47 protein-coding genes and 1 tRNA gene (1 of these 48 only partly in view) are annotated in these 57,671 nt (G+C 67.6%); 30 read left to right on the forward strand and 18 right to left on the reverse strand.

From position 1 onward, the window contains the following. Positions 1-319: 319 nt before the first annotated feature. On the reverse strand, positions 320-1,729 hold the full coding sequence (locus tag HDC31_RS06290; protein ID WP_046749545.1) for a zinc-dependent metalloprotease: 1,410 nt from the start codon (positions 1,727-1,729) through the stop codon (positions 320-322). A gap of 118 nt (positions 1,730-1,847) precedes the next feature. On the opposite strand from HDC31_RS06290, the gene HDC31_RS06295 reads away from it, so the two are divergent. The 3 genes from HDC31_RS06295 to HDC31_RS06305 all read left to right on the forward strand — a co-directional run bounded on the left by HDC31_RS06295 (position 1,848) and on the right by HDC31_RS06305 (position 6,278). Then, positions 1,848-2,939: a PDZ domain-containing protein gene (locus tag HDC31_RS06295; protein WP_082108744.1), complete on the forward strand. Its 1,092-nt coding sequence runs from the start codon at positions 1,848-1,850 to the stop codon at positions 2,937-2,939. A gap of 86 nt (positions 2,940-3,025) precedes the next feature. Then, a complete protein-coding gene (locus HDC31_RS06300; RefSeq protein WP_046749543.1) occupies positions 3,026-5,932 on the forward strand; it encodes a UPF0182 family protein in 2,907 nt (968 codons plus the stop codon). Position 5,933: 1 nt separating this feature from the next. Then, positions 5,934-6,278: a heat-shock protein HtpX gene (locus tag HDC31_RS06305; RefSeq protein ID WP_113681868.1), complete on the forward strand. Its 345-nt coding sequence runs from the start codon at positions 5,934-5,936 to the stop codon at positions 6,276-6,278. Between the two features lie 633 nt (positions 6,279-6,911). Here HDC31_RS06305 and HDC31_RS06310 read toward each other — a convergent pair. The 3 genes from HDC31_RS06310 to HDC31_RS06320 all read right to left on the reverse strand — a co-directional run bounded on the left by HDC31_RS06310 (position 6,912) and on the right by HDC31_RS06320 (position 9,263). After that, the gene (locus HDC31_RS06310) at positions 6,912-8,006 is read right to left on the reverse strand and encodes an acyl-CoA desaturase (protein WP_113681869.1); all 1,095 of its coding nucleotides are present in this window, start codon (positions 8,004-8,006) and stop codon (positions 6,912-6,914) included. Positions 8,007-8,031: 25 nt separating this feature from the next. Further along, a complete protein-coding gene (locus tag HDC31_RS06315) occupies positions 8,032-8,463 on the reverse strand; it encodes a hypothetical protein (protein WP_257021960.1) in 432 nt (143 codons plus the stop codon). A gap of 726 nt (positions 8,464-9,189) precedes the next feature. Further along, positions 9,190-9,263: transfer RNA gene (locus tag HDC31_RS06320), tRNA-Met, on the reverse strand. Between the two features lie 95 nt (positions 9,264-9,358). On the opposite strand from HDC31_RS06320, the gene HDC31_RS06325 reads away from it, so the two are divergent. Next, positions 9,359-10,174 carry a carbon-nitrogen hydrolase family protein gene (locus HDC31_RS06325; RefSeq protein ID WP_113681870.1) on the forward strand — a complete coding sequence of 272 codons (816 nt, stop codon included), beginning with the start codon at positions 9,359-9,361 and terminating at the stop codon, positions 10,172-10,174. Here the strand turns inward: HDC31_RS06325 and HDC31_RS06330 are convergent. Beyond that, positions 10,171-11,376: an aminotransferase class I/II-fold pyridoxal phosphate-dependent enzyme gene (locus HDC31_RS06330; protein ID WP_061015801.1), complete on the reverse strand. Its 1,206-nt coding sequence runs from the start codon at positions 11,374-11,376 to the stop codon at positions 10,171-10,173. The genes HDC31_RS06325 and HDC31_RS06330 overlap by 4 nt on opposite strands. Positions 11,377-11,474: 98 nt before the next feature. Between HDC31_RS06330 and HDC31_RS06335 the strand changes: the two genes are divergently transcribed. The 3 genes from HDC31_RS06335 to HDC31_RS06345 are packed head-to-tail and all read left to right on the forward strand — an operon-like array spanning position 11,475 to position 15,827. Continuing rightward, positions 11,475-13,091: a S1C family serine protease gene (locus HDC31_RS06335; RefSeq protein ID WP_257021962.1), complete on the forward strand. Its 1,617-nt coding sequence runs from the start codon at positions 11,475-11,477 to the stop codon at positions 13,089-13,091. Between the two features lie 49 nt (positions 13,092-13,140). Beyond that, a complete protein-coding gene (locus tag HDC31_RS06340) occupies positions 13,141-14,394 on the forward strand; it encodes a CDP-glycerol glycerophosphotransferase family protein (RefSeq protein WP_179515920.1) in 1,254 nt (417 codons plus the stop codon). Next, positions 14,391-15,827: a CDP-glycerol glycerophosphotransferase family protein gene (locus HDC31_RS06345; protein WP_058631843.1), complete on the forward strand. Its 1,437-nt coding sequence runs from the start codon at positions 14,391-14,393 to the stop codon at positions 15,825-15,827. The genes HDC31_RS06340 and HDC31_RS06345 overlap by 4 nt, the downstream gene beginning before the upstream one ends. Before the next feature lie 36 nt (positions 15,828-15,863). Here the strand turns inward: HDC31_RS06345 and HDC31_RS06350 are convergent, their stop codons facing one another. After that, entirely contained in the window at positions 15,864-16,937 is a 1,074-nt protein-coding gene (locus HDC31_RS06350; protein ID WP_258546206.1) for a glycosyltransferase family 2 protein, read from the reverse strand. A gap of 122 nt (positions 16,938-17,059) precedes the next feature. On the opposite strand from HDC31_RS06350, the gene HDC31_RS06355 reads away from it, so the two are divergent. From HDC31_RS06355 to HDC31_RS06380, 6 genes are all read left to right on the forward strand, one after another. Then, complete coding sequence (locus HDC31_RS06355; protein ID WP_058631844.1) at positions 17,060-18,343, forward strand: CDP-glycerol glycerophosphotransferase family protein; 1,284 nt, start codon at positions 17,060-17,062, stop codon at positions 18,341-18,343. Between the two features lie 2 nt (positions 18,344-18,345). Next, entirely contained in the window at positions 18,346-19,116 is a 771-nt protein-coding gene (locus HDC31_RS06360) for a biotin--[acetyl-CoA-carboxylase] ligase (RefSeq protein ID WP_113680204.1), read from the forward strand. An 86-nt stretch (positions 19,117-19,202) separates the two neighbouring features. Further along, the gene (locus HDC31_RS06365; RefSeq protein ID WP_046749535.1) at positions 19,203-19,706 is read left to right on the forward strand and encodes a PH domain-containing protein; all 504 of its coding nucleotides are present in this window, start codon (positions 19,203-19,205) and stop codon (positions 19,704-19,706) included. A 133-nt stretch (positions 19,707-19,839) separates the two neighbouring features. Then, positions 19,840-20,964, forward strand: a complete 1,125-nt coding sequence (locus tag HDC31_RS06370; protein WP_113680203.1) for a 5-(carboxyamino)imidazole ribonucleotide synthase — start codon at positions 19,840-19,842, stop codon at positions 20,962-20,964. A 140-nt stretch (positions 20,965-21,104) separates the two neighbouring features. Next, entirely contained in the window at positions 21,105-21,572 is a 468-nt protein-coding gene (purE, locus tag HDC31_RS06375; protein ID WP_046749831.1) for a 5-(carboxyamino)imidazole ribonucleotide mutase, read from the forward strand. Beyond that, positions 21,569-23,023 (forward strand): LCP family protein, encoded by a 1,455-nt coding sequence (locus tag HDC31_RS06380; protein ID WP_113680202.1) that lies wholly within the window; start codon positions 21,569-21,571, stop codon positions 23,021-23,023. The genes purE and HDC31_RS06380 overlap by 4 nt, the downstream gene beginning before the upstream one ends. A gap of 239 nt (positions 23,024-23,262) precedes the next feature. On the opposite strand, the gene HDC31_RS06385 is transcribed toward HDC31_RS06380, so the two are convergent. Both HDC31_RS06385 and HDC31_RS06390 read right to left on the reverse strand, forming a co-directional pair. After that, the gene (locus HDC31_RS06385; protein WP_046749531.1) at positions 23,263-23,847 is read right to left on the reverse strand and encodes a hypothetical protein; all 585 of its coding nucleotides are present in this window, start codon (positions 23,845-23,847) and stop codon (positions 23,263-23,265) included. Positions 23,848-23,990: 143 nt separating this feature from the next. Continuing rightward, positions 23,991-25,754: a DUF4012 domain-containing protein gene (locus tag HDC31_RS06390; RefSeq protein WP_179515921.1), complete on the reverse strand. Its 1,764-nt coding sequence runs from the start codon at positions 25,752-25,754 to the stop codon at positions 23,991-23,993. A 122-nt stretch (positions 25,755-25,876) separates the two neighbouring features. Here HDC31_RS06390 and HDC31_RS06395 point away from each other — a divergent pair, with 122 nt between their 5' ends. After that, the gene (locus HDC31_RS06395; protein ID WP_179515922.1) at positions 25,877-26,950 is read left to right on the forward strand and encodes a glycosyltransferase; all 1,074 of its coding nucleotides are present in this window, start codon (positions 25,877-25,879) and stop codon (positions 26,948-26,950) included. Between the two features lies 1 nt (position 26,951). Here the strand turns inward: HDC31_RS06395 and HDC31_RS06400 are convergent, their stop codons facing one another. Then, a complete protein-coding gene (locus HDC31_RS06400) occupies positions 26,952-27,692 on the reverse strand; it encodes an ABC transporter ATP-binding protein (protein WP_371861874.1) in 741 nt (246 codons plus the stop codon). Next, entirely contained in the window at positions 27,685-28,521 is an 837-nt protein-coding gene (locus tag HDC31_RS06405) for an ABC transporter permease (protein ID WP_218867324.1), read from the reverse strand. The genes HDC31_RS06400 and HDC31_RS06405 overlap by 8 nt, the downstream gene beginning before the upstream one ends. A 308-nt stretch (positions 28,522-28,829) precedes the next feature. On the opposite strand from HDC31_RS06405, the gene HDC31_RS06410 reads away from it, so the two are divergent. The 3 genes from HDC31_RS06410 to HDC31_RS06420 are packed head-to-tail and all read left to right on the forward strand — an operon-like array spanning position 28,830 to position 33,258. Beyond that, entirely contained in the window at positions 28,830-30,440 is a 1,611-nt protein-coding gene (locus HDC31_RS06410; protein WP_147251161.1) for a glycosyltransferase, read from the forward strand. Further along, positions 30,437-31,336, forward strand: coding sequence for a glycosyltransferase family 2 protein (locus tag HDC31_RS06415; protein ID WP_230977845.1), 900 nt, complete (start codon positions 30,437-30,439; stop codon positions 31,334-31,336). Before HDC31_RS06410 ends, HDC31_RS06415 begins: the two co-directional genes overlap by 4 nt. Beyond that, positions 31,333-33,258 carry a DUF6541 family protein gene (locus HDC31_RS06420; RefSeq protein ID WP_179515923.1) on the forward strand — a complete coding sequence of 642 codons (1,926 nt, stop codon included), beginning with the start codon at positions 31,333-31,335 and terminating at the stop codon, positions 33,256-33,258. Before HDC31_RS06415 ends, HDC31_RS06420 begins: the two co-directional genes overlap by 4 nt. On the opposite strand, the gene HDC31_RS06425 is transcribed toward HDC31_RS06420, so the two are convergent. Next, positions 33,242-34,492, reverse strand: a complete 1,251-nt coding sequence (locus HDC31_RS06425; RefSeq protein WP_113680197.1) for a glycosyltransferase — start codon at positions 34,490-34,492, stop codon at positions 33,242-33,244. The genes HDC31_RS06420 and HDC31_RS06425 overlap by 17 nt on opposite strands. A gap of 54 nt (positions 34,493-34,546) precedes the next feature. Between HDC31_RS06425 and HDC31_RS06430 the strand changes: the two genes are divergently transcribed. Both HDC31_RS06430 and HDC31_RS06435 read left to right on the forward strand, forming a co-directional pair. Then, positions 34,547-35,395 carry a glycosyltransferase gene (locus HDC31_RS06430; RefSeq protein ID WP_061015324.1) on the forward strand — a complete coding sequence of 283 codons (849 nt, stop codon included), beginning with the start codon at positions 34,547-34,549 and terminating at the stop codon, positions 35,393-35,395. Then, a complete protein-coding gene (locus tag HDC31_RS06435; RefSeq protein ID WP_218867326.1) occupies positions 35,388-36,311 on the forward strand; it encodes a glycosyltransferase family 2 protein in 924 nt (307 codons plus the stop codon). The genes HDC31_RS06430 and HDC31_RS06435 overlap by 8 nt, the downstream gene beginning before the upstream one ends. Positions 36,312-36,314: 3 nt before the next feature. Here HDC31_RS06435 and HDC31_RS06440 read toward each other — a convergent pair whose 3' ends face one another. From HDC31_RS06440 to HDC31_RS06450, 3 genes are read right to left on the reverse strand one after another with little or no spacing between them, the layout of a single operon-like run. Continuing rightward, the gene (locus HDC31_RS06440) at positions 36,315-36,707 is read right to left on the reverse strand and encodes a DUF2304 domain-containing protein (protein ID WP_061015322.1); all 393 of its coding nucleotides are present in this window, start codon (positions 36,705-36,707) and stop codon (positions 36,315-36,317) included. 11 nt (positions 36,708-36,718) lie between these two features. Beyond that, the gene (locus HDC31_RS06445) at positions 36,719-37,456 is read right to left on the reverse strand and encodes a glycosyltransferase family 2 protein (protein WP_058632609.1); all 738 of its coding nucleotides are present in this window, start codon (positions 37,454-37,456) and stop codon (positions 36,719-36,721) included. A gap of 37 nt (positions 37,457-37,493) precedes the next feature. Continuing rightward, positions 37,494-39,563, reverse strand: coding sequence for a hypothetical protein (locus HDC31_RS06450; protein ID WP_179515924.1), 2,070 nt, complete (start codon positions 39,561-39,563; stop codon positions 37,494-37,496). A 103-nt stretch (positions 39,564-39,666) separates the two neighbouring features. Between HDC31_RS06450 and rfbA the strand changes: the two genes are divergently transcribed. From rfbA to HDC31_RS06500, 10 genes are all read left to right on the forward strand, one after another. Then, complete coding sequence (rfbA, locus tag HDC31_RS06455; RefSeq protein ID WP_058632643.1) at positions 39,667-40,536, forward strand: glucose-1-phosphate thymidylyltransferase RfbA; 870 nt, start codon at positions 39,667-39,669, stop codon at positions 40,534-40,536. Further along, positions 40,536-41,534, forward strand: coding sequence for a dTDP-glucose 4,6-dehydratase (gene rfbB / locus HDC31_RS06460; protein WP_113680196.1), 999 nt, complete (start codon positions 40,536-40,538; stop codon positions 41,532-41,534). Before rfbA ends, rfbB begins: the two co-directional genes overlap by 1 nt. A gap of 5 nt (positions 41,535-41,539) precedes the next feature. After that, entirely contained in the window at positions 41,540-42,955 is a 1,416-nt protein-coding gene (locus HDC31_RS06465; RefSeq protein ID WP_230977849.1) for a bifunctional dTDP-4-dehydrorhamnose 3,5-epimerase family protein/NAD(P)-dependent oxidoreductase, read from the forward strand. Continuing rightward, positions 42,952-45,096, forward strand: a complete 2,145-nt coding sequence (locus tag HDC31_RS06470; protein WP_179515925.1) for an acyltransferase family protein — start codon at positions 42,952-42,954, stop codon at positions 45,094-45,096. Before HDC31_RS06465 ends, HDC31_RS06470 begins: the two co-directional genes overlap by 4 nt. A 134-nt stretch (positions 45,097-45,230) precedes the next feature. Then, the gene (locus HDC31_RS06475) at positions 45,231-46,124 is read left to right on the forward strand and encodes a glycosyltransferase (protein ID WP_170224315.1); all 894 of its coding nucleotides are present in this window, start codon (positions 45,231-45,233) and stop codon (positions 46,122-46,124) included. Beyond that, a complete protein-coding gene (locus tag HDC31_RS06480) occupies positions 46,121-47,386 on the forward strand; it encodes a lipopolysaccharide biosynthesis protein (RefSeq protein ID WP_179515926.1) in 1,266 nt (421 codons plus the stop codon). Before HDC31_RS06475 ends, HDC31_RS06480 begins: the two co-directional genes overlap by 4 nt. Before the next feature lie 102 nt (positions 47,387-47,488). Then, positions 47,489-49,573 carry an acyltransferase family protein gene (locus HDC31_RS06485; protein ID WP_113680194.1) on the forward strand — a complete coding sequence of 695 codons (2,085 nt, stop codon included), beginning with the start codon at positions 47,489-47,491 and terminating at the stop codon, positions 49,571-49,573. A gap of 93 nt (positions 49,574-49,666) precedes the next feature. Beyond that, positions 49,667-50,803, forward strand: coding sequence for a UDP-galactopyranose mutase (glf, locus tag HDC31_RS06490; RefSeq protein ID WP_113680193.1), 1,137 nt, complete (start codon positions 49,667-49,669; stop codon positions 50,801-50,803). Between the two features lie 10 nt (positions 50,804-50,813). After that, a complete protein-coding gene (locus HDC31_RS06495) occupies positions 50,814-51,632 on the forward strand; it encodes an ABC transporter permease (RefSeq protein ID WP_046749515.1) in 819 nt (272 codons plus the stop codon). Beyond that, a complete protein-coding gene (locus tag HDC31_RS06500) occupies positions 51,632-52,369 on the forward strand; it encodes an ABC transporter ATP-binding protein (RefSeq protein WP_046749514.1) in 738 nt (245 codons plus the stop codon). Before HDC31_RS06495 ends, HDC31_RS06500 begins: the two co-directional genes overlap by 1 nt. A 19-nt stretch (positions 52,370-52,388) precedes the next feature. Here the strand turns inward: HDC31_RS06500 and HDC31_RS06505 are convergent, their stop codons facing one another. The 3 genes from HDC31_RS06505 to pseB are packed head-to-tail and all read right to left on the reverse strand — an operon-like array spanning position 52,389 to position 55,233. Next, on the reverse strand, positions 52,389-53,120 hold the full coding sequence (locus HDC31_RS06505) for a cytidylyltransferase domain-containing protein (protein ID WP_113680192.1): 732 nt from the start codon (positions 53,118-53,120) through the stop codon (positions 52,389-52,391). Further along, positions 53,117-54,241, reverse strand: a complete 1,125-nt coding sequence (gene pseC / locus HDC31_RS06510; RefSeq protein ID WP_113680191.1) for a UDP-4-amino-4,6-dideoxy-N-acetyl-beta-L-altrosamine transaminase — start codon at positions 54,239-54,241, stop codon at positions 53,117-53,119. Before pseC ends, HDC31_RS06505 begins: the two co-directional genes overlap by 4 nt. A gap of 2 nt (positions 54,242-54,243) precedes the next feature. Then, positions 54,244-55,233, reverse strand: coding sequence for a UDP-N-acetylglucosamine 4,6-dehydratase (inverting) (gene pseB, locus HDC31_RS06515; protein WP_058632621.1), 990 nt, complete (start codon positions 55,231-55,233; stop codon positions 54,244-54,246). Between the two features lie 111 nt (positions 55,234-55,344). Between pseB and HDC31_RS06520 the strand changes: the two genes are divergently transcribed. After that, positions 55,345-56,838: a bifunctional UDP-2,4-diacetamido-2,4,6-trideoxy-beta-L-altropyranose hydrolase/GNAT family N-acetyltransferase gene (locus tag HDC31_RS06520; protein ID WP_082738352.1), complete on the forward strand. Its 1,494-nt coding sequence runs from the start codon at positions 55,345-55,347 to the stop codon at positions 56,836-56,838. Here the strand turns inward: HDC31_RS06520 and pseI are convergent, their stop codons facing one another. Further along, a protein-coding gene (gene pseI / locus HDC31_RS06525) for a pseudaminic acid synthase (protein WP_061015098.1) crosses the window boundary here: on the reverse strand, positions 56,839-57,671 show its 3' portion. Its footprint extends 229 nt past the window's final position; the window shows 833 of its 1,062 coding nt (coding positions 230-1,062); the start codon falls outside the window, past its right edge; its stop codon occupies positions 56,839-56,841.

Raw genomic sequence — 57,671 nt, forward strand, 5'->3', positions numbered from 1 at the left:
TGGGCGATCACGTCGAAGGAGCCGCGGCGGAACCCGGAGCGCAGCCGGCTGAGCAACCGCTCCACCCAGGGCTCCGCGGCGTCGAAGCGGGGACCGTCATCGTCGCCGAGCTGGAGCGTGCGCTCATCTCGCCAGAGCAGCGGAGAGCCCGGGTCCAGGCGGGTGAGGAGCGGAGGAGTCAACGGCATCTCTCCGATTGTGGAGAGGAACCGGGCGGTGCGGGGCCGTCTGCGGGCATCGGTGGAGAACTCCTCCGTATCCGCCAGACGGGGGAGGACGGGTGCGGTCGAGGGAGCTCCCTCGGCCGCACCCGTCGTGCTCAGACCGGTCGGTCGCCCTCCGGCGCTGCGTCGTCGTCTCCGTCCGAATCCGCGGAGTTCTGGTCCGCGGGCCTGTCCTGCGAGAAGTCGTCGCCGTCGAGCAGGCGGGCCAGTGCTTCATCGAACTCGTCGGCGACGGGCTGCTCGCCGCGCTCTGCGGCCTGGAGGCGAGCCACGAGCCCGCTCGGGTCGTCGATGTCTTCGGCGGTCGGCATGAGGTCCGGGTAGTCCCACAGCGAGTCGCGGCCGCTGATGCCGACAGCATCCGTCACCGCCTGCCACATCGCGGATGCCTCGCGCATCCGACGGGGGCGGAGCTTGAGCCCGACCAGCGCGCCGAGCGCGTCCTCGGCCGGTCCGCCCACGGCACGACGGCGTCGAGCGGCCTCCGCGATACGGGCGCCGTCCGGCAGACGGGAGGTCGCCTCGGCGGTCACCACGTCCACCCAGCCGTCGATCGTCGCGATGAGGTTCTCGAGACGGGTCAGGGCTTCGCGCTGCGCCTCGCTCTGCACGGGGAGGAGCGCGCCGCCCTCGATGGCCGCGCGAAGCTCTTCGGGATCGGAGGGGTCGAGGCGACTGGCCACGTCTTCCAGAGCGTCGACGTCCACGGTGACTCCCCGTGCGAAGTCGGTGATCTGCGCCATCACGTGCAGGTGCAGCCATTTCGCGTGCCGGTAGAGCCGCGCGTAGGCGAGTTCGCGGGTGGCGAGGTACAGCGCGATCTGGTCTTCCGGGATCTCGAGCCCCTCCCCGAACGCCGTGAGGTTCTGCGGGATGATGGCCGCGGTCCCCGCAGGGAGCACGGGGATTCCCACGTCGCCACCGGAGACGACCTCGAGCGAGAGGTTTCCCAGAACCTGCCCGAACTGCGCGGCGAACACCGAGCCGCCCAGGCCCCGCATGAGCTTCCCCGCTCCCTGCACGACGCCGCGCATGTCCTCGGGCACCTGCGTGTCCAACGCCGAGGTCAGGGCGTCGGCGATGCTCGTCGACACCGGGTCGGCGATCTCCTTCCACACCGGGAGCGTCTTCTCGACCCACTCGCCCCTGGTCATCGCCGTCGGAGCCTCGGAGAGCTCGGAGATCGTCGTCGCCTCGCCGAGCCACAGGTTCGCGAGCGCGAAGGAATCGGCGAGCGAGGTGCGGGAACCGTCGGTCACTCCCTGCCCGTCGCGATTGGCGATGAACAGGGCCTGGCGCAGGGCGTTCTCCCACGGATCACCGCCGAAGGCGCCCTGGAGCTGCGACATGATGGTCTGCATCATCGCCGGGTCGAGGGTGAATCCGTCCATCCCCTCGAACGCGCCCCTGAGCGCTTCGGGGTCGATGTCCCCGCCGCCCTGGTTCGAGAGCATCTTCCGCAGGAACTCCTGGAAGTCCTCGGGTGTCGGGTCGTTGTCTGCCATGTCACTCGCCCTCTCAGCAGTTCTGTTGCCGTGGCATCTACGCTAGTCACAGGTTTCTGCGCGCGAACCCGATGCGGGCAGATCGGTGTACGCCGCTCGCGAACGACGGAGGAATGCAGTGGATCGAACGCGGTCTGGGAAGCTCGGACTCGGAGTCTGGGCGCTGATCGTCGCGCTCCTCGCGCTGGTCCTGCTCACCTTCCTTCCGTCGCCCTATGTGATCCAGCGGCCGGGGCCGGTGTACGACACGCTCGGCACCGCGAAGGGCGCGGACGGCGAGCAGGTGCCGCTCATCAGCGTCGAAGGCGCGGAGACGTTCGAGACCGCCGGCACCCTCGATCTGACCACGGTGCAGGTCGTCGGCAACCGTGAGCGGACTCCGAGCTGGTTCGAGCTCGCTCTGGCCTGGATGGACTCGTCGAAGGCGGTCGTCCCGCTCGATTCCGTGTTCCCCCAGGGCGTGACCACCGAACAGCGCGATGAGCGCAACGCCACACTGATGGTCGACTCCCAGCACGAGGCGACGGCGGCAGCGCTGAACGAGCTCGGCTATGACACCGGCGCGCAGGTCGTGGTGGTCGATGCCGTCGCGGACTCGCCGGCCGACGGCGTCCTGGAAGCCGACGACGTGATCACCGCGATCGACGGCACGGCCCTCACCTCGGCCACCCAGCTGAGAGAGGCGATCCAGGCGGCGGGAGGAGCCCCGGTGCAGCTCACCGTGGTGCGCGACGGCGCCGAGCAGACCGTCGAGGTCACCCCGGAGGAGCACACCGAGGGGGACAAGACCGCCTGGCTCATCGGCATCACCCTCCGCACCGACTACGACTTCGAGATCGACGTGACGATCCAGCTCGACAACGTCGGCGGGCCGAGCGCCGGGATGATGTTCGCACTCGGCATCATCGACACGCTCACCGAGGGCGAACTCAACGGCGGCAAGGACATCGCCGGTACCGGAACGATCGATGCGGCCGGCACCGTCGGCCCGATCGGCGGCATCCGGCAGAAGCTCTACGGCGCCAGAGATGCCGGAGCGGAGTACTTCCTCGCGCCGGCCGACAACTGCGACGAGGTCGTGGGTCATGTGCCCGACGGGCTTCAGGTGATCCGCACCGCGACCCTCGACGAGTCGCTGGCCGCCCTGCAGGTGATCGCCGACGACGGAGACGTCGCTGCGCTCCCGACGTGCGACGTCGCCGACCGGTGAGCGCGGAAGCTGCTGCGACCACGCCGTGACCGCCCCGTGACCGGGATGACAGCCTGCCCACAGTGAGCGATGCCTAGGATGGAGGGGTGACCTCCTCGCCCTCAGCTCCGAATCCGGCCACGCCTCGAACGTCCCGACGTATCCTCGGCATCTCACTGGTGATCATCGCCGCACTGATCGCGGTCTTCTTCGTGTTCGCCTCCCTCTACACGGAATTCCTCTGGTTCGACCAGGTGGGCTTCACCGGCGTCCTCACGACGCAGTGGATCGCCACGGCGGTGATGTTCGTGGTCGGCTTCCTCGGGATGGCCGTGCCGCTGTTCGTCGTCATCCAGCTCGCCTACCGGCTCCGTCCCGTGTACGTCCGGCTCAGTTCGCAGCTGGATCGCTACCAGGAGGTCATCGAACCGCTCCGTCGCCTGGCGATGTGGGGCATGCCGATCTTCTTCGGTCTCTTCGCCGGTTTCGCTGCCGCCGGGCAGTGGAAGACGGTCTGGCTCTGGGCCAACGGTGTGGCGACGTCCGACGTCGACCCCCAGTTCGGCATCGACACCGGCTTCTACATGTTCGCGATGCCGTTCTACTCGATCCTGCTCGCGTTCGTCTCCGCGGTGCTCCTGCTCTCGCTGCTGGTGACCGCGCTGGTGTCGTACCTGTACGGCTCTGTGCGCATCGGCCAGGGCGAGCTGCGCATCTCGAAGCCCGCCCGCATCCAGCTCGCGGTGATCGCCGGCCTCTACCTGCTCGTGCAGGCCGCCAGCCTCTGGCTCGACCAGTACAAGACCCTCGTCGAGCCCGACGACCGCATCACCGGTGCGGCCTACACGGGCGTCAACGCGACGATCCCCGGTCTCGCGATCCTCGCCATCATCGCCGCCGTCGTGGCGATACTCTTCTTCGTCACCGCCGTCATCGGGCGCTGGCGCTTCCCGCTGGCGGCGACCGCCCTGCTGATCGTGGCATCGCTCGTCGTGGGCATCGGTTACCCCTGGGTCGTCACCACGTTCCAGGTGAAGCCGAACCAGAACGCCTACCAGGCCGAGTACTACCAGCGGAACATCGACGGCACCAAGGAGGCGTACGGGGTGGCAGACCTCGAGACCACGCCGTTCGCCGCCAAGACGGACGCCGAGGCCGGCCAGCTGCGCGCAGACGCCGAGACCACCGCTTCGACGCGCATCATGGACCCGAAGGTGATCCCGCCGACGGTGCGTCAGCTCGAGCAGTACCGCGGCTATTACCAGTTCCAGACCACGATGGACGTGGACCGCTACGAGATCGACGGCAAGATGCAGGACACCGTGGTGTCTGTGCGCGACCTCGACATGTCGGGCCTCGGCGACGGCGACAACTGGAACAACCGTGTCGCGGTGTACACGCACGGCTACGGTCTCGTGGCCGCCGCGGGCAACCAGCGCACCACCGACGGCGAGCCCGTGTTCCTCGAGCGCGGCATCCCGACCTCGGGCTTCCTGTCCGACCGCGAGAACTTCGAACCGCGTGTGTACTTCGGCGAGAACTCGCCCGAGTACTCGATCGTCGGCGCCCCCAAGGGCTCCGAGCCCGCGGAGATCGACTACCCGCGCGGCAAGGACGGCTCGAGCGAGACGAAGACCACGTTCGAGGGCGACGGCGGTCCGAAGATCGGCGACACCTTCACGAAGCTGCTCTACGCGCTGAAGTTCCAGTCCGAGCAGATCCTGTTCTCGAACCTCGTCAACGAGGACTCGCAGATCCTCTACGACCGCGACCCCAAGACGCGCGTCCAGAAGGTCGCGCCGTACCTCGAGCTCGACAGCGACCCGTACCCGAGCGTGGTGGACGGCCGTATCGTCTGGATCGTCGACGGCTACACGACCAGCCAGACCTACCCGTACTCGACGAGCGTGAGCCTGTCGGACGCGATCGCCGACTCCAACATCCCGTCGCCGACGCTCGCCATCGACGACATCAACTACATCCGCAACTCGGTCAAGGCGACCGTGGACGCGTATGACGGTTCGGTGACGCTGTACGCGTGGGACGACGAGGACCCGGTGCTGAAGACCTGGCAGAAGGTCTACCCGTCGACGCTGAAGCCGATCAGCGAGATGTCCGGTGAGCTCATGAGTCACGTGCGCTACCCGACCGACCTGTTCAAGGTGCAGCGCGACATCCTCGGCGTCTACCACGTCGACAAGGCCGGATCGTTCGCTCAGCAGGACAACCGCTGGCAGACGCCGAACGATCCGCGCAGCGAGTCGATGTTGCAGCCGCCGTACTACCTGACCATGCAGATGCCGGGTCAGGACGCCCCGAGATTCTCGATGTTCTCCACGTTCATCCCGAACTCGCAGGGCGCGGGAGGAAGCCGTGACGTGCTCATGGGCTACCTCGCGGTGGATTCCGATGCGGGGTCGGAGAAGGGCGTGAAGGCGGACGGCTACGGCCAGCTGCGCATGCTCGAGATCGACACCGACACCACGGTCCCCGGTCCCGGCCAGGTGCAGAACACGTACAACTCCGACACGTCGGTGGTCCCCCAGCTCAACCTGCTCCAGCAGGGGGAGTCCGAGGTCATCTACGGAAACCTGTTGACGCTGCCCGTCGGTGGCGGTCTGCTCTACGTGCAGCCCGTCTACGTACAGTCGTCCGAGGGAACCCAGCTGCCGCGACTGCAGAAGGTGCTCGTGGCGTTCGGTGATCGCGTCGCGTTCGAGAACACGCTCACGGAAGCGCTCGACACGCTGTTCGGCGGTGATTCCGGTGCGACCGGCGGTGACGACACGGTGGAGCCGGATCCGAACGCCGAGGTCCCGGACACCGGAGAGGTCCCCACGGAGCCCTCGCAGCCCACGGACGCCCAAGCGGACGCACTGGCGGCCGCTCAGGCGGCCCTGGTCGACCGCGAGACCGCGCTCAAGGCGGGTGACCTCGCGAAGTTCGCCGAGGCCGACGAGCGCCTCACTGCCGCGGTCCAGAAGCTGATCGAGCTGGACTCCGCGGGCAACTGACCTGCGGCAACGATTCGAATGGGCGTCCCTCGGGGCGCCCATTCGTGTCTCGACCCCCGCCGGGTCCATACCGGCCGATCAGATCAATCCGATCGCGGTGGACGCCATGGCCGAGCTCGGTATCGACATCGCGGCGGAGGCGCCGAAGGTGCTCACCACCGAAGCCGTCCAGGCGTCGGACGTCGTGATCACGATGGGATGCGGAGATGCCTGCCCCCTCTTCCCAGGGAAGCGCTACGAGGACTGGAAGCTCGATGACCCCGCAGGGCAGGGCATCGAAGCGGTCCGTCCCATCCGCGACGACATCCGCACCCGGATCGAGCGCCTGGTGGCCGAACTCCTCTGACTCGCTGCCCGCTGCGGCTGATGCGGTTCAGGATGAACAGAGAAAGCGAAAGGCTCTCTGAACTGGATTTCTCCGAGTCAGAGGGGCTGTCGTTTGTTGCGGGGCCAGGATTTGGACCTGCGACCTCCGGGAGCCAGGCGCCCCTACTACAAAGCTTGTGCTGGTTTGCGCAATCTTTGGCTGACCGGGTCTCTCCGTGGGGTCATCCAATCAGCGCAAATCACCGCGAATCAGGCATAGCGTCCGATTTCTGTCGAGCGAATGTGTCGAGCTTTCGCCCTCGCGCGTCAGCGGCGTCCCCTGGGCCCTCTGTCGGCACTCGCGCCTCGATCACGGAGAACTGCGGGCTATCGAGCAGCCGCCACCCATCAGACACCTCGCCCCAGACATGGCGCTCAGCGTTGGTAATGTGGACAGGTTCCGCATCCGTCGATCTTCTCAGACGCGCGGAACGCGCTTGGCTAGGACCTAACTCATACTGGCGCACGATTCGACTGGACCTGAACATATCTTCAGTTGTCCGGTGTTCCGGGGATGGCTGGAGCGCACGCACGGCCTGATATCGATACTTCGCCATTCAAAACCTCCCCGGGAGCGCGAGGCCGCTGTTGTCGATGGCGTCGATGATGTGGTCTACGCGCCGATGGCAGTCCGCGTCTGGATGAGCGGGCAGGTGAAGACGTCGCGTTCTCCTAGTCCGACACGGTTGATGTAGCGGACCACGATTCTGTAGGACGTGAGCAGTCCGACCTGAGCGTACGGCACCCCGTTGTCGTGACAGTACGCGGCGACGATGGGGGCCGCGCGACGCAGATGCGGGCGCGGCATCGAGGGAAAGAGGTGGTGTTCGATCTGATAGTTCAGGCCCCCCATGAGCACGTCTAGGGCACGGCTTCCGTGAACGTTGCGGCTCATCATCACTTGGCGGCGGAGGAAGTCCAGTTTCATGTCGCGCGGCACGATGGGCATGCCCTTGTGGTTCGGCGCGAACGAGATGCCCATGTAGAACCCGAACAACCCCAGCTGGACAGCAAGGAACACGAACGCTATCCCTGGGGAGAGCACCACGAACACCAGCAGCAAGTACCCTCCGATCCGGACTGTCAGGAAGAGGATCTCCGCCCACCGCCGCGGAAGCTTGCCAGCCGAGAGAACGCGCCGAACGCCCGACGCATGCAACGACAGCCCCTCAAGCAGCAGGATCGGAAAGAAGAGCAGGCCTTGATGCCCGCGCAACCATCGCAACACGGGACTGCGGTGCCTCGCCGTAGTCTCCGGCGTGACGGCGATCACGGGCAGTTCGATATCCGGATCAGCATCGAGCTTGTTCGGGTTGGCGTGGTGGCGAGTGTGTTTGTGCTGCCACCACCCGTAGCTCATGCCCACGAGCAGGTCCCCGAGGACGATGCTCACCCAATCGTTCCACTTCCCTGAAGAGAAGATCTGCCGGTGCGCGGCATCATGCCCCAAGAACGCGATCTGAGTGAACACGACCGCCAGTGCCGCCGCGGTGACCAGCTGCCACCACGACTCACCGATCCACACAAACGCTGCGAGGCACGCCGCGACGACCACCGGAGCTGCGATCAGCTTCGTCCAGTAGTACCCATAGCGGCGTCGTAGGAGACCTCGGTCCCGGACTTGCTGTGCGAGATCTGTAAACGGGCTCGCGACCCGTTGTCCCGCGTCCGAACGGTCGCGGAGATATGTGCTGCGGACGGTAGTCATGATGACCTCCAGGCGGATGTGTCCGCTAGCTGCGGGCGGCGCCGCCCTCGCTGATCCAATCATCTGCACGCGCTGAGGTATCGCCATCCGTGTTCGGGGTGCTGGAGGAGAAAGTGACCGACTCCGCCAACGCCGCAACGGCGGCAGCGCGTGCCTGCTCCCGCTCGGATGCATCGTTGAGCCTCGCGGACGCGACCTCGCGCTCGGCGCGAATCGTTGCAGTCATGTCCGACAGGTGTTCGGCGATGACCTGTGCGAGGCCGTCACGGAGCTCTTCCAGGTTCGTGTTGTAAATCTCGAGGCGTCGATCCGAGACGTGCAACTCGACGGTGGGATACCCCTTCGTCGACAAGTAATCGCGGGTGGTGCCGTCATGGATCGCGGTGACTTCGTCGCGATCTGCCTGGCGGGTGAACACCGCTTCCACGGTGTAACGGTCGGGCGCTTCGTCGGTCATCAGCTTCGCCGGCAGAGATCCGACGAGCACCGTCCCCAGCCCGAGTGGGGATCGTTCTTCAGTTGTGTACTCATTTGCCGACGGTACGCTCTCAAGCTGTACGCGCTCACAGGTACGTTTCTCCGGCCACCCCGAGGTGCCACCTCGAAGGGTCTCGCACTGCAGGCACACGCTACGGTGCCACCCAAGTCCCCTGCAGTAGTTGGAAGGCGTTGATCACGGGGGTGTAGCGGGGGTATCGCGGGTGTACGGTTCGGACTAGAGCGCGGCCCGAACTTCTGGGGAGTTTGGAGGCGTCGTTCTGGTCGGCGGGGCTCTTACTAGCAGTGCGATGGAGCTCTCCTCGTGAGGGCCCTTCCGCTGTTTGCAAACCCTGTTCTCGCAAGGTGCGTCCGCCGCTCAGGGGACCCCAGACCCGCGACGGGCGCACCGCCTGAGGTCGGCCAGCAGCTATACAACGTTCCGTCGAGTCGCCGTGTCGCGCGTTCACGGAAGCATGTGACTATCTCAGCCAGAATCGTTTGAAGATGACTCTCGCCCGGCACGATGCGTTGGATCGGGAACATCACGGAGTGGAGGAGCCTGCTGATCTCGCTGTGCTGCACTTCGCTGCTGTCCACCCGGACCGTGAGCCGATGGCTGCATATTCTCGACCGAATCTGTCGAGTCGTGCGCGATTCAAAAGGTGAAGGCCCCGAGATCGTAGTGATCTCGGGGCCTATCTTGTTGCGGGGACAGGATTTGAACCTGCGACCTCCGGGTTATGAGCCCGGCGAGCTACCGAACTGCTCCACCCCGCGGCACAAGAAGAAACTTATCACGGATTCCGGGGTCGGTCTAATCGAGGGGCCCTCCGGACGGGGCCCCGGGCGTGTCGATGCGCGAGGATGGAGACATGTCCGAGACCGCAGCCGTCCCCGTCGCCGTGTGCCAGTTCGCGCCGACCGCATCCCGAGCCGACAATCGTGAACGGATAGCCGAGCTGACATCAGCTGCGGCTGCGCGCGGCGCGAAGCTGATCGTGTTCCCGGAGTACTCCAGCTACTTCGTGGACCCGATGGACGAGAGCCTGGTGGCGAACGCGGAAGAACTCGACGGGGAGTTCGTCTCGACGCTGACGGCGCTGGCGGGGGAGTACGCGGTCGTGATCGTCGCCGGCCTCGCCGAACGGGCATCCGACGAGCGGCGGGTCCGGAACACGGTCGTGGCGGTGCGAGGCGACGGCGTGCTCGCGGTCTACCGCAAGCAGCACCTCTACGACGCGTTCGGGCAGACGGAGTCCGATTGGGTCGAGCCCGGCGAGGTGGGAGTCGCGGCCACCTTCGACCTGGTCGGTCTGCGGTTCGGGCTCATGACCTGCTACGACCTCCGATTCCCGGAGGTCGCCCGCTCTCTCGTCGACGCGGAGGCCGACGTCCTGGTCGTGCCGGCGGAGTGGGTGAGAGGTCCGCTCAAGGAGCACCACTGGACGACACTGCTCGCCGCGCGCGCGATCGAGAACACCGTGTACGTGCTCGCGGCCGACCATCCGACGCCTATCGGTGTCGGGCACTCGCAGATCGTCGACCCCCAGGGCGTCGTGCTCGCCGGAGTGGGCACCGGCCCGGGGATCGCGGTCGCCGCCGTGGAGCGGGACATGATCGAGCGCGTCCGCGTGACCAACCCCTCGCTGCGGGCACGACGGTATGTCGTCGAGCCCGTGCGGGCCTAGCGGCCGGACAGAGCGGCGAGGCGGGTCGCCGCCTCCTCGAGCACCTCGACGCGCTTGCAGGCGGCGAATCGCACCAGACCCGAGTACTCGCTCCTGTGTGCAGCGGAGACGAACGCCGTGAGCGGGATCGCCACGACACCGGCGCGCTCCGGCAGGGCCCGGCAGAATGCAGCGGCGTCTCCTCCACCCAGGCCGGTCGCGTCGGCGACGGTGAAGTAGCCGCCCTGCGGGGCGTGCACGGTGAAGCCCGCCGCGCGCAGACCATCGCCGAGGATCCCGTGTTTGCGTGCAAGCAACGCTGCGGAGTCGGCGAAGTACGCGTCGTCCATCCGCAACCCCACCGCGACGGCGGGCTGGAAGGGCGAGCCGTTCACATACGTCAGATACTGCTTCACGGTCAGTACTGCGGTGATCAGGGCGGAAGGCCCGTGCACCCACCCGATCTTCCATCCCGTCGCGGAGAAGGTCTTCCCGGCGGACGAGATCGTGAGCGTGCGGTCGGCGGCTCCGGGAAGGGTGGCGATCGGCGTGTGCGGGGCATGGAACGCCAGATGCTCGTACACCTCGTCTGTGACGATGATCGCATCGTGCTTCTCCGCCAGGCGCACCACCTCCTCGAGCACATCGCGCCCGAAGACCGCGCCCGTCGGGTTGTGCGGGTCGTTGACGAGGATGATCCTGGTGCGGTCGTTCACGGTCGCGGCGAGGCGCTCGAGGTCGGGCTGGAAGTCCGGAGCCCGCAACGGCACCGTGCGAAGGGCTGCCCCTGCGAGGGCCACGGCGGCCGCGTACGAGTCGTAGTAGGGCTCGAACACGACCACCTCGTCCTCGGGGCCGTCGATGAGCGCCAGGAGGGTCGCGGTGAGAGCCTCGGTCGCCCCTGCGGTCACGATCACCTCGGTGGCCGGATCGACCGAGAGCCCGTAGAAGCGCTGCTGATGCGCGCTGATGGCTTCGAGGAGATCGGGGATGCCGCGACCGGGCGGATACTGATTCGCTCCGCTCGCGATGGCCGCTCGTGCGGCCTCCAGAACCTCGGCGGGACCGTCCTCGTCGGGGAAGCCCTGCCCGAGATTGATGGCACCGGTTCTGGCCGCTGCCGCCGACATCTCTGCGAAGATGGTGGGCGCGACGGTTCCGTCCGCAGCGAGCAGACCTGCACCCGCTGCCGTGCGTCGCCATGCGCCGGGAATGACACTCATGAAGAACAGGCTAAGGCCATAGCTGAAACTCATCCTCGACATAAGGAACGCACAGATACAGGCGTCATTCTGAAATGGTCGTCGAAGGAGCACACACCATGAACGAAGACAACCCCCAGGACCAGTCGGTACCCGCGTCGAACGACGCCGTGCCGTCCACCGAGGCCGCAGAGGTCGCCGCACAGCCGGCGACGAACGCCGCCGCTGACTCGACCGCGCCCTCCGTCGCGACGCCATCCGTGCCGTCGGCGCCTGTCGCTCCGGCCGCTGCCGCGCCGACACAGGGCCACGAGATGCCGTCGTCCTTCACTTCGCAGGCCCCGGCCGCGCCCGTGATCGCCCCGGTTCCGCACGGCTACGCGGCACCGGCCGCCGGCGCACCGGGAACGGCCACTGCGCAGGGAGCCGCGTTCGGCATCCCCACCGCGACCGCGCACACGCAGCCCACCCAGCCTCTCGGCGACGGCGCTCCGTACGGCGCCCACGGCGACGGGACGAAGACCAAGGAGCAGAAGCCTCGTGGCGGCGCGAAGTTCGCCGCCTTCATCGTGGCCGCAGCCCTGGTCGGCGGAGTCGCCGGGTTCGGCGGAGGGGCGCTGCTCAACGGCATCCAGGACCGCCCGTCGTCGGGCACGGCCACAGGGCCGCAGACCGTGACGGTGAACAACCCCGGATCCGTCAACGAGACGACCGCCGTCGCCACGGCAGCCCTTCCCTCCGTCGTGACCATCGAGGTCGCCGGCTCCGACCAGGCGGGCAGCGGGTCCGGCGTCATCATCAGCGACGACGGATACGTGCTCACCAACACGCACGTCGTGACGCTGGGCGGCGCGGTCGCCGATCCGACGATCCGCGTGACGACGTCGGACGGGCGCATCTTCGAGGCGACCGTGGTCGGGACCGACCCGATCTACGACCTTGCCGTGATCAAGCTGAAGGATGCCAAGGGGCTCACCCCGATGGAGTTCGCCGACTCCTCGAAGCTCAACGTCGGAGACACGGCCGTCGCGCTGGGCGCGCCGCTGGGACTGGCGAACTCCGTCACGACCGGCATCGTGAGCGCCCTGAACCGGAGCATCCAGATCGCCTCCTCCGCGCTGCCCGACTCCTCGTCGCAGGATGCGCCGGATCAGCAGCAGACGCCCGATCAGGGGCAGGGACAGGGACCGTTCCAGTTCGACATCCCGGGCAGCGGCACGCCGCAGACCTCCGACTCCATCTCGATCGCGGTGATCCAGACGGACGCGGCGATCAACCACGGCAACTCCGGTGGTGCTCTGGTGAACAGCAAGGGCGAGCTGATCGGCATCAACGTGGCGATCGCGAGTTCGGGAAGCTCCGAGGAGTCGGGCTCGATCGGCATCGGCTTCGCCATCCCGTCGAACATCGCCAAGCGCGTCTCGGACGAGATCATCGCCGACGGGGTCGCGACGCACGGTCTGCTGGGCGCCTCCGTGCAGGACGCCTCGAGCGTGCAGGGAGCGACCGTCTCCGGGGCCTACATCGCCAAGGCGAACGAGGGCGGCGCAGCGGCGGCCGCCGGCATCAAGGAGGGTGACGTGGTCACCGAGTTCAACGGTGTCCCCATCACCAGTGCGAGCGATCTCACCGCCCAGGTCCGTGCGGCTGCGGCCGGCAGCGATGCCAAGGTCACGTACGTGCGCGGAGGCAAGGACTACGACGTCGACGTGACGCTCGGCGAACTCGCCGGCTGAGTACGCCTCACACACAGAGAAGGACGCCACCCCGCGATAGGCTCGCGGAGTGGCGTCCTTCTCTTTCGGCACCGGCAATGCGGCCAAGCTGCTCCGGATCCCGCTGTATGCCGTCGGACGCATCGGCACGCTCGTGCTGCCGCGTGGACGGCGCTGGGTCTTCGGCTGTGGAGCCGGGGTCGGTGACGGCGCTCTCGCGCTGCAGCGCCACGCAGCGCGGCTCGGCCACGACACGGTATGGCTCACGTCGTCGGAGCGCGAGGACCACGACGCTGCCGCACTCGGCATCCGCTTCGTCCGCAAGAGCGGGTTGCGAGGCTGGTGGGCGACAGCGCGGGCGGGCGTGCTCGTCGTGACCCACGGACTGGGCGACGTGAACCGCTACGCGAACGGGGGCGGGTTCGTCGTCCAGCTCTGGCACGGGATCCCGTTGAAGCGGATCGGGCTGGACTCCCGGGCGACGACGGAGGTCCCCGCCGTCCCCGGAGCGGCGCTGCTGAGTCGTGCGGTCGGTGTCCTGTACCGTGCGGCCGCCCAGCGCATCCGCGTGCTCCCTGCGGCCTCGCATCGCGCGAGAGGGCGCCTGGAGTCGGCGTTCGGCCTCGGCGACGAGCGCGTCGTCGTCACGGGGGAGCCTCGCGTCGACGTGCTCTCCTCCGGACCGGCGGATGAGGCGAGATCGCGCGCGTCCGCCCTGCTCCGCCGAGTCGCGGGCGACGTCTCCGAGACCTCGCGCACCATCCTGTACGCGCCGACCTGGCGCGACGGCGCCGCCGACCCCGCGGTCCCCACCGGCGAGGAGTGGATCCGCATCCTGCGTGTGCTCGAGCAACACGACGCCGTGTTGTTCGTGCGCTCCCATCCGCTGGGCGAGGGCGGGTATGCGCCGCCGCTTCCGAGCAGGCGGGTGCGCGCGCTCGGCTCCTCTCTGCTGGCGGACGCGACCCCCGTGCTTCCCGCGGTCGACGTGCTCATCACCGACTACTCCTCGCTCGCGTACGACGTCGGTCTGCTGCGGATGCCCGTGCTCTTCCTGGCTCCTGATGCGGAGGAGTACGGCCGCACCCGCGGGTTCTACGGCCGGTTCGAGGACGTCGCGGGGCCCGATGCGGCCTCCGACTGGACGCAGTTGCTGATGCAGCTCGACGCGCTCCTCGGCGATGATGCCGTGCGTGACGCGGCGTCCGAGCGTTCCGCTACGCTCAGCGCGGAGATGCATGCATATCGGGACGGACGGAACACCGAGCGTGTGTACCAGGTCATCCGCGCGCGGGGGATACCCGCGCCGAAGGGAGCAGTATGACAACGGCCCGCATCGATGACGCGGCGGAGGCCCTGATCATCGAAGGGACCGGTCAGCGACCGGAAGCGGCAGAGCTGGTGGGTCCGCGAGCGCAGGTCGATGCCCGCCTCACCGGCGGAGGGAGAACCTGGAAGGCGACCTTCCCTCTGCAGGCGTCGCGGTGGGGCGGCCCGTCCCTCCCGCTGCCGACCGGAGCATACGAGCTGCGCATCCCCGGCGTCGATCTGGATGAGCTGCAGCTGCCGTCCACGGTGCTCACCGGGGTCCGCGTCGCCGTGAACGCAGGCACAGTCCGCATCGCCGCTCCGATCGACCCGGTCTACGAGACCGCGGAAGGCCGCTCGACCCTGGAGGAGCGTTACGTCGCGCAGGCGGGCGGAACCGAGAACGCGGTGTTCTTCGAGAGCTTCTACGGCCGCAGCGTCGGCTGCAACCCGCGAGCCATCGATCGCGAACTCGCGGCGCGTGCTCCAGAGGTGCGCCGGTACTGGAGCGTCGTCGACCTCTCCGTCGAGGTCCCGGAAGGAGCGATCGCCGTCGTCGAGGGCAGTCCGCAGTGGTGGCACGCTCGCGGGGCGGCGCGGCTGCTCGTGGTGAACGACTGGCTGCGCCGACGTTTCGCACGCAAGCCGGGACAGAAGGTGCTCCAGACATGGCACGGCACGCCGCTCAAGCGACTGGCCCTGCACCGCCCCGGCTTCGACCCGCGGCGCATGGCCGCCGTCGTGAAGGAGTCACGGCGTTGGGACGTCCTGCTGGCGCAGAACACCTATTCCGAACGCATCCTCCGCAAGGCCTACGCCTTCTTCGGACGCCCGATCTGGGTGGAGGGCTACCCGCGGAACGACGCGCTCACCACGGGGGATCCCGTCGCGGTCCGCGCATCGTTGGGTATCGGGGCGGATGAGCGTGTGCTCCTCTACGCGCCGACGTGGCGGGACGACCGCGCGGAGATGGTGGACTTCATCGACGCTGAGCTGCTGGCACGCGAGGCCGACGCCGTTGTCCTCGTCCGCGGGCACTCGCGCACCCTGGAGCAGGGGCGGGACCGCGCAGGTGCGCGTGTCATCGACGTGACCGGGTACCCGGAGACCGCGCGGCTGCTCCTCGCCGCCGACGCACTGATCACCGACTACTCCTCTGTCATGTTCGACTTCAGCGTGACCGGCAAGCCCATGTACTTCCTGGTTCCCGATATCGATCACTACCGCGGACAGCTGCGGGGCTTCTACTTCGATCTCGCCGAGAGGGCACCAGGGCCGCTCGTGCGCACGCAGGAGGAGCTCACCGCCGCTCTCGCCGATTCAGGGCACGAGGCCGTCTACGCGGCGCGGTACGCCGCCTGGCGGAGGCAGTTCAACTCGCGCGACGACGGTCACGCCGCCGAGCGCGTGGTCGACCGGATCCTCGATCTGGGGTTCGTCACGCGCTGATAGCGCCGGTGGTGTGGGCTGGTGTCTGCCGCCGGCTCAGGGAAGAGGCGTGTTGCGGGTGCCGAGACGCGAGGCATCCACGGTGTCGCGGGCGCCGCGCAGGACCCCGCCGAGGAAGCCCAGTCCCCACGAGACGTGCATGGTCGGGAGCACCAGGATCGTCCAGAGTCGTTGGCGGAAGCCGCCGCCGCCTGGTGCGAGAGCGACCCCGAGGACGAGAAGAAGGTACAGCGCGAGCGGTCCGTAGACGAGGATCGACGCGACGAGGGAGGCTGCTCCGGCGAGCACCCCCGTCACCTGCAGCACAGCGAGGACGACCGCGAGAGCGATGACCACGACCAGCGCCGGGGGAGCGAAGTAGCGGATTCCGTTGCTCCTGCCGAATCGGCGTACGAGCTCACCCCTCCAGGCGCCTGTCGCCCGGAACTGTCGAGCCAGGCGCAGCCAGCTCTCCCGTGGCCAGTAGGTCACAGAGAGGGCGGGGTCGAACCACACGCGGTGTCCGGCCTGACGGATCCTCAGGTTGAGTTCCCAGTCCTCGCCTCGTCGGATCGACTCGTCGAACAGGCCGACCTCGTCGAGCACCTCGCGTCGCATCACACCGAGGTAGGCCGACTGCGCCTCACCTTCGTGCGCGCTCCCGTGGTAGGCGCCGCCGCCGAGTCCGACCGGGGAGTTGTAGAGCCGCGCGACCGCCTTCTGGAACGGGGTGCGCCCTTCGGCGTGCATCACCCCGCCGACATTCGCCGACCCGGTCCGCTCCAGGGTCTCCATCGCGCGGGCGGCGTAGCCGGGGGAGAGCTCGGAGTGCGCGTCGACGCGCACGATCGTGTCATAGCGACTCGCGAGGATGGCGGCGTTCAGGCCCACCGGGATGTGCGCGGCGGGGTTTTCGACCAACCGGATCCGGTCATCTGCTTCGGCGAGTCGGCGTGCGAGCTCTGTGGTGCCGTCCGTCGACGGTCCCAGCGCGAGCACCAGCTCCGTCGGCGCATCGACGTCCTGCGCGAGCACCGAGGCGATCGCATGCTCGAGGTAGGCGCGCTCGTTGAGCACCGGCATCACGAAGGACACCCCGGAAGGGGGAGCGGGGAATTCGGATGCGGACACATGACGATCATGGCACGGCGCCGACGGACGTTCCCTGAGGGGCGCGGGAACGGCGCTCCTCGGTCAGCTGGACGCGGCGACCTACGCCGGTGGGCACGATCAGGACGAACTATCCTGGAGGGATGGGTGCACTGTCTGACGCGAAGAAGGCATACCGTCTGCTGAAGCGGGCGCTCGCGTCACGCTCGGCGGTGCAGCGCGTGCGGCGGCACCTCGCGGAGCAGGAACCGCTTCCCGCCGGTCACTTCAAGGTCGCGGTCTACTTCGCCGACGGCGCCGTGAACATGTACCAGATGCGCCAGTGGTACCGCCCGCTCATCGAGCTCTCGAAGCGCTGGCCCGTCGTGGTGCTCTCCCGGCAGGCGACCGGGGCCGAGAAGCTGCTCGAGGAGGACTCGCCACCGGTGGCGTTCGTGCCGACAGTGCGTGATCTGGAGCGCTTCATCGCGACGCAGGACATCCGTGTCGTGCTCTACGTGAACCAGAACACCCGCAACTTCCAGATGTTCCGCTACGGACGGCGCTGGCACGTCTTCATCAATCACGGCGAGTCCGACAAGATGTACATGACGACGAACCAGTACAAGGCGTACGACTATGCCTTCGTCGCCGGTCAGGCTGCGCGGGATCGGCTCTCACGCACACTGTGGGATTACGACGTCGACCGGCGCACGATCGAGATCGGCCGTCCGCAGGCGGATCACTACTCCGGGACCCTTCCGTACACGCCGGACGAGCGCACCGTCGTGCTATACGCCCCCACGTGGGAGGGCGATCGTCCCAGTGCCCACTACGGCTCCATCGCCTCGCACGGCGAGAGCCTCGTGAACCGATTGCTGGCGACCGGCGCGCACCGCGTGATCTACCGTCCCCACCCGCGCAGCGGGGTGGTCGACGAGGAGTACGGTGCGGCGCATCGGCGCATCGTGGCGGCCATCGAGGCTGCGAACGCCGCCGACGCTACCGCTCATCACGTCTACGACGCGGCCCCCGAACTCGGCTGGCAGCTCACGGCCGCCGATGTCGCGATCGTCGACATCTCCGCCATGGTCTACGACAGGCTCGCGGCGGGGAAGCCCCTCATGATCACCCGGCCGGCCGACGAGCAGGCGTCGATTGACACGCAGGGCTACCTGTCGGACTGCGAGTGGCTCACCGTCGAGGGCGCCGACGATATCGTGGCGGAGGTCGAGAGGGTCCGGGCCGACGAGGCGGCGATCGCCCGACTCCGGATGTGGGTGCAGCACTACTTCGGCGACACCACGCAGGGGGTGGCGACGGCGAAGTTCCATGCCGCTGTCGAACGCCTGATGCAGGAGTGGGAGCACTGGCATTCCCGCGAGGTCGGGAGCGTCCGTGACGACGAGGACGATGACGACGAAGAAGCCGAAGACGAGGACGCCTGAGCATGCGGTTCCCGCTGTCGAGCGCGATCGTGCCCCGCTTCGTGCAGGTGGATCACACCGGTTCCACGAACGCCGACCTGCGGGCGCACGCTGCTGAGGTCGAGGGGTGGCCGCACCTGGCGACTCTGGTGACCCGCGATCAGCGTGCCGGACGTGGCCGTCTCGACCGCACCTGGGTCGCTCCAGCCGGCTCGGCGCTCGCCGTCTCGGTGCTGTTGCGGACACTGCCGGCGGAGCCCACGGCACGCGGGTGGATTCCACTCGCCGCCGGCGCCGCGATGGTGAAGGCGATCGACGCGCAGCTTCCCGGTCACGACGTCTCCATGAAGTGGCCGAACGATGTGCTCGTCGACGCGCACAAGATCTGCGGCATCCTCGCGGAGGCGACCGCGGACGCGGTGGTGGTGGGTGCCGGGGTCAACACGGAGATGACACGCGAGCAGCTTCCTCTGCCCACCGCGACGTCGTTCGCCGCGCTGGGCGCTGCCGTGGACGAGGACCTGCTGCTGTCGGTGTACCTGGAGACGCTCGACCGCCATCTGGTCGCGCTCACCGCTTCGGAGGACGCGGTCGCGAGCGGTCTGCACGGTGTCGTCTCGGCGCTGTGCGCGACCATCGGACAGGCGGTGCGGGTGTCGATGCCTGCCGGAGCGGTACTGGAGGGCGTGGCGTCGTCGATCGACGCGGAAGGCCGTCTTCTCGTCGTGTCGGACGGCCGGGAACATGCTGTCTCGGCCGGTGACGTCGTGCACGTGCGGCCTGCCGGAAGCTGACACGCCGTCGCACAGACGGCTTTGTCGCAGATCACAGGCACAATGGTGGGGTGACCCAGCCTGTGACGCTCGGTGGACGGCCTCTGATGCCGCCGCCCGGAACGCCTTCGGAGGAGTTGCTGATCGCGCGCTTCCGGAGCCACGCGCGGCGTCTGTTCTGGTCTGCCGTCGTGCTCATCGCGGCGTTCGGGGCCACGGGCTACTTCTTCGGCAACCTGCCGGAGGGCTTCGAGGACTGGATGCTCCTCGCCGCCGCCGGGGCGTTGGTGCTCTTCGCCGTCGTGCTGCCGTTCATCATCTGGTACTCCCGGACCACCACGGTCACCACCAGACGGGTCATCGCTCGTCAGGGGCTCGGAGCCCGGAGTCGTCATGAGATGTCTCATGCGCGCGGCTACACCATCGCCGTGCGTCGCGGTCCGCTGCAGCGCCTGTGGGGCTCGGGAACCATCATCCTCTCGAACGGTGTCGATGCTCCCCTCCGACTGCCCAACGTCCCCAACGTGACCCTCGTGCACGAGACGCTCGCAGATCAGATCGAGGTCGGGCAGATCCTCGCCCATCGCGACGCACAGGCCGTCGGCGACTGAACCGCGAGTCGACCGCGGCGGGTGCACCGTACAGGTGCACAGTAGAGCTGCACCATCGCGCCGCCATATCCGCAACCTGTCGTGCGCGCCATGATCGGTGAGCGAGAATGGGAAGGACGAATGGAGGCGGCACATGGCGCTGCGTGTGGGCGTGATCGGCGGAGGACAGCTGGCACGGATGATGATCGCTCCGGCGGTCGAGCTCGGACTCGATCTGCGAGTGCTCGCCGAGGATGAGGGGATGTCCGCCGGGCTCGCGGCCACGGCCGTCGGCGACTATCGCGATCTGGAGACCGTGCGCGCATTCGCGGCCGATGTCGACGTCGTCACCTTCGACCACGAGCACGTTCCGCAGGATGTCCTTCGTCAGCTGGTCGACGGCGGTGTGGTCGTCCACCCCGGACCAGACGCGCTGCAGTACGCCCAGGACAAGATCGTGATGCGCAGGCGCCTCGCGGAACTCGGAGTGCCTCAGCCCGAATGGGCTGTGGTGCGCACGGAGCCCGAACTCCAAGCCTTCTTGGACGAGCACGGAGGCGCCGGTGTAGTGAAGACGCCACGCGGCGGGTACGACGGCAAGGGTGTGCGCGTCGTGCGTGCGGCCGCGGAGGCGCAGGACTGGCTGGTGGCGCTCGCCGAAGGTGACGCGCTCCTCGTCGAGGAACTCGTCCCGTTCGTGCGTGAGCTCGCGCAGCAGGTCGCGCGTCGCGCCGGTGGCGAGATGGTCGCGTATCCGGTGGTCGAGACGGTGCAGCGTGATGGCGTGTGCGCCGAGGTCATCGCTCCGGCTCCCGCTGCGACGGAACGACTCGCGGAGGTCGCCGAGGGGATCGGCCGCGCCATCGCCGAGGGGCTGGGGGTGACCGGGATGCTCGCGGTAGAACTGTTCGAGACCGAGGACGAGCGAATCCTCGTGAACGAGCTCGCGATGCGTCCGCACAACAGCGGGCACTGGAGCCAGGACGGTGCCGTCACCGGCCAGTTCGAACAGCACCTGCGCGCAGTCGCCGACCTTCCGCTCGGCAGCACTGCACCGCGGGCGCCCTGGTCCGTCATGGTGAACATCCTCGGGGGACCGGCTGAGGGCACCATCGAGGAGCGGTTCGGTGCGGCGATGGCTGAGCACCCGCAGGCGAAGATCCACACGTACGGGAAGGCTCCGAGGCCCGGCCGCAAGGTCGGTCACGTGAACGTCGCTGATGCGGACCTCGACGATGCGGTCTACGTCGCGCGAGCCGTCGCCGCCCACTTCGATTGATCAGCGACCGGCAGGGCCGACTCCCGGAAACATGCGGGATCAGAGGTGTGCCGTTCGGGGAATCTCACAGCACCAGACCGTACCCTGATCTGGTGACTGAGCCACTGCACTCCTCCGCCGCACCTCTCGTCGGCGTCGTGATGGGATCCGACTCCGACTGGCGCGTGATGAGCGACGCATCTCAGGCCCTCACGGACTTCGGAGTACCGCACGAGGTCGAGGTGGTGTCGGCGCACCGGACCCCCGACAAGCTCATGTCGTACGCGCGCGACGCACGCTCCCGCGGCATCCGCGTCATCATCGCCGGTGCCGGGGGAGCTGCTCACCTTCCCGGGATGCTCGCTTCGATGACGCCGCTACCCGTGGTGGGAGTGCCGGTGCCGCTCGCCTTCCTCGACGGCATGGACTCGCTCCTGTCCATCGTGCAGATGCCCGCAGGCATCCCGGTGGCGACGGTGTCCATCGGCGGAGCCCGCAACGCCGGTCTGCTCGCCGCACGCATCCTCGGGACCTCGGATGTCGCGCTCGCGGATCGCGTCGAGCAGTATGCCCGCGACCTCGAGGCGCAGGTCGAGGAGAAGAACGAACGGTTGAAGGGCTCGCTGTGACCCTTGCGCCTCCGCGCGCATCACAGCGCCCGCTCATCGAGACCCGGCCGCTACGGCACCCGGACTCCGCCGACCCCGGCGTGATGACCAAGCGCGGCTGGTGGCTGCTCGTGATGAACCTCCTGGTGCCGGGCTCGGCGCAGGTCGTCGCGGGCAATCGGCGACTCGGTCGATTCGGGCTCGGCGCCACCCTGCTCGCCTGGTTCCTCGCGATCGCCACGGTGGCGCTCGCCCTGTTCGCCCGTCCCGTCCTGCTGTGGCTCACGATCGGTGGGGGATTCTTCTCCACCGTGGTCCTGACACTCGTGCAGGCGCTGCTCGTCGGCTACGTCGTGCTCTGGGCGGTGCTGACGTTCGACACGTTGCGCATGGTGAGGCTCGTCAAGCTGCCCACCCTGTCCCGGCTCGCCATCCCGGTCGTCGCGCTGGTCCTCCTGGGACTCGTGGGCGGCGGGGCAGCTTATGCGGCCACGGCCGTGGGGTCCGTCCGCAACACCATCGGATCGATCTTCGGTCAGAGCGGCCCCAGCGTCGCGCCCAGCGACGGCTATTACAATATCCTCCTCCTCGGAGCGGACAGCGGCGACGGCCGTGACTCGATGCGCTTCGACAGCATCTCTGTGGTCTCGGTGAATGCCGACACCGGTGCCGTGACGATCACCGGCATCCCGCGAGAACTCCCGAACGCACCGTTCAGCGACGGCAGCCCGATGCAGGAGCTGTATCCCGACGGTTTCGAGGGGCATGGCTCCTCGACCTGCGGTTGGAACGGGTGGATGAACCACGTACGCAACGCCGCTGAGGTCTGCCGGGAGGACGGCGGCAAGGGGCTCTACCCCGACGCCGTCGCCAACGGCTCGGAACCGGGCATCGAGGCCACCAAGGACGCCGCAGAGGGAGTCCTCGGGATCGAGATCCCGTACTACGTGTTCGTCGACATGCACGGGTTCGCTGAGCTCGTCGACGCGCTGGGTGGGGTCGAGATCAACGTCACGGAGCGCCTGCCCAAGGGCGGTCCGCCCGAGGGGTGGACGGGCAGCGATGTGAACGAGTGGGCCATCGGGTGGATCGAGCCCGGCAAGCAGCGCATGGATGGCGACACGGCGCAGTGGTACGCCCGCTCGCGGTACACCACCAGCGACTGGGATCGGATGAAGCGTCAGCGGGAACTGCAGGCGGCCATTCTCGCGCAGTTCACCCCGCAGACGGTGCTCACACGTTTCAACGAAGTGGCAGCGGCGGGTACGGCGTTGATCAGCACCGACCTTCCCTCCGACAAGCTGCCCGAGTTCTTCGACCTGATGCTGAAGGCGAAGGAGCAGCCGGTCACCACGATCGAGCTCACGCCCGATTCTGGCGTCGACGAGCACCAGCCGGACTACGCGTTCATCCGCGACATGATCCAGCAGAAGCTGCACCCCCCGACGGCGACGCCGACGCCCGAGCCCTGATCGAGAGTCCCGGGCGAGGCGTGCTGGACTTCCCACGACGGCCAGGGCGAAGCCGTGTACCCGGGCACCGTCGGCACCGGCGCTCCTGAGCGCACGCGCGACAAAGCCCACGACCGCCTCCCGGAGGAGGACAGCCGTGGGCTTCCGGCGATTTTCCGCCGGATGCACCAGACGACGGTGATCGGAGGGGGAGGGATCACCGTCGTCCAGTCGACCACCGCACGAGGCGGCAGCCGGACCTACGCGCGCTTGCGGCGCGAGGCTCCCACTGCGACGAGGGCTCCGCCGGCCACCAGAGCTGCTGCTCCGCCGCCGAGGATCCACGGCGACACGTCTCCACCGGTCAGGGCCAGCTCGATGCCGCCCCCGGTGAGGGGAAGCTCGGAGCCCGCAGCCGCGACGCCGGGATCGTGGTCGCAGCTGGCCGCGGCATCGTGTCCGTGCGACACGGTGATGGTCGCGGTGTACGAGCGCGAGCCGTTGAAGGCGACCGCGTAGGAGCCTTCGCCGTCGGACGGCGGGCGGAACGTGAGCGTCATGCTCCCGTCAGCGGCAGCGGTGTTGCCCGAGATCGCCGCCTTCGCGGCGTTGTAGCCGGACACCGCCACGTTGACGTTCTCGGACGGAACGAAGTAGCCGGGACCAAACACGATCGTCGACGCTTCGCAGATGTCGATGATGGGGTCGCCGACCTTGGCGCCGGGAGGCGTCGGATAGGAATCGGACGACGCGACAGGTGCAGTCGGCGCAGCGGTGGCCACGGTTGGCGCGACGAAAACGAGCGCGCCGGCGGCAAGGCTGATGGCAGCCAGTTTCTTCAGCATGATTTCTCCCCAGAATTTCACGCGGAATCGCCTTTGGACACACCCCTGCATCCAACTGCGTGGCGTCTTCCTGCCCCCACGGCAGGATGACAGACGCCAGATATTCCCCAGTGAGTCGACGATACCCTATCGGGTGGCGAAAGTCACGAAGCGCATCGCAGCGGTTCCCGTGTCGTCTCGGGGGTGTCGATGAGGGGGGTGGGCAGCACCTCGGTGAGTCTCTGCCCTGCACCCGTGCCCTGGAACTCGACGGTGATCGTCGTCGACTCGCCAGGCGCGAGTGACACCTCGTGCTGAACCGCCGAGCGGTCGCCGATCATCGCGGTCTGAACGCCCTCTTCCGCTCCGTCGCGATCGATGTGCGAAGGCGTCGCTCCTTCCGGGCCGTACACGGCGATCAGGGTCCGCACCGCGCCGGCGGGCACCCCATAGAAGCCGTCGGCCGTGACGTAGGTGGGCAGCGAGGTGGCGGCGTCGGCGGGCGCGGTGTTGGTCCACGTCACGCGCACCTGGGTCGTCGGCTGGCCCTGGCAGGTGCCGACCGACGTCGAGAGGGACGCCCTGGTGTAGTAGTCCATCTTCCCGCCGGTCGTGTCGTTCATCAGCACGCCGACGTAGGTCGCATCGCCGGTGTCCGCGGGGATCGTGCCGCCGAGGTCGGAGTCGGCGAGCACGGCCTCCTCATCTTCGTGAGCACTCCAGATGCGGATGCGTCCTTCCGCCGCGGAGTCCGCGAGTGCTCCCAGCAGAGCTCGTGGCTCTGCGCCGGAGAGCGCAGCGCCGAACAACGCCCCTGCGGCCTGCGCGAAGATCTCATCCTGCACCGCGGGGTCGGGGACTGCGGCGTAGATCTGCGAGAGAAGGATGTCGGTGACGTTGTCGGAGCTCGCGGTGAAAGGTCCGAACGTGAGGTCGCCGGTGGCAGCGAGCAGGTGCTTCGCCACGACCGCGTCGACGGCGACGACACCGTCGACGGTTCCGCCGAATCGGCCCTGCCACCGGGTGGCGATCGCGGCACCTGCTTCGCGGAAGTCCGGGATGCTCGTGATGTTCTGCAGATAGCGACCTGGACGGTCCTCGAACAGGGCGGTCGTCGAGTCGCTGAGCGGCAGGGCCGTGTCGAGCGGGGGGAAGTCGCGAGTCGATGCCTGAGTCTGGAGGGTGATCCTTCCGTTCTCGGCGTGCAGCAGCGCGATCGCCCCGATGATTCCCCCCGAGGAGCGCAGTTCCGCATTGTTCTGCATCGCGAGCACGTAGGTACGAGGGCCTTCGCCGCCGAGCATGGTCGGCAGCAGCACGGCAGCACCGTGCAGCGAGCCGACCACCGTCGCGGCTTCGGTGACGGAGGAACGCATCGTGCGGATGGCATCGGCGAGCGGGGGGAGCGTCGCATCGGCGTCGATGCGACGTGCCTGCTGCTGCGCGGCCGTGAGCGCGGTCTCGGCGGTTCCCAGGGGGCCTGCGATCTCTGCGAACGGTGCGAGGTCGATGGAGCCGCCGGTGAAGCCGAGGCTCGCCAGATCGAAGTCCGCCGCCACGTCGAGGAGCGGCGTCAGCGCGTCGGATGACACGTCGTCGGCGATCTCGGCGATGTCGCTGACGGCACTGAAGTTGGGGCCGACCCATGGCAGTGCTCCGAACGCGTGCCAGACCGGGTCGGAGGTGAGGTCGTGCGCGGAGTCCGCATTGTGCGCGATGCTCCTGGCGAGGGGCTTGGCTGCGTCGAGGTCACCGGCCGCGATCGCCGCCTTCAGCTGCGCGCTGCCTTTGGCCACCTGCTGAAGATCGCTCACCGCGCCGAACCCTCGGATGGCGACCCAGCCGATCGCGACGACCAGAAGGGACAGAAGAACGCCGACGGTCCACCCGATCCATCGGCGTCGGACGGGAAGTCGACCATCGCTCACTCGAGCATTCAAGCACGAACCTCTGCTGCCGTGGTGGGCGGAAACTGTGCGAACGCTGACATTCGCGCGTCTCCGGCTGTGTGCTCCGCGGGGGAGCGGCATGGCGAGGATAGCCTGGGGCCATGGGTGCTCGGCTACGCGTTGTTCTGGATCAGCTCGCGAGCGTCGTCGATCCCGACCACGCCGAGGCAGCGGTCGGGCTGGTCGGCGGTCTGGTCGCCACGGCGCCGTCGGGATGCGCGGTCGATGCGATCGTCCCCGCAGGTGCTTCCGTGCCGGTGGCGGGGATCGCCGACGTGCGCACGCTCGCCATGGGCCGGCGTGAGCTCGCCGCGGCCTGGCAGCTCGGCATCGCCCCCGGTGTCGGCGGAGGGCTCATCCACTCGCCGACCCTGATGGCACCGCTCGTCCGACACGACCGGCTTCACGACAACGATCAGACGACCGTCACGGTGTGGGATCTGCGTGCCTGGGACGCTCCGGAGCAGTTGTCCAAGGGGAACGTCGCGTGGCAGCGCGGCATGCTCAGACGTGCCGTGAGACACGCCGACGCCGTGGTGGTGCCCTCTCATGCCGTCGCCGAGAGACTCGCCGAGCTCGCGAAGCTCGGCGACCGCATCCGCGTGATCGCAGGTGCACCGCCGCAGGGTTTCGGCGGTGCCGGCGAGGGAGCCGCTCCCCGCGGTGTACTGTCGCCTACCGGCGGGTATCTGGTGCTCACAGGGTCTGTCGCCGAAGCGGCGGAAGGCTTCCGCGGAGCGGTGGCGGCCGGTCTCGATGCCATCGTCATCGATGCACCGGAGGGATCCGAGCCCCGCTACGTGGAGGCGGCCTCCGCGTCGGGACTCCCGGAGCGCCGCGTGCATGTGCGAGGCGCCCTCTCGGCCGAAGACCGTGCTGGTGTCCTCGAGGGTGCCTCTGCGTATGTGGCCGCCGACGCCACGGCAGGGTGGCCCTGGCGTGCCGTGGAGGCGATGACGCTGGGACTGCCGGTCGTCGCCGTCGACAGCGGTTCGCATCGTGATGTCATCTCTGACGGCGGGCGGATCGTCCCCGTCGATGCGATCGCGGAGGCGGTCGAGGATGCGGCAGGCGGATCCGCCGAACGCCTCAAGGTGCTCGCGTCCGATCGGTCGCGAGCCTTCTCCTGGGCGAGTTCAGCCGAACGCCTCTGGGGACTGCACGCGGACCTCTGAATCAGGCTCGCATCAGTTCGACGGCGTCCTTGCTCGGACCGTCGAAGTGCACCTTCCCGCCCTTGAGCAGGATGCCGCGCTCGCAGAGATTCGACACCATGTTGAGGTCGTGGCTCACGACGACGAGGGTCTTCCCCTGCGCGTGCAGCTCTCGGACGCGGGCGAGGCACTTCTTCTGGAAAGGCTCGTCGCCCACCGAGAGGATCTCGTCGATGAGGAGCACATCCATCTCGGTGTGGATCGCCACGGAGAAGGCCAGGCGCAGGAACATCCCGGAGGAGTAGTGCTTGACCTCGGTGTCGATGAACTTCTCGATCTCGCTGAAGGCGACGATCTCGTCGTAGCGAGCCTCGGTCTCCTTCTTGCTCATGCCGAGAATCGCGGCATTCAGGAAGATGTTCTCCCTGCCGGATAGATCGGGGTGGAAGCCGGCGCCGACCTCGATGAGTCCGGCCACTCGACCACGCGTGAGGGCGGTGCCCGTGTCGGGCTCGAGCACTCCGGAGATCAGCTTGAGCATGGTCGACTTGCCGGAGCCGTTGAATCCGAGGAGCGCGACCGACTCGCCCTCGCCGATCTCGAACGACACTCCGTCGAGGGCGTGGAAGTTCGTCGTGAGCGGCTTACGGCGGATGGCAGCGAGGGCTGTCTCCTTGATCGAATGCGTGTGACGAAGCTTGAAGGTCTTGTGCACGTCGTCGATCACGACGCGGGGCAGCGTCTGCGTCAGGGGCTCAGAGATCTTGGGCAAAACGGCCCTCCAGTCGGCGGAAGACGAGCTGGCCGATGACCAGCGCGGCGAGAGACGTCACGAGGGCGATCAGCCCGTACATCCAGAGGTCGGGGAGAGGGGAGGCGTTGTCGGGGCCGAGGGGGAACCAGATGCCGTAGTGGAACAGCTCGACGGCCGCCGTGATCGGGTTCAGTCGGTAGAGAACGAAGAGCCACTCCGGTGCGACGCGGGCCACCTGCGTCCACTCGTACATGACGGGCGACGCCCAGATCGCGACCATGACGATGATCTCGACGAAGCTCTGCGCGTCGCGGAACGTGACGTTGATCGCGCCGAAGAACAGCCCGAGACCACTCGCCAGCACGGCGATGATCACCAGCGAGAGCACGATCGCGGCCACCGACGCCAGGGAAGGCGCCCACCCGAAGAAGAGGGAGATCCCCACGACGACGATGATCTGCGGAACCGTGTTGACGGCGGCGATCATCATGCTCGCGATGGGGAACATCTCACGGGGCAGATAGATCTTCTTGATGAGCGCCGCATTGTCGACGAGGGAGCGCGTGCCGTTCGAGAAGGCCTCGTTGAAGAAGGTGACGACCGTGATCCCCGACAGCAGATAGATCGGGAAGAACTCGACTCGATCGTTCAGACCGAGGAAGACGCCGATGGCGACGAAGAAGACGACGAACTGGACGAGCGGCTTCACGTACGACCAGAGCCAGCCGAAGATGGAGCCCCGGTACCTGATCTGCACTTCCTTCCGCACGATGAGCGAGAGGAGATAGCGCTGTCGGAAGACTTCGAGAAGTCCTCGATTCGCGCCGGGGGTCGTCAACCTCTGCGCCTCGAGCGTGCGAGCCTGTTGCACCGCGGATCCACCTTCCGTATGCGCCGACCGTCTCGCGCGCACCGGAGACAATCATACGAGTGACTCTGGGCGCTACCTGGCAACCAGGAGGGACCGGATGCCCGCCGTGGTGGCACAGCCGAGACCCAGGGTGACGCCTGGTGTCGCTGATAGGCTCGCCGAGGTCTGTGCGTCCGTCGATCCGAAAGCAACAGGTACTCGTGACACTTCTCCAAGCTCTCGATCAACCCGCCCTCTTTCGCTTCTCGGACGAGCGGACGGGAACGGAATTCTCCTTGCGGGAGCGTCGTCTGCTGGTGGGGGCGCTGAACTTCCACGCCCTGATGGCGCCGGAGCGGGAACTCCGCGTGCATCTCTACGACGGCACGCGTGAGACGCCGCCGCGGCTCACGGATGACAGCACCTTCGACGGCATGTCGCGGTTCAACAGGCATCGTCTGACGACTTTCGATGTCGTCAGCACGGTCGCACCGGAGAACCGCACGATTCTCCCTTCCGAGGCCGTGTCCGCCGCACTCACGGCTTCGCACACACGGCACCTGCACGTCTCGGCCGACGTGGTGTTGGAGTCCGATCCCTATCAGATGCCGCGCCAGGACCTTATCGGCCGTGTCGCACGGCAGGTGAAGGCCCGGGCGCCCCTCTTCTACGACGACCTCCGCGATCTGTCGCTTCTCCGGTTCCGTCGCCAGCTGCACACGCCGGTGCAGCGCCGTCAGTACGCATCGGAGTTCCGTCCGGGCGAACTCCATGAGGACGACGTCATCGTCCCTGCCGCGCAGACGCCCGCCGGCGCGCAGAAGGCCGTGATCATCGGTCTGCACTGGTTCCAGCTCGGAGGGGCAGAGCTCTGGGCCTTCGAAACCGTCCGACTCGTGCGCGAGGCCGGCTTCCTGCCCATCGTCCTGACGAACCGTGACTCCCATCAGCCGTGGATCACGAGGCCGGAACTCGACGGCGCGCTGCTCATCCCGTTCTCCGAGCCCACGGTCGAATCGCAGACTCCCGGTATCGAGCCGCTGCTGCGAGCTCTGCTGCGCACGTTCGACGTGCGCGGCGTCGTGATCCACCACAACCAGTGGCTGTATGACCGCATCGCGTGGATCGCCGCCTCCCGGCCGGGCATCCCGATCATCGACAGCACTCACATCGTCGAGTACCGAGGGGGCGGATATCCGCTCAGCAGCGCGATCGCGGCCGAGTCCCTGACGAAGCACCATGTCATATCTCCCAGCCTCGCGCGCTGGATGACCGAGGTGCAGGGCATCCCCTCCGAGAAGGTCGTGATGGCTCCGCTGGGCGGACTCACGGTCAAGCCGAAGGATGCCGTCTTCCGGTCCAGGGCTGAGGGGGAGACCTTCACCATCGCTTTCGTCGGCCGGCTGGCAAGACAGAAGGCACCGGAGGTCTTCGTCGCGATGGCCGCTCGCCTCAAGAGCCAGGGCTATTCGGTGCGGTACATCCTTCACGGCGACGGCGAGCTCGCCGGGTGGGTGGACGACATCATCGCCGCAGCGGACATGACCGATGACATCGTCCGTCGCACCTCTCTGACGCCGGTCTCCGAGACGCTCGACGAAGCGCACGTCCTCGTGGTCTCGTCCCACAACGAGGGGCTCACGCTGACGACGCTGGAGGCGATCGCGCACGGTGTGCCCGTCGTCTCGACAGATGTCGGCGCTCAGCGCGACATCATCCCCGCTCCCGCTCTCGTGCCACGTTTCGCACACCGTGCGGCACGGCGACTCGCAGATGCCGTCGCGCCGCTCATCGGCGACGAGAAGGCCAGGGAGTCGCTCTGGCGCAAGGAGCGCAAGGCGGAGAAGAAGCTGCTGTCGCAGCCGTCCGCGAGTTCATGGTTCAAGGAAGAGGTGAGCTCGTGGTGAGCGTCGCAGCGGTGGTCGTCACATTCAATCGGCTGGAGAAGCTCAAGACGGTCCTCGCCTCCATCGCCGCGCAGACGCACCCGGTGGAGACGCTGTTCGTGATCGACAACGCCTCGACCGACGGCACCGCTGAGTACCTGGCGGGCCTCGAGCTCCCGGTGCCCGTCGAGGTCGTCACCATGGCGACCAACTCGGGAGGAGCCGGAGGATTCACCGAGGGTATGCGCCGGGGGTACGCTTCCGGTGCCGATCACGTCTGGATCATGGACGACGACTGCTACCCGAAGCCGGATGCGCTCGCCGCATTGATCGCAGGATTCGATGGTGCCGTGTCGGAGCTCGGCCCCGACGTGCCGTTCGCCTGCTCGGTCGTGGAGTTCACGGACGGCAGCATCTGCGAGATGAACAATCCCGTTCCGACGTGGGACTGGGGACGGCTCCTGGTCAAGGGCCAGCAGAACGTGATGGTCACCGCGTGCTCGTTCGTCTCCGTGCTGATCCCGCGGTGGGCGATCGCCGAATACGGCTTCCCTTACGCGGAGTACTTCATCTGGTTCGACGACCGTGAGTACACGTTGCGTCTGACCGCCCGCTGCCCCGGAGTGCAGGTGCTCGACAGCTCGGTGATCCATGACATGGGCGACAACCGCGGCGTGAACTTCGCGATGGTCGACCGGAAGAGCCTGTGGAAGTTCGCCTACGGCGTGCGCAACGAAGCGTCGTGGCAGCTGCACCACCGCGGACTCCTGCATTTCCTCGAGTTCGGCGCCCGGCTGTTCGTCAGCCTGCACCGCGGAAAGGTCTCCCTCGACCTTCGCGCTCGCCTCCTCGGCAAGTGGCTGCAGGGGATCACCTTCAACCCCAAGGTGCGGTATCCCGAGGCGGAAGACGCGTGAGCTGGCTGGGGGCGGCGCCTGTCATCCTCATCTCGGTAGCCCTTCTCTTCCTCCCCGGATACCTCGTCGCCAGGGCTCTCTCGCTGCGAGGGCTCTGGGCGTGGGGCGTCGCCGCTCCGGCGTCGGTGAGCGTCATCGTGCTCGCGTCGCTGGGGTCAGGCCTGCTCGGTATCCCGTGGTCGGTGCTCCCGGTGCTCGTCACCGCACTCGGCCTGGCGATCGTCGCGTACCTCGTCGCCCGATTCACCCGCGCCCGTGGGTCGGTGGGCAAGGTCTCGCGCCGCACGGCCATGATCGCGGCGTCGTTCGTGGTCGCGGCGATCCTGTTCGGACTTCAGATCGCGCTCGTGGTGGGCGCACCGGAGAACATCTCCCAGACGTTCGACAACGTCTTCCACCTGAATGCCGTCCGGTACATCCTCGACACTGAGAACGCCTCTCCGATGAGCGTGGGCGGCATGACGAGTGCACCAGGAGCGTCGGCGTTCTATCCGGCAGCCTGGCACTCGATCGTCGCGCTCGTCGTCCAGCTCACCGGCACGACCATCATGGTCGCCACGAACGCGGTGACGATCGCGACCGCCGCCGTGGTGTGGCCCGCCACGGTCGCGCTCCTCACGGTGGTGCTCTTCGGGAGGCGACTGACGATCGTCGTCGGCGCAGTCCTGCTGAGCGGGCTCCTCCCGGCGTTCCCGCTGCTGATGCTCGATTACGGTGTGCTCTATCCCTACCTGCTCGGCGTGAGTCTCGTGCCGGCGGCGCTCGCTGCCGTCATCCAGCTCGTGCGGCTCCACGGCGATGATGATCGGATTCCGGACGCCGTACTCGTCCTGCTCGTGCTCGGACTGATCCCCGGTATCGCCGTCGCGCACCCTGGGGCGCTCGTCGCGCTGATCATCCTCTCCATGATCGCGGTCTCCCTCGCCTTCATCGGATTCCTCCGCACCCGTCCGGAGCGTCGCCGGGTGATCATCACCTCGATCGGGTTCGGCGTGCTCGCTCTCGTGAGCTTCATCGCGTGGCGTGTGCTGCGTCCGCCGCTCGAAGCGCGCGGCTGGCCGACAGAGCAGACCATCAGCCAGGCGCTCGGTCAGGCACTCACCCTCTCCCCGCGCTACCAGCTGATCCCTCTGCTGATGGCGGTGCTGTTCGTCGTCGGCGTGGTCGTCGTCGCGAAGCGTCGGCAACGCGCGGACGTCGTCGCCCTCGCCCTCATGCTCGCCGTCACCGTGCTCTTCGTGGTCGCCAGCGCGATGCCGTTCCAGCCGTTGCGCGACCTCATGACGGCGGCCTGGTACAACAACGCTCCGCGCCTGGCGGCGCTTCTGCCCATCATGGCGGTACCGCTCGCGGCGGTCGGGGCTGCATGGGTGCTGGCCTGGGTGCGTCTGAAAGTGGGAGCCCCGTCTGTGCGGCGGTCCGTCGTCGTCGGGATGTCCGTGGGGGCCGTGGTGCTCCTCGCCGGCCAGGCGCTGGCGATGGCGCAGGCGATGACCGCCGCTGCCGTGGCATACCGATACACCGAGACATCGCCTCTCATCTCGACGGATGAGCGCGCTCTGCTGGAGCGGCTTCCCGATGAGGTGCCCGACGACGCGCTCATCATCGGCTCCCCGTGGACAGGGACCGGGATGGCTTACGCCTATGCCGACCGCGAGGTCGTCATGCCGCACATCCTGATGGGGATGAGCCCCGACGAGCAGGAGATCATGGACGAGCTCTCCCGGCGCGGATCGGAAGCGCAGGTCTGCGACGCGGTCGAGCGGTCAGGGGTCGACTATGTGCTCGACTTCGGCTCGCAGGAGATCCACGGCGACGAGCATCGTTATCGTGGTCTCGAGCGACTCGGGCGATCCGATCTGGTCACCGAGATCGACGCCGAAGGTGACGCCGTCCTCTACCAGATCACCGGCTGCGACTGACGTCCCCCTGCGGCTGAGCGTCCAGAAGCGCGGCGTAGACACCTCTGAGCCTGTCGCGGAACGCGTCGAGACCGTACACGGACACGGCCCAGGCCCTGGCCGCGATCGCCGTGTCCTCGCCGGCTCCCCGCAGCGCACTGATCACGGCGTCTGCGAAGGCGTCGGGATCGTCGACGACCGCGTGGAGGAGGTCTGCCCCCTCGATTCCCTCCGCACCGACGGAAGTCGTCACAGCCGGGATGCCCCACATCATCGCGTCGATCGTCTTGAACTTCACTCCGGCGCCGTTGAGCAGCGGCACGACGCAGACATCGGCATCGGAATACACGTCGTCGAAGGAATCGACGGCTCCGGTCACCTCGACTCCATCGGAGCGGGACGCTGCCGCGCGAAGTGCCGCGCTCGGATTCGCCCCGACGATCCGGAAGCGGGCATCGGGTAGCGTCTCGGATACACGCGGCCAGACGGCGGACAGGAACCAGCGCGCAGCTTCGTCGTTGTCCGGCCTGTTCATCGCGCCGGTGAAGACGACCGTCGTGTTCCGGCGACCCCGCTGACGAGCGGGAGGCACGGGGAAACCGGGATGGACCACCACCGGCGCGGACGAGGGCGAGAGCTCGCGGACCAGGGCGGCGTCCTTCTCGCTGAACGTGATCACGGCATCCACGTCGTCGAACGAGCGACGCTCACGGCGCCTGCTCGCCCGAGCGGCGGCCGAGAACGCCATCTTCTTCAGCGGGTTCGTCGCCTGCTCGGCTGCGCGGTCCCAGCGCTGCGTGATGACATCGTGAGCGATGATGACGGTCTTCGCTCCGGGAGCCAGACGGCGCACGGTGCGGGTGAGGCTCGACATCTCCGACCACTGGTACTCGACGATGTCTGCTGCGGACAGGACCACACGCGAAGGCGCGTCGTTCGCCAGCGCACGGCGGAACCACGGGTGCGCGCTGCTTCCCGTGACGACGGACTGAAGATCGGCGAGGGGCTTGCCGGCGTCCGTCGACAGGAGGCTCCTGCTCTGCAGCAGCCGGTAGTCCAGGTCGGGCTCGGTCGCGGACGCATCGCGGTTCAGGCGTGTCGATGGGGCGACGACGTGGATCGTGAACATGTCGCGGAGCGCTCGATAGTGCTGCAGTGCGTATTGGCCTCCCGCATGACGGATACCCTCGAAGGGCAGGTACTTCGAGACGCTGACCAGGGATGGGCGAGCGGGCGGATCGGACGGTCTGGACATGTTAGCTAGCCTAGGCGTCGTTGCCTTCAGGCGACTGAAGGAGGAATCACGCCAATGAGCGACTATGCCGCGCTGGTCATCGGATATCGACGCCCAGACCTGGTCAGGGACGTGCTCGCGCGCTTGGACTCTCAGGAGGCGCCGTGCGCTCAGGTCATCATCGTGGACAACGGCGGCGATCTGCCTGATGACGTGCTGACGGATGTGAACGGGAGACCACCTGTGATGATCCGACGGGGTGACAACCCCGGGTACGGGGCAGCCGTCAACCTGGCTCTCGACGTGTGTGAGCAGCGAGGGATCGAGAATCTGCTCGTGCTGACGCATGATGCCTGGTTCGAGGAGGACCTCAGCGCGCGCCTGCTCGATGCCTTCGATCGTCTTCCGGACGTGGGCGCGGTCGCGCCGACCCTGTACTGGGTGTCCAGGCCCGATGTCGTGTTCTCCGCGGGTGGAGTCCTCACCAAGGGCGGGCGTGCCTATCACCATGTGACCGCCCCCGCCTCCGGATCCCGCGATGTCGACTGGGTCGACGGTGCGGTCGTGATGTACCGCACCCGTGCGCTCCGCGAGATCGGCGGCATGGAGGAGATGTACTTCCTGTACTTCGAGGATGTCGATACGGGGTGGGCGCTCAGAAGGCACGGCTGGCGGACCGTGGTGCTCGATGTGCGCGCCGCGCAGGAGCCCGGAGCCCATCCGCTGCGACTCGGGGTCCGGAACATGGCGCTGTTCGCGCGCAAGGCCGGGCTCGGCAGGGTGCGCAGCTCGCTCGCGCTCGGTCGTCGGGCGGCGGAGGAGCTCATCGTCGGATGGCGCAGGACAGGACGGGTGCCGGTGGGGGATGCCTTGGCCGGTTGGCGAGATGCCAGGGCCGGCCGCACCGGGAAGATCGATGACTGAGCCCGGCCGTGTGACGATCGACGTCATGCTGCCCTACTACAGTCACCCGGATTCGGCGTGGGAGGCGATCCGGTCGGTCCTCGAGCAGACGAGCGACTCCTGGCGGCTCGTCTGTGTCGACGACGCGTACCCCGGTGATCCGATCCGAGAGCGTCTCGAAGCGCTCGGCGACCCGCGAGTGGTGTACGTCAGGAACGAGCAGAACCTCGGGTTGGCGAAGAACTTCAACCGCTGTCTCGATCTGGTCGAAGCGCCCTACTTCGTGATGATGGGGGATGACGACCGGATGCATCCGGACTACATCGGCGTGATGTCACGGCTCATCGCCGACAATCCCGGGGTGGACGTGTTCCAGCCGGGAGTGAGCGTCATCGATGAGTCGGGCCGACACGTTCTGCCCCTTGCGGATCGCGTGAAGCGCTGGGTACGGCCGCGGGTGGGGGAGGGCGGCCGGATCCTCGACGCTCGGCACATGGCGGAGAGCCTGATCCGAGCGGACTGGGCGTACTTTCCGTCGATCGTCTGGAAGAGCGAGGTGGCGCGCGCCCACGGTTTCGATGATCACTGGGCGGTCGCGCTCGATCTCGGGCTTCTCCTGGACATCGCACTGGACGGCGGGTCGATGCTGGTGACCGACGACGTGGTCTTCGACTATCGCAGGCACATGAGCTCCGTGTCGTCGGTCACGGCCGCGTCGGGCAGCCGCTTCGAGCAGGAAGCCGCGTTCTTCGACGAGTACGCCGCGCGGATGAAGGCCAACGGCTGGGCGCGGGCGGCCAGGATCGGTCGGCGACGGTGCATCTCCCGACTCAACGCCGCGAGCGAGATGGTCGCTGCGCTCGCAGGTGGAGACCTCGCTCGGGCTCGACGCCTGTTCCTGGCCGCGGTCAGGCCCAGCGGCGCAGTGAGGCGCTGACGGTCAGCTTCGCGGACCGCCGTCGAGCTCCTCCAGTCGAGCTTCGAGCGCGCTCAACCGATGCTGGACCTCGATGATGTGCGTCTCGGCGAGACCCGCCTCCTCGGCGAGGACTCTGATCTCCTCCTCCGATGTCGACAGCTCCCACGAGAGATGGAGGGCGACACCGAGCAGGAGCAGGATGGCGAGCAGGAAGAAGAGGTTCGCAGGCAGCTCGACTCCGAGCACCCCCGTGAGCCAGAAGAGCAACTGCGGGAACACCGATGCGACGAGGGCGGCGACGCCGATCAGGAGCCACAGCACCGCGTACTTCTCGCGGAGGCGCCGTGTCAACAGCATCCAGAGGATGAACGACAGCAGAGCGATGGACAGCACGAGTGCGCCGAGAACAACCATGGGGTGCCTTCCTACGCTGACACGACGGGGGACGGGGCGGAGGAGCGTCGGATCGGACGTCGGACGATGGCCAAGGTCAGGGCGAAGACCGATCGCAGCAGGTAGACGGATGCCGAGAGCGGCCCCTGGCTGGGCTTTCCGTGCAGGCGCGGACGCATCGCGACCGGAACCTGGGTGACCGTCAGCCCTGCGTGCACTGCTGCGACGAGGGAGTCGAGCGTGTCGCCGAGGTACTCCGCGGGGTAGTAGGTGATGTACTGGGCGATCGCCCGGCGGTTGGCTGCGCGGAAGCCGCTCGTCACGTCGGTCAGCGTGGCGCCGGAGACGCGGGACACCGTCCGTGCGAGCACGCGCATCGCCCACCGGCGAGGACCCCGGGCGACGTAGTCGCCGACCTCGGCGAATCGCGCGCCGATGGAGATGTCGGCGTGCTCGAGCCCTGCGAGCACGCGATCGATGTCCTGCGGGTTGTGCTGGCCGTCGGCATCGACCTGGATGACGCGGCTGTAGCCGTGACGCGCGGCGTACAGGAACCCCGCACGCATCGCGCCGCCGACGCCCAGGTTGAACGGCAGCCGCACCACGCGTGCACCCGCGGCATCGGCGACCGCGCCCGTCGCGTCGGTGGACCCGTCATCGATGACCAGCACGTCGTACGTGGGGCATGCAGCGGTGATCTCGCGGACCGTCGTCGGGATGTTCTGCGCTTCGTTCCAGGCGGGGACGATGATCAGCGTGGTTTCTGGCATGATGTCTGAGCCTACCAAGCCGACCCTGACGGCGACCCTAGGCGGTCGGAGCGCCGACAGGCATCACCGGCGCGAGTCTGGCGGGGATGGTCGCGATCGTCGGCGCCTTTCCGCCGCCGATCCTCAGCAGGGCCTCGTAGGTCGTGATGTGCGAGAGCTGCGAGCCGTTCCACCGGAAGACCCTGCCGTCGCCGGCGAACTGCACGACGGTTCCCGAGGGGATCATCGGCTTGGTGACGCCGAGCACGCCCACGGTGGCGTCCTTCCACCCGACCAGGCGGATGGTGCCTCCCGAGAGGGTGACCAGGTCCGAGTACGACGAGACGTACTGCAGCTGGCCGTCGAGCAGACGGTACACCTCGCCCCGTTCGTCGGTGCGGATGAAGAACGGCTGGGCGGTCGGCGTGTTGTTCGGGGTGAACGCGGCGCAGTCCGCGGCCGTGAGGGCCGTGGTGGTGAATCGTGTCGCCGGGATGTTGCCGGAGATCCGCTGCAGGCCGGCGCTCGAGATGACATACGGCGCCGCGTCGCACGTGACGAACGGAGACAGCGTCGTGGCCGCGGGGGCGTAACCGGTGAGCGCCCCGGACGGGAGCACGGTGACCGCGGTCGACGTGCCGAACGCCGCGCCGAGTTCGAGGCTGGGGGTGTGGATGAGCGTCGTGCCCGCTGTCGCGAGGTACACGGCCGGCTTGTCGACCTCGCGCACCATCGACCGCGGCATGAGGACAACGCGCCCCTGCGGGAACTTCGCCGCCGCGCTCGGATCCATCGAGGCCACGTAGCCGAGCTTGCCCCCGGAGAGGTATCGCCAGGTCTCGACGCTGGGGACATATCTCTTCTGTCCGTTGTCGAGCGAGTAGATCTGGGTGTCGACGCCGACGTGGAAGAGGCTCCCGACATCCTCGCCGCGGGGGAACGCGTCGATGATCGCGGGCGCGAGATTCACGTAGGAATTGAAGGCGTAGCCGAAATCGAGGATCTGCTTCTCGCTGCCGAACCGGTGGCGGGTGCCGTCGGGATCGATCAGATAGAGGATCCCCTCACGGGCGTCGTGCACGTAGCGGGAGATCTGCGAACCCAGGGGGATGGTCTTGAGGTAGGAGGCCGGTACCTGGCTCACGGCACCGAGCTTCGCGGAGAACGCTCGCAGGTCCTCAGCCGTCTTGATGTGGAAGCGGTATCCGCCGGACAGCAGATACACCTCGGGGCCGTCGCCGCGCACGATCACGGAGGTGACGCGCTGCGTGCTGCCGAACCAGTCGGTGAAGTACTGGTAGAAGTTCCGGTTGCCGTAGGCAGAGCATCCGTCTCCCTCTCCGTAGCCGGCGTTGAGCGCGGCGCGGTTCGGCTGGTACGGCGTGTAGTAGTACAGCGCTGCCGTCGCGGTGTTCTCGATGTACACCGGTGCGGAACCGCAGTTCCGCTTGGGCTCCGGGTGGTACAGGATGTTCCACGTGCGGCCGGGAGCGTAGTAGGTGAACCAGCGGCCCTCGGCATAGATCTTCATCTGCCTGGCCGCGCCGTAGACCTGGTAGAAGAACCCGGAGTACGCGGGGTCACATCCTGCGGTGTCGGGGCAGCCCTGACCCATCGCGATGTTGAAGCGGCCCGCCGGTGGGTAGCTGTCGGTGACCAGCCCCTGCTCCTTCTGCAGCATCACGATGAGCACCTGCGGGTTGATGCCGCACGACTTGGAGACCTTGTCGATGATGGTCGCCGCCGATTCGTTGCCGGCACCGGCGTAGCCGTTGCAGTAGGCGTCGGCGGGACGGGTCGGGGTGTTCTGCCGGTAGTCCTTGAGGCAGACGTAGCCCGCGCGGCAGCTGGAGACCTTGCTCCGCAGGAATGAGTCGATCTGCCCGGCATTCATCGTCACGGCGTTGAAGAACACCGCGTCGGCGATGATGTTCCCCGGGCGGAACAGGGACAGGTCCGCGGTCTTGACGATGTCGGTCGCTTCGGGTGCGGATGCCGCGGCGCCGGCGGCGGGATCACCCCCTCCGGCAGCGGTCGCAGGGCTCGCGAGAAGCAGGGAGGCAGCAAAGACGACTGCGGCTGTACTCGCGATGAGGGCGCGCAGGCGTGGGGAAACTGAGCTGGTCACTTGCCTAGTGTGACGGAAAGATACAGATGATGCCACTGTGATTGAAGTGGCGCAAGCGAATCCTCCCACCGCGCTCCCCGCCGGGATGTGGCACGATATGGGGGTGAAAGGCATTATTCTCGCTGGCGGCTCCGGAACTCGACTGCACCCGATCACGATCGGAATCTCGAAGCAGCTGATCCCGGTGTACGACAAGCCGATGGTCTACTACCCGCTGTCCACTCTGATGCTCGCGGGTATCAAGGACATCCTGATCATCACGACACCGCACGATGCGGAGCAGTTCGAGCGTCTCCTCGGGGACGGCTCGCAGTTCGGCGTCAACCTGACATTCGCGCAGCAGCCCTCTCCGGACGGGCTGGCCCAGGCTTTCGTGATCGGTGCCGACTTCATCGGCGATGACAAGGTCGCGCTGGTCCTCGGAGACAATCTCCTCTACGGTCCTGGTCTCGGCACGCAGCTCAAGCGGTACACCGATGTCGAGGGCGGCGCGGTGTTCGCGTACTGGGTGGCGGAGCCGAACGCCTACGGCGTCGTGGAGTTCGACGCCGACGGTCGTGCGGTCTCCCTGGAGGAGAAGCCGGCGCAGCCGAAGAGCAACTACGCCGTACCCGGCCTCTATTTCTACGACAACGACGTCGTCGAGATCGCCCGCTCGCTCGAACCCAGCCCACGCGGGGAGTACGAGATCACCGACGTCAACCGTGCCTACCTCGAGCGCGGCGCGCTCCAGGTCGAGGTCCTGCCCCGCGGCACCGCATGGTTGGACACCGGCACGTTCGACCAGATGTCCGACGCCGGCGACTACGTGCGCACCATGGAGCGTCGCACCGGGCTCCGCATCGGTGTGCCGGAGGAGGTCGCATGGCGTCAGGGCTTCCTCGACGATGACGAACTCCGCGAGCGCGCAGAGAAGCTCGTCAAGTCCGGTTACGGCACTTACCTCCTCGAGACCCTGGAAAGAGGTCGTTGATGTCGAACATCCTCGTCACCGGCGGCGCCGGTTTCATCGGCTCCAACTTCGTGCACTACGCCGTCGAGAACACCGACCACACGGTCACGGTGCTCGACGCCCTCACCTACGCGGGCAACCGGGCCTCGCTCGAGGGTCTGCCCGATGACCGTGTCCGTTTCGTGCACGGCGACATCACCGACGCCGAGCTGGTGGACACGCTCACCGCCCAAGCCGATGCCGTGGTGCACTACGCCGCAGAGTCCCACAACGACAACTCGCTGCACAGCCCTCGTCCCTTCCTGGACACCAACATCATCGGCACGTACACGCTCCTCGAAGCCGCGCGCCGGCACGAGAAGCGCTTCCACCACATCTCGACCGACGAGGTGTACGGAGACCTCGAGCTCGACGATCCGGAGCGCTTCACGGAGCAGACGCCGTACAACCCGTCGTCGCCGTATTCATCGACGAAGGCCGGCAGCGACCTGCTGGTCCGGGCGTGGGTCCGCTCCTTCGGCGTCCAGGCGACGATCTCGAACTGCTCGAACAACTACGGCCCGTACCAGCACGTCGAGAAGTTCATCCCGCGACAGATCACGAACGTGATCCGCGGCATCCGTCCGAAGCTCTACGGCGCCGGCGAGAACGTGCGCGACTGGATCCACGCGAACGACCATTCGTCTGCGGTGCTCACCATCCTCGAGAAGGGGCGGATCGGCGAGACGTACCTCATCGGGGCCGACGGCGAGCGCAACAACAAGGAGGTCGTCGAGCTGATCCTCGAGGAGATGGGTCAGCCGCGCGACGCCTACGACCACGTCACCGACCGTGCCGGCCACGACCTGCGGTACGCGATCGACTCGACGAAGCTCCGCACAGAGCTGGGCTGGTCTCCGGAGTACGCCGACTTCGAATCCGGTCTCGCGGCGACCATCCAGTGGTACCGCGACAACGAGGCATGGTGGGCGCCGTCGAAGGACTCCACCGAGGCCTTCTACGCGACGAAGGGACAGTAGGCGTCGTGAGCGACATCGAGTTCGGCAAGAAGCTCGGCCGGGCGGAGACCGGGATCCCCGGGCTGGTGATCTTCGACCTGCCAGTGCACGGTGATTCGCGCGGGTGGTTCAAGGAGAACTGGCAGCGCGAGAAGATGACAGCGCTCGGCCTGCCCGATTTCGGGCCGGTGCAGAACAACGTGTCCTTCAACGACGCCGTCGGCACCACGCGGGGCATCCACGCCGAGCCGTGGGACAAGTGGGTCTCGGTCGCCACGGGGCGGATCTTCGGCGCGTGGGTCGACCTGCGCGAGGGGCCGACTTTCGGTGCGGTCTTCACGGCCGAGCTCGACCCGTCCAGGGCGATCTTCGTTCCGCGCGGCGTCGGGAACTCGTACCAGACACTCGAGCCCGACACGGCGTACACCTACCTGGTGAACGATCACTGGTCGCCCGACGCGTCATACTCCTTCCTCAATCTCGCCGACGAGACCGCCGCGATCGCGTGGCCGATCCCGCTCTCGGAGGCCGAGGTCTCGGAGAAGGACCTCGCACACCCCCGCCTGGCGGACGTGTCGCCCATCGCTCCGCGTCGCACGCTCGTGATCGGCGCATCCGGTCAGCTCGGCTCGGCGCTGCGCGAGGAGTTCGACGGTGTGGAGAACGTCGAGTGGACGACGCGCGCCGAGATCGACCTCGGCGCGGCCGACCTGGGATCAGCGCGCCGGTGGCGCGACTACGACACCATCATCAACGCCGCCGCGTACACCGCGGTCGACCGTGCCGAGACCACGGAAGGACGCCGGGACGCGTGGGCGGTCAACGCCGCGGGACCCGCGGCGTTGGCTCGCATCGCCGCGGAGTACGGCATCACGCTCGTGCATGTCTCCAGCGACTACGTCTTCGACGGGTGGGGGGAGCGCCCGTACCGTGAAGACGATGCCGTCTGCCCGCTCGGCGTCTACGGACAGTCGAAGGCAGCGGGTGACATCGCCGTGGCCACGGCTCCGCTGCACTACATCATCCGGACATCCTGGGTGATCGGTGCAGGCAACAACTTCGTGAGGACGATGGCCTCGCTCGCCGAGAAGGGCATCGATCCGACCGTCGTCGACGACCAGCACGGTCGGCTGACCTTCGCCTCGCAGATCGCCGAGCTGATCCGCCACCTGCTCGCCGTGCGCCCCGCGCCCGGCGTGTACAACCTGACGTCGGCAGGCGACGCGGTGACCTGGGCGGACGTCGCGCGGCGTGTGTACCAGCTGACGGGCCACGACCCGTCCCGCGTCACGGGTGTCTCCACGGAGCAGTACTTCGCTTCGGCATCCGGTCCGATCGCTCCTCGGCCGCGCAACAGCGAACTCGATCTGACGCGTGTGCGTGCGGCCGGCTTCGACCCTCGCACGGGCGACGATCTGCTGCAGGAGTATCTCGGTTCGTGAGCGCTCCGCTGCCCACGGCGGCACCGCCGTCGGCCGCCCCTCGTGAGCGTGTGTTCCGCACCGACATCCAGGCTCTGCGTGCAGTCGCCATCGGGCTCGTCGTCCTGAACCACCTCTGGCCGACGCGCATCACCGGCGGCTATGTCGGCGTCGATGTCTTCTTCGTGATCTCGGGGTTCCTCATCACCGGGCACCTCGTGGGGGAGATGACACGGACCGGCGGGGTGCGGCTCGGCGCCTTCTATGCTCGCCGCATCCGCCGCCTGCTCCCGGCGGCGTTCGTCGTGCTCGCCGTCTCCCTCGTGCTGCTGATCGCGTTCCTCCCCTATCCTCGGTGGGCGCGCAACGCCTGGGAGATCGCCGCGAGCGCCGGTTACGTCGAGAACTGGTATCTCGCGGCGATGTCGGTGAACTACTCGGCACTCAACGACGCGGCGAGCATGGTGCAGCATTATTGGTCGCTCTCGGTCGAGGAGCAGTTCTACATCGTGTGGCCCCTGCTGCTGCTCGCGGCCCTGGCCGCCTCGGCGCGCCTCGGCCGAAGGTCTTCTCGGCCAGGGGGTGGCGAGCGGAGCGCCTCGAGAGCGCTGCTGCTCGTCGTCGCGACTGTCGGCGTGCTTTCGCTGGGCGCGAGCATCGTTTACACGATCCTCGCCCCGTCCCAGGCATACTTCGCGACCTTCACCCGGGGCTGGGAGTTCGCGGTCGGCGGCGCCGTCGCGCTGCTCGGTGCACGACTGCGGCTCCCGCGTATCGTCGCCCAGATCGTGAGCATCCTCGGCTTCGTGCTGATCGCCTTCTCGGCGTTCGCGTACGATTACACGACGTCCTTCCCCGGGTACGCGGCCCTGGTTCCCGTGCTGGGCACCGCTGCCGTCATCGTCGCGGGCACGTCGTACTCGCGGCTCTGGCACGCGAGAGTGACGGCGTTGCCACCCGTCCAGTGGGTCGGAGGGATCTCGTACTCGCTCTACCTCTGGCACTGGCCGCTGATCGTCGCCGCTCCGTTCGTGATCGGCGCGGAAGCCAGCACGCTCTCCAAAGTGGGCGTCCTCGCGATCTCGATCGTCCTCGCGGCCCTCACGAAGACCTTCGTCGAGGACAGGGGGCAGAAGTGGCGCTACTGGCGCACGTCGACCCGCAGAGCAGTCGGTCTCATGCTGGTCGGCATGGTCGTGATCGGCGCCCTCGTCGCCGGCGTGCTCGCCTGGTACCAGACGCGCGTGGATGCCGACCGACCTCCGGTCGAGGTCGTCGCATCGTCGTGCGAGGGTCCGCTGGCGATGGCCCCTGGGGCGGACTGCGCTGACGCGTTCGGTCCGGCGGAGTACTCGGTGATGACCTCGAAGAACGAGTACTTCTTCACGCCGCCGGAATGTGGGACGTTCCTGCCGATCCTCACATACGGAGAGAAGCAGACGACGTTGGAGTGCGACTTCTCGGGAGGCGCTTCCGACCCGAAGCAGGTCTGGCTGGTCGGCGACTCGCACGCACAGCAGTGGCAGGGGGCCATCTTCGACATCGCCAGGGAGAACAACTGGATCGTCACGACGAGCTATCTCGGCGGGTGTCCGGTGGCCGATGTCGACTTCCTCGGGTTCCGCGGTCCGTGGGGGCAGGCGGAAGCCGATCGATGCAACACCTGGTCGGACGACCTCGCCGCGACGATCCGCACGGCGAAGCCTGATCTGGTGGTCACCGCGATGGCGGCACGACAGGATCTGGTGGACGACGGCAGCGGAGCGTCCGCTTTCGAGCAGATGAGTGCGGGCCTGATCGACTATTGGACGGCGTGGGCCGACGAGGGGATCGACGTCCTGGCGATCGCGGATCCGCCGTACAACGGGGAGGTGCGCGGCGTGGACTGCGTGCTGCTGAACTCCACGGACCCTGTGGCCTGCGCGCGTCCCCGGGCGGACGCGCAGCCGGCAGACCCCGTCCTGATGGCCGGCGCCGCTGAGCGCTCGGACTCGATCACGGTGCTGGATCTGACGGATCGCTTCTGCGATGCGGAGCGATGCTATGCCGTGATCGGCGGTGTCCCCGTCTACTACGACGCCGATCACCTGAACCTGGAATACGTGCGGATGCTCGCTCCCGAGATCTCGGCGACGATCGGGAAGATCCTGTCCGATGGATGAGGACCCGGACTCGACAGAGGGATGAGGCCCCCGCTGGGCGAGCCGTCCAGCCGACCTCGGTAGGATCGTCTGGCCCGTTGCCGGCGGATGTCTCCGCTGGTCCGGTTCACCCGCCACCCCTACAGGAGCACTTGATGCCGCATCGCATAGTCGCCGTGATCCCGGTGTTCCGTGCACCCGAGAGTCTGCCGAGCACGATCGAGTCGATCCTGCGGCAGGTCGATTCCGTCGTGGTCGTCGATGACGGCTCCCGATCCGTCGACACCATCACGTTCCCGGAGCGGACCGAGGTCATCTCCGCCGAGGAGAACCGCGGTATCGCGACCGCTTTGAACACGGCGATCAGCCGGGCGCGCGAGATCGGGGCGACGCACATCCTCACGCTCGACCAGGACTCCGCTCTGGCCGACGGGCATGTCGAGCGTCTGTTGACCCGCATCGACGCAGCAGAGGCGCAGGGCGTGAACGTCGCGGCCGCCGTGCCTGGCGTCGTCGGAGGAGCGCCGGTGCTGAACGACCCGACCGGTGGCCCGTTCGATCCGATCCAATCCGGGCAACTGCTCCCGGTCGGTGCGTTCGAGGCGATCGGCGAGTTCCGCACGGACCTGTTCATCGACGCGGTCGACTCCGAGTTCACCGTGCGCGCACGCGAGGCCGGTTACCGGTTCCTCGTCGATGAGGGACTCGCGATGGAGCACGCTCTGGGGGAGGCTGTGCCGCTCTCGGTGTTCGGACGGCCGCTGGTCATCCTCGGAAAGCAGCGGCACGTGCTGTACCACGCTCCGTGGCGGACCTACTACATGGTGCGCAACAGCGTGTGGCTGTCGCGGCAGTACGGCGCGGACCACCGGGGGTGGATGAGGCGTCGCAATCGCAAGATGGCGGAGATGGTGCTGTGGGGGAGCGTCCTCGCCCCGGACCGGGTCGCGCAGCTGCGCGCCGTCCGTGCCGGCTGGCGTGATGGCAGGCGCGGCACGCTCGGTCGCATCCGGCCCGACGTGCTCGGTCGGCTCGGTCGGCGAGCGTGAGCCGGCTGGGAGCGCTGCTTCGACACGACCTGCTGCGCCGGAGCGCGCTGTTCTCGGTCTCGATCGTCGCGTCCACGGTGGTGGGCATCGTCTCGATCCCGCTGCTGATCAGCACGATCGGCACCGACGAGTGGGCGCGTCTGTTCGTGCTCCAGATCATCGGCCAGTTCGCATCGATCTTCGTCGCGTTCGGGTGGGGTGCGACGGGCCCCAGCACCGTTTCCGCGCTCCCCGCGAGCAGCCGACGGCAGTTCCTCGCCGATTCGGTCGTCGCCCGAGTGCTCCTGTTCCTCATCGTCGGTCCGCTCGCCGTGATCCTGGGCATCGTGCTCGGCGCGGATCCGCTCGCGGCCGTGCTCGCCACGATCGCCTATGCCATCCCCGGAATCGGGGCCGCGTGGTACTTCATCGGGACCAACAGGCCCGTGGCGATGCTCGTGTTCGACGCGCTGCCTGCCGTCCTGGGACAGGTCGCCGCGCTGGTCGCCGTGGTGATCGCGCCGACGTTGACCTCCTACCTCTACTGCGTCGCGTTCGCGACCGTCGCAGGCGTCGTCGGCGGTCTTCTCTTCGCACTGCGCAAGCGCGACGGAGTGCGCCTCCACCGCACGAGGGTGAAGGAGCTCGGATCGACGATGCGCGCACAGATCCCCGGGCTCGCGACGGTGCTCTTCGGCAACCTCTCGACCATGCTCCCGGTGCTCCTCGTCGACGTCTACATGAAGCCCGTCCTGCCCATCTTCGCCGCCGTCGACAAGCTGTACCGGTACGGCGTGCTCGTGCTCGCCCCCATCCTCCAGGCCGTGCAGGGGTGGGTGCCGGAAGCAGGACCGGAGCAGACCCGTCTGCGCGCAAGGGGCTCGCTGTGGGTGGGCCTGGCCGTGGGGCTGTTCGGCGGCGCATGCTTCGCGTTCCTGGCAACCCCGATCTCCATCCCCTTGACGGTGGGGAAGGCCGTCATCCCGTTCGAGATCGCGCTCATCGCGGGGATCGGCTTCGCGGGGGAGTGCGTCGCGCAGATCGTGGGTCTCGCCGGGCTCGTCGCCCTCCACAAGGAGAGAGAGCTCGCGAAGTCATCGGTCGTCGCCGCCGTCATCAGCCTCCCGCTCATGATTCCTGCCGTGCTGCTGTGGGGTCTCATCGGGATCGTCGGTGTGATCGCGGCATCCGCCGTGCTCGTCGCGACCTATCGCACGACCGTGCTGCTGCGAGCGAGCAGCGCCCGCCACCTCGCCTCGGAGACACCGCCGACCGATCATTGAGGACGTCGCGACCACTCTCCGTCGTCGCGACGTTAGGCTGGGTGCGGCTACGGTCTCCCCGAACAGACCGCGGCGCCCGTTCGCCGGCATGGCCGCTCCGCTATGAAACAGACGTTCCTCGCGCCGTCCCCGGGTGCTCCTCACGCCTCGGGGGGAGTGCCCTCGCACCGCGCCGACATCGACGGCCTCCGCGCCCTGGCGATCCTGCTCGTCGTCGTCTATCACGTGTGGCTCGGACGGGTCTCCGGCGGCGTCGACGTGTTCCTCATGGTCTCCGCGTTCTTCCTCACCGGGTCGTTCGCCCGGAGGATGCAGGAGGGGCGACCGCTGCAGCTCGGGTCGTTCTGGATCCGACGGTTCCTGCGCTTGGTCCCCGCCGCCGCTGTCACGATCGCGGGGGTGCTCGCCGTGGCCTTCCTCGCGTTCCCGCGGACCGAGTGGCCACGGGTGTGGAGCGAGGCATGGTCGAGCCTGTTCTACGTCGAGAACTGGACCCTCGCCTTCTCCGAGGTGGACTACTACGCGCGTTCTTCGCAGACCCCGAGCGTGTTCCAGCACTTCTGGTCCCTGTCGGTGCAGGGGCAGGTCTTCCTGCTGTGGCCGTTGCTCCTCGCCGGGGTGTGGCTGGTTCTCAGAACGCGTCGCCACCTGATCGTTCCCGCGCTGTTCGCCGTGTTCGGCACCATCTTCGTCGTGTCCCTGGTGTTCTCCATCATGGAGACGAACAGTGCTCAGGACTTCGCCTACTTCGACACCCGCACCCGGCTGTGGGAGTTCGCCGCCGGCTCTCTGGTCGCCTTGGCGCTGCCCGCTCTACGCGGTCCGATCCGCGGCGCCGCAACGCTCGGCTGGATCGGTGTGCTCGGGATCGCCGTCTGCGGCATCGTCATCGATGTGCAGGGAGGGTTCCCCGGCTATCTCGCGCTGTGGCCGATCCTCTGCGCAGCGCTCGTGATCATCGCCGGTCGGGACGGGGCTCGCGGCGGACCGACGGCGTTCCTCGCATCGCGTCCTCTCCGGTACGTGTCGCGCGACGCCTACGCGCTCTACCTGGTCCACTGGCCCGTTCTGGTGATCTGGATGGTCTTCTCCGGTCGATCCGAACCGGGGATGCTGGCGGGCCTCGGCACCATCGGGCTGTCCTTCGTCCTCGCGAGGCTGCTCTCCCGTTTCGTCGAGCAGCCTGTCCGGGAGGCGAAGGCGCTCAAAGGGTCGAAGAAGCTCGGGATCGGGGTGCTCGTCGCGGCCGTGCTGGTCGTCGCGGTACCGCTCGGCGCGTGGCAGGGCGCCATCGTGCAGCGCACCGACGCGATCCAGGCGAGTGCCTCCCAGGGGTACCCGGGCGCGGCCCAGATCGATTCGCCCATCGATCTCGCGGGCATCGACCTGCCGTTGATCCCCGACCCCACGGCCCTTGATGCGGAGTGGGTCTATCTCGGGCAGGAGTGCACCGGCGACCTCGTCGCCCTCGAACCGGCCCTGGAAGACTCGTGCACGCAGACCGTGCGAGCCGCCGAACCGGGGACTCGGCGGGTCCTCGTGATGGGAGACTCGCATGCCCAGCAGCTGATGTCGCCGCTGCGGGTCTCCGCGGAGGGTCAGGACTGGGAGCTGATCGCTCTGCTCAGGGGCGGATGCTCGATCGCGATCGGCGCACCCTCCACCTCCACCGACACGGCTCCTTCCTCGGAGACCGCCTCTGATGCCGCGTCCTGCGAGGAATGGAGATCAGCGGCGATCGACTACGCCCTTCGCGTGCAGCCCGAGGCGGTCTACCTCGTCGTCACACGTGCCAGCCCGGCATCACCGGAGGTCTTGGTGGACGGGATCGAGGACATCGTGTCGCTGTTGCTCGACCGCGGTATCCAGGTGATCGCCGTACGTGACAATCCGCGGTTCGACTTCGACATGTACGGCTGCGTCTACGAGGCCGACGAGATGTGCGATGTTCCGGAGATCGGGTTCGAGGAGGGGGTCTCCCTGGATGCGCTCGCTGAGCGCGAGGGGATCACCGCCGTCGATTTCCGACCGTGGATGTGCCCGGACTCCATCTGCCTCGGCGTGATCGGGAACGTCGCCGTGTACATCGACGACAACCACGTCTCCGACACGTACGGGCGCACACTCGCCCCGATGCTGCAGGCGATGCTGGATGAGGGCGAGGTGCTTCCGCCGACGGGTGGCTGACAGGGTTCCCCTGGTGAGCCCCGGTAGAGTGGAGAACCTGTGTGGCGCGCGTTCTCGTGCGCATCGGAGCCTCATCGGGCAGAAAGCAGCAACATGGATCTCCTCGTCGTCGGATCGGGCTTCTTCGGCCTCACCATCGCAGAGCGCGCCGCAAACGCCGGCCGCAAGGTCACGGTCATCGACCGTCGTCACCACATCGGCGGCAACGCCTACAGCGAGGCCGAGCCGCAGACCGGTATCGAGGTGCACCGCTACGGCGCCCACCTCTTCCACACGTCGAACGCCACGGTGTGGGAGTACGTCAACCGATTCACGAGCTTCACCAACTACGTCCACCGCGTCTACACCACGCACAAGGGCGTGGTCTTCCCGATGCCGGTGAACCTGGGCACGATCAACCAGTTCTTCCAGGCGGCGTACACGCCGGACCAGGCTCGGGCTCTCGTCAGGGAGCAGGCGGGGGAGTTCGACGTGAAGTCGGCGACGAACTTCGAGGAGAAGGGCATCGCTCTCGTCGGGCGTCCGCTGTTCGAGGCGTTCTTCCGCGACTACACCGCCAAGCAGTGGCAGACGGATCCGCACAAGCTCTCCGGCGACATCATCAGCCGTCTGCCCGTGCGCTACACCTACGACAACCGCTACTTCAACGACACCTGGGAAGGTCTCCCCACCGACGGCTACACCGCCTGGATCGAGCGGATGGCCGACCACCCGAACATCGAGGTCAAGCTGGGCGTCGACTACTTCGACGACTCGCAGCCGCTGAACAAGAAGGCCACGGTCGGTCAGCTGCCGGTCGTGTACACCGGGCCGGTCGACCGCTACTTCGACTACGCGGAGGGTGCGCTCAGCTGGCGCACGCTCGACTTCGAGCAGGAAGTGCTCAGCGTCGGGGACTTCCAGGGCACCAGCGTCATGAACTATCCGGACATGGATGTGCCCTACACGCGCATCCACGAGTTCAAGCACTTCCACCCCGAGCGCAAGGACGTCTACGCGCAGGACAAGACGGTCATCATGCGGGAGTTCTCGCGATTCGCCGAGCGCGACGATGAGCCGTACTACCCGGTGAACACCCCGACCGACCGTGACGGCCTGCTGGCCTACCGCGAGTTGACCAAGGGCGAGACCGACGTGCACTTCGGCGGCCGTCTCGGCACGTACCAGTACCTCGACATGCACATGGCCATCGGCTCTGCGCTGTCGATGTGGAACAACGAGCTCGCCTAGACTCGGCACTGTGAGTCACGCTGCTGTCGGGGCGCCGGGGACGCCGCGGCGATACCTTCACTCGCTGTGGCTGCTCTCGGCCCGAGACCTGAAGGTCCGCTATTCGACGAGCATCCTCGGCTACCTGTGGTCCGTGCTCGATCCGCTCGTCATGAGCGTGATCTACTGGTTCGTCTTCACGCAGGTGTTCAAGCGGGACGTCGGGGAAGAGCCGTACATCATCTTCCTCATCAGCGCGCTGCTGCCCTGGGTGTGGTTCAACAGTTCGGTCTCCGACTTCACGAAGGCCTTCAAGAAGGACTCGCGGTTGGTGCGTTCGACGGCCATCCCTCGATCGATCTGGGTGAACCGGATCGTGCTGAGCAAGGGCATCGAGTTCCTCTTCTCGCTGCCGGTCCTCGTGCTGTTCATCGTCGTGAACCTTCTGGTCGAAGCCGATCCGAACCGGACGGTGCAGATCGGGTGGGGCGTCCTCTGGCTTCCCCTGGCCGTCGTGCTGCAGACCATCCTCCTCATCGGGCTCGGCCTGCTGGTGGCGCCCCTGTGCGTGCTCTTCGTCGACCTGGAGCGCACGACGGCGCTGATCCTGCGGGCGATGTTCTACGCGACGCCGATCATCTACAACGTGACCGATCTGCCGGGGATCTTCCAGACCCTCGGAGCCTTCAACCCGCTGGCCGGCATCTTCATGCTCTACCGGATGCCGTTCTTCCCCGACCAGTGGAACACGTTCACGCTGACGATCAGCATCGCGATGAGCCTGCTGATCCTCGCGCTGGGGATCTGGGCCTTCCGCAAGCTCGAGCGACCCGTGCTGAAGGAGCTGTGATGGCGACCGCGATCGAAGTCAGCAGCCTCGGAGTGCGTTTCCGTCGCAACCGACGCGGGTCCCGCAGTTTCAAGGATCTGTTCGGCGGCGCCTCCCGCCGCTCCCGACCCGGAGAGTTCTGGGCGCTTCGGGACGTGTCCTTCTCGGTCCGATCCGGAGAATCGATCGGTGTGGTGGGCCGGAACGGTCAGGGGAAATCGACGCTCCTCCGGCTCGTGGCGAAGGTGCTCCTTCCGGACGAGGGCACGGTGACCGTCAACGGCGGAGTCGCACCGCTCATCGAGATCACCGGTGGATTCGTCGGCGACCTCACGGTGCGGGAGAACGTCCGACTCACCGCTGGTCTGCATGGGATGTCCCGCGAGGAGGTGTCGCGGCGCTACGACGGCATCATCGAGTTCGCAGAGCTCGCCGGCTTCGAGGACACCCCCTACAAGCACCTGTCGAACGGCATGAAGGTGCGGCTGGCCTTCGCGGTCGTGTCGCAGCTCGACGAGCCGATCCTCCTCGTCGACGAGGTGCTCGCGGTGGGGGACAAGGCGTTCCGCGAGAAGTGTTATCGACGCATCGACGAGCTGCTCGCCGATGGGCGCACGCTCTTCTTCGTCAGCCACAACGAACGCGACCTGCGCCGTTTCTGCACGCGTGGCCTCTACCTCGACAAGGGCGCTCTGGTCCTCGACGCGCCGATCGCCGAGGTCCTCGACCGTTACAACGAGGACTACAACGCGCGCTGACGCACGTCGGCTCGGGAAGTCACTCCCCGAGCTTCTTCTGCTCCACGTCCGCGTTCAGGGCCACCAGCTCGGGGTGGGCTTCGAGGACCTCGATGATCTCGTCGGCGCTGAGGTCAGCCGCGCTGTAGGTCTCGACGAGGGCGCGGATGACCGCGAGGTCCTCCGGGGTGTCGACGGTGACGCGGAAGCGCGACGCGTCGCGCGTGCCGGTGATGGCGTGCAGGCGCGTATCGGCTCCCCGGCCGCTGTAGAGGAACGGGGTGACGTGCTCGCGATCGGCGGGAAGGGATGCCCGTGCGTCCGCTTCGAGAAGCGCAGCGGCGGAGAACACCTCGAAATCGAAGCCACGGGGATAGGTCCGCTCGAGCACGTTGGACACGTGTGCGGTGGGGTCCGCGAGTTCGGCGAACCGCTCGATGCCCCGCCGGACGAGCGCGGGGTCGATGAGGGGGCAGTCCGACGTGACGCGCACGACCACGTCGAGCCCGGCATCGCGCGCGGCGCCTGCGAACCGTCCCAGCACGTCGGTCTCGCTGCCACGGAAGACGCGCGCTCCTCGGGACACCGCGAGCGCCGCGATCGGATCGTCGCTCGCATTCGTCGTCGTGGCGACGACCAGTGGCAGGTCGAGCTTCTGCAGCCTGTCGATGTGATGGTCGAGCAGGGTGCGTCCGCCCGCGGCGAGCAGGACCTTGCCGGGGAGCCGGGTGCTGGTCATCCGCGCCTGCGTGATGATCCCGACTCGTGTCACCGCAGCGCCTCCGCGAGGGCGTCGACGACCTGGTCGACCTGCGAATCGGTCAGCTCAGGGTGGATCGGAAGCGACAGCTCCTCGCGGTAGAAGGCCTCCGCGTTCGGGCACATCCCTCGCCGGTAGCCCGCGTCGGCGTACACCGGATGCCAGTAGACGGGCATGTAGTTGACCTGGACACCGACGCCGAGTTCCCGCATCCGATCGAAGACCTCACGACGTCGCCCGTCGAGGATGCGCACGGGGTAGAGGTGACGCATCGCGTCGACGTTCTCGCGCTGGACCGGGCGGCGCACGCCGTCGAGATCGGCTAGTGCGTCGTCGTAGCGCCGCGTGATCTCCGCGCGCCGACGTTTGAACGCGTCGAGTCTGGAGAGCTGGGACAGGCCGAGCGCGCAGGCGATGTCGGTGAGTCGGTAGTTCACGCCGAACTCGTGCACCTCCTGATGCCAGGCACCCTCGCCGGGCACCTGGAAGCGCGAGGCATCCCGCACGAGACCGATGTTGTGGAACTCGTGCGCACGCTGTGCCAGCTCGGGATCCTTGGCGACGAGCGCTCCGCCCTCGCCGGTGGTGAGGTTCTTCGTCGGGAAGAACGACAGCGTCGTGATGTCGGCGAGATCGCCCACCGGCCGGCCGTTGTAGGTGCTGCCGATGGAGTGCGCGGCATCGTCGAGGACGCGGGCTCCGTAGCGCGCCGCCGTCGCCGTGAGCCGGTCGTAGTCAGCGGGGTGACCGGCGTAGTCGACTGCGGTGATGATCCGGGTGCGGTCGTCGATGAGGGCATCCACCGCGGCCGGGTCGATGAGGGCGGTGTCCTCCTCCACATCGGCGAAGACGATCCGTGCACCGCGCATGGACGCGGTCGACGTCGTCGCGATGAAGGTCATGGGCGTGGAGATGACGACGTCGCCCTCGGAGATCCCTGCTGCCGCATACGCCATGTGCAGCGCCGCCGTGCCCGAGGTGGCCGTCACCGCGCGATGTCCGCCGGTGAGCTCGCTGATCTTCGACTCGAAGGCGGAGACGAGGGGTCCGGTGGTGAGCCAGTCGCCGCGGAGGACGTCGACGACGGCCTGGATGTCATCTTCGGAGATGGACTGTCTCCCGTACGGCAGCATCCTCAGATACCCGCTTCGATGATGGCCGCGATCTCGGCCTGCGAGTACCACCGGTCGTTGCTGTCGGATCGGTAGGCGAAGCCTTCGGGCACCGGAACGGCATCCTTCGGGACGCGATAGCCCCACGATGCGAGGTCGGGCTGGATGATGAAGTACTTGCCGTCGGCGACCACCACGGCACGACGGCCTTCCTCGGGGCTGATCATCTCCTCGTGCAGCTTCTCGCCGGGGCGCAGGCCCACGTCGACGAGGTCTGCACCGGGCACGACGGCGTGCGCGAGGTCGGTCACCTTCATCGACGGGATGCGGGGGACCAGCAGCTCACCGCCCTGCATGAGCTCGAAGGTGTCGACGACCATCTCGACGGCCTGCGGCAGCGTGATGAAGAATCGCGTGCAGCGCAGGTCGGTGATCGGCAGCGGCTTGCCTTCGGCTCCGAGCCTCTCGAAGAACGGGATGACCGAGCCGCGCGAGCCCATGACGTTCCCGTACCGCACCACGGCGAAGCGCGTGTCGTAGGCGGCCGCGTAGTGGTTCCCGGTGATGAAGAGCTTGTCGGCTGTTAGCTTGGTGGCGCCGTACAGGTTGATGGGGCTGGAGGCCTTGTCCGTCGACAGGGCGACGACCCGCTTCACGCCCGCATCGATCGACGCCTCGATCACGTTCTGGCTGCCGAGCACGTTGGTCTTGACGAACTCGAACGGGTTGTACTCCGCGGTGTCGACCTGCTTGAGCGCGGCTGCATGCACCACGTAGTCGACTCCGTGCAGAGCGCGGACGAGGCGCCGCTCGTCGCGGATGTCGCCGATGAACCAGCGCAGCCGCGGGTCGTCGCCGAACTGCTGCCGCACCTCGTACTGCTTCAGCTCGTCACGGGAGAAGACGACGAGACGTCGCGGATCGAGGTGCGTCAGCGCATGGCGGATGAACGCCTTGCCGAACGATCCTGTGCCGCCTGTGATGAGGATGCTCGAGCCCTCGAGAACCGACACTCTGTCTCCCTCAGCGTCGTGGAATGGTGCGGATTCCCGGGTTGAATCACGCCCGGCCTATCCTATCGGGTGGGTACGGGCGTGCCCGCGGACGGTGATGAAGGGCGAACGATGAGTCGACGAGGGGCCCTCCTCCATTGCAATGCCGGGGTCGAGTACGGCATGGGGCACCTCATGCGCACGCTCGCGATCGCCGCCGTCGCCAGGAAACGCGGATGGTCGGTGTCGCTCATCGGCGACATCGACGAGGCCGGGTCGGCCGCCGCGCACCGCATCGAGCCCGACCTGCCCGTCCGGTCCATCCGCGCGGCAGAGTCTCCCGAAGCGCTGGTCGCAGCGGCAGGAGAGGCGGACGTCCTGCACCTCGACGCGTACACGGACGTGCCCGACGTTCGCGGCTTCGGGGCTCTGGTGAGCAACATGCAGGACGGCCCCTACGGCGTGAGGGCGGCCGATCTCTCGATCGACGCGAACCTCGGAGCAGAGGCGACGTTCGCCCGTCCTGACCTCACCCGCCACCCTTTGGCCGGTCTCGATGTCGCGGTGGTACGCGAGCAGGTGCTCCGTCAGCGCGCCGCATCGCACCTGCCAGGCGCAGTGCCCCGCGTGCTCGTCGTCATGGGCGGCTCCGACCCCCGGGGACTCACGGCCCGCGTCGTGCGGGCGCTCGACGGTGTGCCCGCGCCGCTTCGCGTCACGGTGGTCGATCCGCGCGGCCGGGAGGAGGTGCGGGAGGCTGCCACCGCATCTGTCCATGACATGCAGGTGCGCGGATTCGTCGATGATCTGCCTGCCCTGGCGCGCGAGCATGATCTCGCGGTGACAGCGGCCGGGACGTCCGTGTGGGACTTCGCGTGCATGGGCGTTCCGATGGCCGTCCTGTGCGCTGTCGACAATCAGCGTCCTGGCTACGCGAACGTCGTGAGGCGGGGGCTCGCGGTGGGGCTCGGTGTTCCGCCCCATGCCGATCTGGAGGCACGGGTCGTCGAGCTGGGTGCTCTTCTGCATGACGGCGACGCGCTGGCGGCGCAGTCAGCCGCGCTTCGGGACACGGTCGACGGGCTCGGGACATGGCGGATCGTCGCATCCTGGGAGCAACTCGTCGATGCAGGGCCCGACGAGCCCCGTCCCTCGCCTCCGATCAGCGTGCGCCCGGCGACGCGGGACGACGCCAGGGTGCTCTACGACTGGCGCAACGACGAAGCCACTCGAGCGCACTCCCGGTCGAGCGAAGCTCTCGAATGGGATTCGCACGTCTCGTGGCTCGACCGCACCCTCGCCGATCCGGACCGCCGGCTCCTGGTCATCGAGTCGGAAGGACGACCGGTGGCCTCGACGCGGTGGGACCGGCGTTCCCCGACGGACTGGGAGGCGTCGATCACGATGGCCCCGGAACAGCGCGGACGTGGTCTCGCCGGTGCTGTGCTCGCCGCCTCGGAACAAGCCCTGATCGTGGATGCGCCGAGTCGCCTCCTCGCGACCGTCCACACCACGAACACGGCCTCTTCGAAGCTGTTCCAGCGGGCAGGATACCTGCCGCACCTTCCCGCCGACGCCGGCGGCTTCGCCACGTTCGCGAAGTGGCGTCTCTCGCCGGCTGGCTGACTAGAGCAGATCCCAGGACAAAGGGGTGCCCCGGTCCGCATCACGAGTGAATCGACGCCCTTCGACCAGTCCGTAGGCTTCCGGTGCCAGACCGCCGGCGGGGCGGATCGAGCGGACGTTCGCCGCGCTGACGACGTCGCCGGCGCGGACATCCGCCGTCACGTACAGGGACCGGCGGAGTGCGAGGACGGTCTGCTCCTGCGGTGTGGGACCGAAGGCGGTTCCGCTTCCTGCGGCGATCCGTGCCTGCTCCGACGCGCTGACCAGGGAGGCGAACTCGGCAGGGCTCAGGGAGAAGTCGGCGTCCACGCCTCCGTCGCCCCGGTCGAGGGTCACGTGCTTCTCGATCACCACGGCCCCGAGAGCGGCCGCCGCCACAGCGACCCCGATGCCGAGGGTGTGGTCGGAGAGTCCGATGGGCACGTCGAAGGCCTCGCGCAGCGTCCGGATGTTGCCCAGCCGCGCTTCTTCGGGGATGGCCGGGTACGCCGCGGTGCAGGCGAGCAGCACCAGCTGCGTGTTGCCGGAGTCGCGGATGGCTGTCACCGCGGCGTCGATCTCGGAGAGCGTGGCCATCCCCGTCGAAACGATCATGGGCTTGCCCGTGCGAGCGACCTCGCGGAGGAGCGGAAGGTCGACGATCTCCGCGGACGCCGTCTTGTAGAGCTCGACGCCGAGACCCTCGAGGAACTCGACGGAAGTCGGATCGAACGGCGTGGAGAAGGGGATCAGGCCGTGTGCGGCGGCGCGCTCGAAGATGGGCGCGTGCCACTCCCAGGGCGTGTGCGCCTCCTGGTACAACGAGTACAGATTGCGTCCACCCCAGAGATCGT

Origin of the sequence: Microbacterium sp. JAI119 (assembly GCF_013410135.1) — a bacterium.
Lineage (GTDB): Bacteria > Actinomycetota > Actinomycetes > Actinomycetales > Microbacteriaceae > Microbacterium > Microbacterium oxydans.

Bases quoted from the DNA above. Each gene is read 5' to 3' on its own strand.
- HDC31_RS06290 (WP_046749545.1), bottom strand. From the start codon at position 1,729: ATGGCAGACAACGACCCGACACCCGAGGACTTCCAGGAGTTCCTGCGG.
- HDC31_RS06310 (WP_113681869.1), bottom strand. From the start codon at position 8,006: ATGACTACCGTCCGCAGCACATATCTCCGCGACCGTTCGGACGCGGGA.
- HDC31_RS06315 (WP_257021960.1), bottom strand. From the start codon at position 8,463: ATGACCGACGAAGCGCCCGACCGTTACACCGTGGAAGCGGTGTTCACC.
- HDC31_RS06325 (WP_113681870.1), top strand. From the start codon at position 9,359: ATGTCCGAGACCGCAGCCGTCCCCGTCGCCGTGTGCCAGTTCGCGCCG.
- HDC31_RS06330 (WP_061015801.1), bottom strand. From the start codon at position 11,376: ATGAGTGTCATTCCCGGCGCATGGCGACGCACGGCAGCGGGTGCAGGT.
- HDC31_RS06335 (WP_257021962.1), top strand. From the start codon at position 11,475: ATGAACGAAGACAACCCCCAGGACCAGTCGGTACCCGCGTCGAACGAC.
- HDC31_RS06345 (WP_058631843.1), top strand. From the start codon at position 14,391: ATGACAACGGCCCGCATCGATGACGCGGCGGAGGCCCTGATCATCGAA.
- HDC31_RS06355 (WP_058631844.1), top strand. From the start codon at position 17,060: ATGGGTGCACTGTCTGACGCGAAGAAGGCATACCGTCTGCTGAAGCGG.
- HDC31_RS06360 (WP_113680204.1), top strand. From the start codon at position 18,346: ATGCGGTTCCCGCTGTCGAGCGCGATCGTGCCCCGCTTCGTGCAGGTG.
- HDC31_RS06365 (WP_046749535.1), top strand. From the start codon at position 19,203: ATGCCGCCGCCCGGAACGCCTTCGGAGGAGTTGCTGATCGCGCGCTTC.
- HDC31_RS06370 (WP_113680203.1), top strand. From the start codon at position 19,840: ATGGCGCTGCGTGTGGGCGTGATCGGCGGAGGACAGCTGGCACGGATG.
- purE (WP_046749831.1), top strand. From the start codon at position 21,105: ATGGGATCCGACTCCGACTGGCGCGTGATGAGCGACGCATCTCAGGCC.
- HDC31_RS06385 (WP_046749531.1), bottom strand. From the start codon at position 23,847: ATGCTGAAGAAACTGGCTGCCATCAGCCTTGCCGCCGGCGCGCTCGTT.
- HDC31_RS06395 (WP_179515922.1), top strand. From the start codon at position 25,877: ATGGGTGCTCGGCTACGCGTTGTTCTGGATCAGCTCGCGAGCGTCGTC.
- HDC31_RS06425 (WP_113680197.1), bottom strand. From the start codon at position 34,492: ATGTCCAGACCGTCCGATCCGCCCGCTCGCCCATCCCTGGTCAGCGTC.
- HDC31_RS06430 (WP_061015324.1), top strand. From the start codon at position 34,547: ATGAGCGACTATGCCGCGCTGGTCATCGGATATCGACGCCCAGACCTG.
- HDC31_RS06435 (WP_218867326.1), top strand. From the start codon at position 35,388: ATGACTGAGCCCGGCCGTGTGACGATCGACGTCATGCTGCCCTACTAC.
- HDC31_RS06440 (WP_061015322.1), bottom strand. From the start codon at position 36,707: ATGGTTGTTCTCGGCGCACTCGTGCTGTCCATCGCTCTGCTGTCGTTC.
- HDC31_RS06445 (WP_058632609.1), bottom strand. From the start codon at position 37,456: ATGCCAGAAACCACGCTGATCATCGTCCCCGCCTGGAACGAAGCGCAG.
- rfbB (WP_113680196.1), top strand. From the start codon at position 40,536: ATGTCGAACATCCTCGTCACCGGCGGCGCCGGTTTCATCGGCTCCAAC.
- HDC31_RS06475 (WP_170224315.1), top strand. From the start codon at position 45,231: ATGCCGCATCGCATAGTCGCCGTGATCCCGGTGTTCCGTGCACCCGAG.
- HDC31_RS06485 (WP_113680194.1), top strand. From the start codon at position 47,489: ATGAAACAGACGTTCCTCGCGCCGTCCCCGGGTGCTCCTCACGCCTCG.
- glf (WP_113680193.1), top strand. From the start codon at position 49,667: ATGGATCTCCTCGTCGTCGGATCGGGCTTCTTCGGCCTCACCATCGCA.
- HDC31_RS06500 (WP_046749514.1), top strand. From the start codon at position 51,632: ATGGCGACCGCGATCGAAGTCAGCAGCCTCGGAGTGCGTTTCCGTCGC.
- pseC (WP_113680191.1), bottom strand. From the start codon at position 54,241: ATGCTGCCGTACGGGAGACAGTCCATCTCCGAAGATGACATCCAGGCC.
- HDC31_RS06520 (WP_082738352.1), top strand. From the start codon at position 55,345: ATGAGTCGACGAGGGGCCCTCCTCCATTGCAATGCCGGGGTCGAGTAC.